General features: G+C 73.1%; 53 protein-coding genes and 2 riboswitches (1 of these 55 only partly in view). Of the genes, 18 read left to right on the top strand and 35 right to left on the bottom strand.

The window, feature by feature from the left end:
* From QP089_RS37040 to ctaE, 10 genes are all read right to left on the bottom strand, one after another.
* Positions 1-785, bottom strand: partial view of a hypothetical protein gene (locus tag QP089_RS37040; protein ID WP_285918325.1) — the 5' portion only. The gene continues 268 nt to the left of window position 1, outside the view; only the first 785 of its 1,053 coding nucleotides appear in the window; it begins with the start codon at positions 783-785; the stop codon falls past the left edge of the window.
* Positions 766-2,412: a hypothetical protein gene (locus tag QP089_RS37035; RefSeq protein WP_285918324.1), complete on the bottom strand. Its 1,647-nt coding sequence runs from the start codon at positions 2,410-2,412 to the stop codon at positions 766-768. The genes QP089_RS37040 and QP089_RS37035 overlap by 20 nt, the downstream gene beginning before the upstream one ends.
* Positions 2,413-2,733: 321 nt before the next feature.
* Positions 2,734-3,819, bottom strand: a complete 1,086-nt coding sequence (locus QP089_RS37030) for a penicillin-binding transpeptidase domain-containing protein (RefSeq protein ID WP_285918322.1) — start codon at positions 3,817-3,819, stop codon at positions 2,734-2,736.
* The gene (locus tag QP089_RS37025; RefSeq protein WP_285918321.1) at positions 3,720-4,097 is read right to left on the bottom strand and encodes a hypothetical protein; all 378 of its coding nucleotides are present in this window, start codon (positions 4,095-4,097) and stop codon (positions 3,720-3,722) included. The genes QP089_RS37030 and QP089_RS37025 overlap by 100 nt, the downstream gene beginning before the upstream one ends.
* Positions 4,098-4,705: 608 nt before the next feature.
* A complete protein-coding gene (locus QP089_RS37020; protein ID WP_285918320.1) occupies positions 4,706-5,518 on the bottom strand; it encodes a hypothetical protein in 813 nt (270 codons plus the stop codon).
* A gap of 139 nt (positions 5,519-5,657) precedes the next feature.
* Positions 5,658-6,785, bottom strand: coding sequence for a glycosyltransferase family 4 protein (locus QP089_RS37015; RefSeq protein ID WP_285918318.1), 1,128 nt, complete (start codon positions 6,783-6,785; stop codon positions 5,658-5,660).
* 130 nt (positions 6,786-6,915) lie between these two features.
* Positions 6,916-8,565 (bottom strand): cytochrome bc1 complex cytochrome b subunit, encoded by a 1,650-nt coding sequence (qcrB, locus tag QP089_RS37010; protein WP_285918317.1) that lies wholly within the window; start codon positions 8,563-8,565, stop codon positions 6,916-6,918.
* Positions 8,562-9,677: a cytochrome bc1 complex Rieske iron-sulfur subunit gene (gene qcrA, locus QP089_RS37005; protein ID WP_285918315.1), complete on the bottom strand. Its 1,116-nt coding sequence runs from the start codon at positions 9,675-9,677 to the stop codon at positions 8,562-8,564. Before qcrA ends, qcrB begins: the two co-directional genes overlap by 4 nt.
* Entirely contained in the window at positions 9,674-10,585 is a 912-nt protein-coding gene (gene qcrC, locus QP089_RS37000) for a cytochrome bc1 complex diheme cytochrome c subunit (protein WP_285918313.1), read from the bottom strand. The genes qcrA and qcrC overlap by 4 nt, the downstream gene beginning before the upstream one ends.
* 40 nt (positions 10,586-10,625) lie before the next feature.
* On the bottom strand, positions 10,626-11,282 hold the full coding sequence (gene ctaE / locus QP089_RS36995; protein WP_344282703.1) for an aa3-type cytochrome oxidase subunit III: 657 nt from the start codon (positions 11,280-11,282) through the stop codon (positions 10,626-10,628).
* 170 nt (positions 11,283-11,452) lie between these two features.
* Here ctaE and QP089_RS36990 point away from each other — a divergent pair, with 170 nt between their 5' ends.
* Both QP089_RS36990 and trpD read left to right on the top strand, forming a co-directional pair.
* Positions 11,453-11,875: a hypothetical protein gene (locus QP089_RS36990; RefSeq protein ID WP_285918309.1), complete on the top strand. Its 423-nt coding sequence runs from the start codon at positions 11,453-11,455 to the stop codon at positions 11,873-11,875.
* A 119-nt stretch (positions 11,876-11,994) separates the two neighbouring features.
* Positions 11,995-13,041: an anthranilate phosphoribosyltransferase gene (gene trpD / locus QP089_RS36985; protein WP_285918307.1), complete on the top strand. Its 1,047-nt coding sequence runs from the start codon at positions 11,995-11,997 to the stop codon at positions 13,039-13,041.
* Between the two features lie 6 nt (positions 13,042-13,047).
* On the opposite strand, the gene QP089_RS36980 is transcribed toward trpD, so the two are convergent.
* Genes QP089_RS36980 through QP089_RS36965 form a run of 4 tightly spaced genes read right to left on the bottom strand, consistent with a single transcriptional unit; the run spans position 13,048 to position 17,066 of the window.
* On the bottom strand, positions 13,048-13,857 hold the full coding sequence (locus QP089_RS36980) for an ABC transporter permease (protein WP_285918305.1): 810 nt from the start codon (positions 13,855-13,857) through the stop codon (positions 13,048-13,050).
* Complete coding sequence (locus QP089_RS36975; protein ID WP_285918303.1) at positions 13,857-14,798, bottom strand: ABC transporter permease; 942 nt, start codon at positions 14,796-14,798, stop codon at positions 13,857-13,859. Before QP089_RS36975 ends, QP089_RS36980 begins: the two co-directional genes overlap by 1 nt.
* On the bottom strand, positions 14,777-15,985 hold the full coding sequence (locus QP089_RS36970; RefSeq protein ID WP_285918301.1) for an ABC transporter substrate-binding protein: 1,209 nt from the start codon (positions 15,983-15,985) through the stop codon (positions 14,777-14,779). Before QP089_RS36970 ends, QP089_RS36975 begins: the two co-directional genes overlap by 22 nt.
* Positions 15,986-15,998: 13 nt before the next feature.
* Positions 15,999-17,066: an ABC transporter ATP-binding protein gene (locus QP089_RS36965; RefSeq protein WP_285918299.1), complete on the bottom strand. Its 1,068-nt coding sequence runs from the start codon at positions 17,064-17,066 to the stop codon at positions 15,999-16,001.
* An 80-nt stretch (positions 17,067-17,146) separates the two neighbouring features.
* On the opposite strand from QP089_RS36965, the gene QP089_RS36960 reads away from it, so the two are divergent.
* Entirely contained in the window at positions 17,147-17,872 is a 726-nt protein-coding gene (locus QP089_RS36960; RefSeq protein WP_285918298.1) for a FadR/GntR family transcriptional regulator, read from the top strand.
* 15 nt (positions 17,873-17,887) lie between these two features.
* A complete protein-coding gene (locus QP089_RS36955) occupies positions 17,888-18,580 on the top strand; it encodes a cache domain-containing protein (RefSeq protein ID WP_285918296.1) in 693 nt (230 codons plus the stop codon).
* Positions 18,581-18,622: 42 nt separating this feature from the next.
* On the opposite strand, the gene QP089_RS36950 is transcribed toward QP089_RS36955, so the two are convergent.
* The 3 genes from QP089_RS36950 to QP089_RS36940 are packed head-to-tail and all read right to left on the bottom strand — an operon-like array spanning position 18,623 to position 21,538.
* Positions 18,623-18,910 carry an Lrp/AsnC family transcriptional regulator gene (locus QP089_RS36950; protein WP_285918294.1) on the bottom strand — a complete coding sequence of 96 codons (288 nt, stop codon included), beginning with the start codon at positions 18,908-18,910 and terminating at the stop codon, positions 18,623-18,625.
* Between the two features lie 47 nt (positions 18,911-18,957).
* The gene (locus tag QP089_RS36945) at positions 18,958-19,707 is read right to left on the bottom strand and encodes a rhomboid family intramembrane serine protease (protein WP_285918292.1); all 750 of its coding nucleotides are present in this window, start codon (positions 19,705-19,707) and stop codon (positions 18,958-18,960) included.
* 37 nt (positions 19,708-19,744) lie between these two features.
* Positions 19,745-21,538, bottom strand: a complete 1,794-nt coding sequence (locus QP089_RS36940; protein ID WP_285918291.1) for a DEDD exonuclease domain-containing protein — start codon at positions 21,536-21,538, stop codon at positions 19,745-19,747.
* A 332-nt stretch (positions 21,539-21,870) separates the two neighbouring features.
* Here QP089_RS36940 and QP089_RS36935 point away from each other — a divergent pair, with 332 nt between their 5' ends.
* The 5 genes from QP089_RS36935 (at position 21,871) to QP089_RS36915 (ending at position 29,303) form a co-directional block, all read left to right on the top strand.
* On the top strand, positions 21,871-23,133 hold the full coding sequence (locus QP089_RS36935; protein WP_285918290.1) for an NYN domain-containing protein: 1,263 nt from the start codon (positions 21,871-21,873) through the stop codon (positions 23,131-23,133).
* A gap of 329 nt (positions 23,134-23,462) precedes the next feature.
* Complete coding sequence (locus QP089_RS36930) at positions 23,463-24,374, top strand: C40 family peptidase (protein WP_285918288.1); 912 nt, start codon at positions 23,463-23,465, stop codon at positions 24,372-24,374.
* 504 nt (positions 24,375-24,878) lie between these two features.
* Positions 24,879-25,079, top strand: a riboswitch (cyclic di-AMP (ydaO/yuaA leader).
* 264 nt (positions 25,080-25,343) lie between these two features.
* Positions 25,344-25,471, top strand: a riboswitch (cyclic di-AMP (ydaO/yuaA leader).
* An 11-nt stretch (positions 25,472-25,482) separates the two neighbouring features.
* Entirely contained in the window at positions 25,483-26,448 is a 966-nt protein-coding gene (locus tag QP089_RS36925) for a CHAP domain-containing protein (RefSeq protein ID WP_285918286.1), read from the top strand.
* Positions 26,449-26,526: 78 nt separating this feature from the next.
* Positions 26,527-27,867 (top strand): hypothetical protein, encoded by a 1,341-nt coding sequence (locus QP089_RS36920; RefSeq protein ID WP_285918284.1) that lies wholly within the window; start codon positions 26,527-26,529, stop codon positions 27,865-27,867.
* A complete protein-coding gene (locus tag QP089_RS36915; protein WP_285918282.1) occupies positions 27,864-29,303 on the top strand; it encodes a M48 family metallopeptidase in 1,440 nt (479 codons plus the stop codon). Before QP089_RS36920 ends, QP089_RS36915 begins: the two co-directional genes overlap by 4 nt.
* A 120-nt stretch (positions 29,304-29,423) precedes the next feature.
* Here QP089_RS36915 and QP089_RS36910 read toward each other — a convergent pair whose 3' ends face one another.
* From QP089_RS36910 to ctaC, 4 genes are all read right to left on the bottom strand, one after another.
* Positions 29,424-30,701 carry a L,D-transpeptidase gene (locus QP089_RS36910; RefSeq protein WP_285918280.1) on the bottom strand — a complete coding sequence of 426 codons (1,278 nt, stop codon included), beginning with the start codon at positions 30,699-30,701 and terminating at the stop codon, positions 29,424-29,426.
* A 139-nt stretch (positions 30,702-30,840) separates the two neighbouring features.
* Positions 30,841-31,251: a cytochrome c oxidase subunit 4 gene (locus QP089_RS36905; protein ID WP_285918278.1), complete on the bottom strand. Its 411-nt coding sequence runs from the start codon at positions 31,249-31,251 to the stop codon at positions 30,841-30,843.
* Between the two features lie 3 nt (positions 31,252-31,254).
* A complete protein-coding gene (gene ctaD / locus QP089_RS36900) occupies positions 31,255-32,919 on the bottom strand; it encodes an aa3-type cytochrome oxidase subunit I (RefSeq protein WP_285918276.1) in 1,665 nt (554 codons plus the stop codon).
* Complete coding sequence (gene ctaC, locus QP089_RS36895; RefSeq protein WP_446474115.1) at positions 32,916-33,713, bottom strand: aa3-type cytochrome oxidase subunit II; 798 nt, start codon at positions 33,711-33,713, stop codon at positions 32,916-32,918. The genes ctaD and ctaC overlap by 4 nt, the downstream gene beginning before the upstream one ends.
* A gap of 163 nt (positions 33,714-33,876) precedes the next feature.
* Between ctaC and QP089_RS36890 the strand changes: the two genes are divergently transcribed.
* On the top strand, positions 33,877-35,037 hold the full coding sequence (locus QP089_RS36890; protein ID WP_285918274.1) for a cysteine desulfurase family protein: 1,161 nt from the start codon (positions 33,877-33,879) through the stop codon (positions 35,035-35,037).
* Positions 35,038-35,098: 61 nt separating this feature from the next.
* Entirely contained in the window at positions 35,099-35,407 is a 309-nt protein-coding gene (locus QP089_RS36885; protein WP_285918272.1) for a sulfurtransferase TusA family protein, read from the top strand.
* Between the two features lie 139 nt (positions 35,408-35,546).
* Here the strand turns inward: QP089_RS36885 and QP089_RS36880 are convergent, their stop codons facing one another.
* Positions 35,547-36,533 carry a carbohydrate kinase family protein gene (locus QP089_RS36880; protein ID WP_285918270.1) on the bottom strand — a complete coding sequence of 329 codons (987 nt, stop codon included), beginning with the start codon at positions 36,531-36,533 and terminating at the stop codon, positions 35,547-35,549.
* Between the two features lie 206 nt (positions 36,534-36,739).
* Positions 36,740-37,102 (bottom strand): HesB/IscA family protein, encoded by a 363-nt coding sequence (locus QP089_RS36875; protein ID WP_285918268.1) that lies wholly within the window; start codon positions 37,100-37,102, stop codon positions 36,740-36,742.
* Positions 37,103-37,337: 235 nt separating this feature from the next.
* Between QP089_RS36875 and nadA the strand changes: the two genes are divergently transcribed.
* A complete protein-coding gene (nadA, locus tag QP089_RS36870; RefSeq protein ID WP_285918266.1) occupies positions 37,338-38,492 on the top strand; it encodes a quinolinate synthase NadA in 1,155 nt (384 codons plus the stop codon).
* Here nadA and QP089_RS36865 read toward each other — a convergent pair whose 3' ends face one another.
* From QP089_RS36865 to QP089_RS36845, 5 genes are all read right to left on the bottom strand, one after another.
* Positions 38,493-39,287 (bottom strand): maleylpyruvate isomerase family mycothiol-dependent enzyme, encoded by a 795-nt coding sequence (locus QP089_RS36865; protein WP_285918265.1) that lies wholly within the window; start codon positions 39,285-39,287, stop codon positions 38,493-38,495.
* Between the two features lie 115 nt (positions 39,288-39,402).
* Positions 39,403-39,972, bottom strand: a complete 570-nt coding sequence (pspAB, locus tag QP089_RS36860; protein WP_285918263.1) for a PspA-associated protein PspAB — start codon at positions 39,970-39,972, stop codon at positions 39,403-39,405.
* A gap of 3 nt (positions 39,973-39,975) precedes the next feature.
* Positions 39,976-40,893, bottom strand: a complete 918-nt coding sequence (gene htpX / locus QP089_RS36855) for a zinc metalloprotease HtpX (protein ID WP_285918262.1) — start codon at positions 40,891-40,893, stop codon at positions 39,976-39,978.
* A 187-nt stretch (positions 40,894-41,080) separates the two neighbouring features.
* A complete protein-coding gene (gene pspAA / locus QP089_RS36850; protein WP_285918260.1) occupies positions 41,081-41,359 on the bottom strand; it encodes a PspA-associated protein PspAA in 279 nt (92 codons plus the stop codon).
* Positions 41,356-42,165 (bottom strand): PspA/IM30 family protein, encoded by an 810-nt coding sequence (locus tag QP089_RS36845; protein WP_285918258.1) that lies wholly within the window; start codon positions 42,163-42,165, stop codon positions 41,356-41,358. Before QP089_RS36845 ends, pspAA begins: the two co-directional genes overlap by 4 nt.
* 183 nt (positions 42,166-42,348) lie before the next feature.
* Between QP089_RS36845 and QP089_RS36840 the strand changes: the two genes are divergently transcribed.
* Both QP089_RS36840 and QP089_RS36835 read left to right on the top strand, forming a co-directional pair.
* Positions 42,349-42,879 (top strand): DUF3043 domain-containing protein, encoded by a 531-nt coding sequence (locus QP089_RS36840; protein WP_285918256.1) that lies wholly within the window; start codon positions 42,349-42,351, stop codon positions 42,877-42,879.
* Between the two features lie 85 nt (positions 42,880-42,964).
* Positions 42,965-43,966: an aldo/keto reductase family protein gene (locus tag QP089_RS36835; RefSeq protein ID WP_285918254.1), complete on the top strand. Its 1,002-nt coding sequence runs from the start codon at positions 42,965-42,967 to the stop codon at positions 43,964-43,966.
* A gap of 63 nt (positions 43,967-44,029) precedes the next feature.
* Here QP089_RS36835 and QP089_RS36830 read toward each other — a convergent pair whose 3' ends face one another.
* Together QP089_RS36830 and QP089_RS36825 are read right to left on the bottom strand one after the other, a co-directional pair.
* Complete coding sequence (locus QP089_RS36830; protein WP_285918252.1) at positions 44,030-44,227, bottom strand: hypothetical protein; 198 nt, start codon at positions 44,225-44,227, stop codon at positions 44,030-44,032.
* Between the two features lie 43 nt (positions 44,228-44,270).
* Complete coding sequence (locus tag QP089_RS36825) at positions 44,271-45,167, bottom strand: DsbA family protein (RefSeq protein ID WP_285918250.1); 897 nt, start codon at positions 45,165-45,167, stop codon at positions 44,271-44,273.
* Between the two features lie 74 nt (positions 45,168-45,241).
* On the opposite strand from QP089_RS36825, the gene QP089_RS36820 reads away from it, so the two are divergent.
* Together QP089_RS36820 and QP089_RS36815 are read left to right on the top strand one after the other, a co-directional pair.
* Entirely contained in the window at positions 45,242-46,186 is a 945-nt protein-coding gene (locus tag QP089_RS36820; RefSeq protein ID WP_285918249.1) for a bifunctional adenosylcobinamide kinase/adenosylcobinamide-phosphate guanylyltransferase, read from the top strand.
* A complete protein-coding gene (locus QP089_RS36815) occupies positions 46,183-46,953 on the top strand; it encodes an adenosylcobinamide-GDP ribazoletransferase (RefSeq protein WP_285918248.1) in 771 nt (256 codons plus the stop codon). Before QP089_RS36820 ends, QP089_RS36815 begins: the two co-directional genes overlap by 4 nt.
* On the opposite strand, the gene QP089_RS36810 is transcribed toward QP089_RS36815, so the two are convergent.
* Genes QP089_RS36810 through QP089_RS36790 form a run of 5 tightly spaced genes read right to left on the bottom strand, consistent with a single transcriptional unit; the run spans position 46,943 to position 52,803 of the window.
* Positions 46,943-49,624, bottom strand: coding sequence for a fumarate reductase/succinate dehydrogenase flavoprotein subunit (locus QP089_RS36810; protein WP_285918246.1), 2,682 nt, complete (start codon positions 49,622-49,624; stop codon positions 46,943-46,945). The genes QP089_RS36815 and QP089_RS36810 overlap by 11 nt on opposite strands.
* Positions 49,624-50,355 (bottom strand): ABC transporter ATP-binding protein, encoded by a 732-nt coding sequence (locus tag QP089_RS36805; protein ID WP_285918244.1) that lies wholly within the window; start codon positions 50,353-50,355, stop codon positions 49,624-49,626. Before QP089_RS36805 ends, QP089_RS36810 begins: the two co-directional genes overlap by 1 nt.
* A complete protein-coding gene (locus QP089_RS36800; RefSeq protein ID WP_285918242.1) occupies positions 50,352-51,131 on the bottom strand; it encodes an ABC transporter permease in 780 nt (259 codons plus the stop codon). Before QP089_RS36800 ends, QP089_RS36805 begins: the two co-directional genes overlap by 4 nt.
* Complete coding sequence (locus QP089_RS36795; protein WP_285918241.1) at positions 51,128-52,567, bottom strand: ABC transporter substrate-binding protein; 1,440 nt, start codon at positions 52,565-52,567, stop codon at positions 51,128-51,130. Before QP089_RS36795 ends, QP089_RS36800 begins: the two co-directional genes overlap by 4 nt.
* Positions 52,568-52,575: 8 nt before the next feature.
* Entirely contained in the window at positions 52,576-52,803 is a 228-nt protein-coding gene (locus tag QP089_RS36790) for a 4Fe-4S dicluster domain-containing protein (RefSeq protein WP_131763497.1), read from the bottom strand.
* Between the two features lie 308 nt (positions 52,804-53,111).
* On the opposite strand from QP089_RS36790, the gene QP089_RS36785 reads away from it, so the two are divergent.
* Entirely contained in the window at positions 53,112-54,644 is a 1,533-nt protein-coding gene (locus tag QP089_RS36785; protein WP_446474114.1) for a leucyl aminopeptidase, read from the top strand.
* Between the two features lie 148 nt (positions 54,645-54,792).
* On the top strand, positions 54,793-56,187 hold the full coding sequence (gene lpdA / locus QP089_RS36780; RefSeq protein WP_285918236.1) for a dihydrolipoyl dehydrogenase: 1,395 nt from the start codon (positions 54,793-54,795) through the stop codon (positions 56,185-56,187).
* Positions 56,188-56,277 lie beyond the last annotated feature (90 nt).

Raw genomic sequence — 56,277 nt, 5'->3', positions numbered from 1 at the left:
AACCGCAGGTCGTCGTAGTCGCGCGGATCCTCGCCGCCGCGTCCGCCCACCGGACGCCGCTCGCGCTCGGGGAAGCGGCCGCGCGCGCGGCGCGCCACCGCGGCGGCCGCCGCCCGCTCGCCGGCGCCGAAGCCGTCGCCGGCCCGCTCGACCTCGCGCGGCTTGATCACCACGATCAGCCGGGTCGTCAGCGCGATCAGCACCCCGACGACGCTTATCACGTAGCTGAGCACCACCCAGTTCGCCGCGAGCCGCCCGGCGGTGAGGCCGTGCAGGATCGCGATCGGCCAGGAGATGTAGGCGACGGCGTGCATCGACCGCCACACCCACGGGCGGGCGCGCGAGACGAACCGGATCCGCAGGATCCCGGTGATCACGATCAGCACCATCAGCTCGAACGCCACCGTGCCGAGGCCGACCGCGTCCGGCGTCGGCACCACGATCTGCGCGGGGGTCGCGAGGCCGCCCAGCACCTTCACCGCGACGTGCGCGACGACCATCACCGACGCGACGACCGCGCAGGCGCGGTGCGCGCCCTGCGCCAGCACCCGGTGCCGGATCTTCAGGATCAGCCGCTCGGTGGCGAGCAGCCCGGTCATCACCGCGCCGGTCAGCGCGAGCAGCGTGAAGACGCCCGCGTAGAAGGAGAGGAAGTACTGCGCCTGCGCCGCCGCGACGGCGCCCGGCGGGGTCGCGGCCCCGGCCAGCACCAGCACCGCGCCCGCGACCACGGCCCGCAGCGCCCACGCGGGCACGACGGGATCGTCACTGTTGCGTGTTCGCACCGCTCGGACTCCTGTTCTGGGTAGCGGCCGGCGACGGGTCGCCGGCCGGTCCTGCGCCGCCCGGCTCGTCGCCGGGAGGCGGCGATGAGGGCGATGACGGCGGGGTGTCCGCCGCGGGGACCGCGCCGAGGTTGGCGAGCAGGCCCCCGGGGAGCACTTGCAGGGCGCCGCGCTCGGCGTAGCCGAGCAGCGGCTTCGCGCGCTCGCTGAACGTCCAGCCGCCGATGACGGCGCCGTCCAGCGGCACGGACCCGGCGCCGCGGCGCAGGTCGAAGCGGACCTCGGCGCGGGCGGCGGGCGCGCCGCCGCAGGCGCCGGCGGTGCCGGTCCGGCCGAGCGGGTCGCCGCGCCCGACCACGCTGCCCTCGCGCAGCCGGGTCGCCGCGCTCACCCGGTCGTAGGTCGTGGCGACGCCGCCGGCGTGCACCACCATCAGCAGCGCGGACCCGGACCCGTCACCGCAGAACCGGTAGAGCCGGCCCGCGCCGGAGGCCAGGACGCGCCCGTCGCCGCCCGCGAACGCCAGCGCCGACAGCGGCCGCTGCGCCGAGCCGGGGGCGGCGGTCAGCATCGTCCAGGACGTGCCGGTCTTCCACGGCAGCATCAGCGCCGTGCCGCCGCGGGTGCCGTTGACCGCGGTGGCGGCCTGCTCCGCGGACAGCGCGCCGTAGCGGCGCAGCACGCGCGCCTCCGCCGCCGACATCACGGTCGCCGGCATCGCGCCGAGCAGGGTGCCGAACGCGGTGCCGCCCGACAGCCCGACCCGCCAGGAGCGGCCCGTCCAGCGGGCCGCGAAGAAGGCGATCTCAGGGTCGGCGTCGCTGCTCGCGGGCACCGGGATCGCGGTGGTGCCGAACACCCACGTCCCGTCGTCGCTGGTGCGGGACGCCGCGACGACCGGCGGCCGCGTCGGCGCGGCGCCGTAGGCCTGCCGGGCGGCGGCGCCCCGCTCGGCGAGGGTCGCCTTGCGGACCTGCGCGGTCAGCGCCCGCGTGTCCGGACGCGCCGGGGCCGCCGGCGCGTCCGAGGCCCCGGGCCGCTGCCGAGGGTGCCGCGCCGCGCCGGGCGAGGCGGTGGCGTGCCCCTTGGGGTGGCGCGCCCCCTTGCCCGCGGCGGCCGACTCGGTGGTGCCGATCGGGCGGCCGTCCAGCAGCGTCCGCTCGGCGATGCCCAGCAGCGACAGGCCGACGACGGCCGACAGGATGATCGCGCCGACGCCCACCCGGTCGGTGGGCATACGCGCCCCGCGCGGCCGCGCCCGCGGGCCCGGCCGGGGGTGGGTCGGGGGACGCCGGCCGGACGTCCGGCCGGGATCGCGGCGCCGGGGGCCGGGGGGCGGTTCCAGCCGGGACGCCGCCCGCGGCGCCGGACGCTCCGTCCGCCGCCGGCCCGATCGGCCCTTCTCGCGCCGCCGCACGTCGCGGCGCGTCGGTTCGCGCCGGCGCCGCCGGCCCCGCTCGTCCCAGCCGGGCTGCTCCGACCACCAGGACCCCTCGGGCCACCGCGGCTCCTGCGACCAGCGGCCGCGCCGGGGCCCGGTTCCGGGCGGGGGATGCTCGGGTGCCCGCGCCCACGGTGCAGCATGCGTGTTGGTCCGGGACGCATGCCCGTCGTCACGTCGCGCCATGCCCTCTCCTGTGGAGGAGGCGGAGCGCAGGCGAACGCCGGGTCGGCTCGGTGCCGTCCTGGCGCCGAGGCCCGGCGAAGGTTCCGTTGAGACATCGGTGACGCGGTGTGTGCGGAGCCCGCTCGCTCCCACCCCGCGTCTCGACGGGATTCTCGCGAATCCCGTCGATCAACCACGGAGCATACGCCCCATTGGCCGCTCAGATGAGAGTTGGTGACAAAAATCCGTTCGAGCCGCGGTTCCGGCCGTTTCCGCTCATCGTTGGAGTACGCATGAGGACCGCCGCGCGTTCGACCGTTCCGGTGGTTTCTCGGGCGACTGTCAGCGGAGGAACTTCGCGGCCAGCGGCGCGGCCACCCGCGGGCCCGAGCCGCCGGCCTGGACGAACGCCGAGAACGCCAGGTCACCGCGGTACCCGATGAACCAGGCGTGCGACGACCCGTCGTTCTGGTACTCGGCCGTCCCCGTCTTGCCGGCGGTGCCGTCCGGCAGCCCGGCGCCCGCCGCGGTGCCGCCGGTCACCACCGCCCGCATCATCGAGCGCAGCGCGGCCGCCCCGGGGATCGGGCGCGGGTCCGGCACGGCGCCGCCGCCCTCGCGGACCAGCTTGGGCGCGAGCAGCCGCGGCGCCCGCCACGACCCGTCCGCGACCGCCGCCGCGACGCTCGCCATCAGCAGCGGCGTCGCCTGGACGCGGCCCTGCCCGATCGCCGCCTCCGCCAGCTCCGCGCCGCTGCCCGGGTCCGGGAAGCTTCCCTCCGCCATCGGCACCCCGGGCGAGAACCTCGTCCCGAACCCGAACCTGCGTGCGCTGGCCGCGAGCCTGCCCGCGCCCGCGCCCTCGACGCCGAGGCGGGCGAAGGTGGTGTTGCAGGACGCGGCGAACGCGCCGCTCAGCGTGGTGCGGCCCAGCTCGTGGCCCTCGTCGTTGCGGATCGTCCGCTGCGCGGTGACGACGGACGCCGGGCAGTCGGCGGGCGTGCCGGGCCCGGACCCGTCCGCGACCAGCGCGCCCACCGTGACCACCTTGAACGTGGAGCCGGGCGGATAGGGGCCGGTGAACGCGCCGAGGCCGCCGAGGCCGTCCGCGACCGCCAGGACCTCGCCGGTGGACGGCCGGACCGCCACGATCGAGGCGGCTCCGGGGGCGGCGGCGAGGGCATTCTCGGCGTCCGCCTGGAGGTGCCGGTCCAGGGTCGTGCGGATCTTCTTGCCCGGCTTGCCGTCCAGCACCTTCACCCGCTGCGGCGGGCCGCCGTCGTCGCGCAGCTCGATGACCCACCTGACCTCGTCATAGCCCTCCGGCGTCAGCCCGTCGACGAGTTCCGCCAGGTAGGGCGCGAGGATCCCGGTGTCGGGCAGCGCCTTGCCGTCGCGTGCGACGAGCGTGACCGCGGGCAGCCGCACCTGGTTGAGCGCCCACTCGCCCCGGAGCGCACCACCGGACGCGGCTCGACGTCGACCGAGGTGACCGCCAGCGTGCGCGACAGCGCCCGGTACCGGTCGGCGAAGTCGCCGGGCGGGTCCGCGACCAGGTCGCGCATCCCGTCCAGGGAGCCCTTCCGCCAGGCCGCGAAGAAGCCGGCGGCGACCTTCTCCGGCTTCCCCGGGCCGCGCCCGCCGCGCAGCTGCCAGGCCGCGACGAGCCCCCCGCCCAGCGCCACCGCCACCAGAACCGCCAGCACGCCGACACCCCGCGACCGCATATGCGCGCCCTTCCTCCCGCCCGCCCCGGAATGGTGATCATCTCAACGCCCGGCACATATGCATATGAAGCCGAACGCCCGTTTTGAGGCCGGACCTGGCCGAGAAATTAGCGATGAGTAATCCGCCCCTTAAGTCCGCTTTAACGGGGGTGCCGGGGGCGCGGCCGGGGCCTAGCGTCGGGGGCGTCGGCGACCGTGGACGCGCAGCGGCAGGAGGTGTCCCGCGATGACGGAGAGCTTTCACCCGGAACGACCCCTCCGGGCACGCACGGACCCGCCCGCCCGGCGGACGGCCGCCGGCCCGGGGCCGTGCCCCGGGCCTCCCGTCCACGCGGCACCGGTCCGGCCGCCGCAGGCCGGCCCTTCGCGGCGCGCCCGTCTCCAGGTCCTCCCCCACCGGGCGCAGGACCGGCAGGCGCCGGACCGCTCCCGCCCCACCTCGGCAGGGGCGGGCGCGTGGAACTGGTCTCCGGGAGCCCGGCACGGCCCCCTCTGCCCGCCGGTCCCGCGGCACGGACGCCCCGCCTACGGCGCGGGGGCGGGGTCCCGTCCCGGGGCCGGCGTCCTATCCGGCCCCGGCCGGGCGCCTAGCGGGTCCAGGGCAGGCGGACGCCCTCCAGCTCCGGATCGTCCAGGAGCGCCTGGACGAGCGCGGCCGGGCCGACGACCTTCGTACCCCACAGGTCCCAGTCGCAGTACACGACCCAGGAGCGGTCCTCGGCCCACAGGTTGGACGGGCAGCTCGCCATCGCCGGATGGTCGTACAGCCGGGCCGCGTCGCCGAGCCGTCCCGCCAGCACGGTCTCGTCGTCCCAGTCGGCGGTGACCAGCGGGCAGTAGTACGCCAGGCAGCGGGTCGCGGCGCCGCCCGGGCTGTGCCGCAGCAGCACCCCGACCAGCCGGTACCAGCTCTCCCGGTCCAGGCAGCCCTCCGCGGGCGGGCGGATGGCCGCCGACCAGCTCCCCGCCGGATGTCCCTGGCGCAGGCAGCGGTTGCCGGGCAGCTCCCCCTCCGGGACGGCGGGCTCGCCGAAGCCGCGTGCCAGCTCCCGCCAGCGCAGCCGCCGCCAGCCCGCGCCGGGGTCGCCGCTGCGGCCGAGCTCGGTGCCGGTGACGATCGCGCCCTCCAGCAGGTCGCCCACGTCGCCGGACGGGTCCGCCGCCGGGTCGGGCGGCGGCTCGACCAGCCCCGCGCCGAGCATCGACTGGTGGACGTCGTCGTGCGTCGTGGTGACCAGGCCCTCCTCCCAGGAGTACATCGCGTGCAGGAGCCACGCGGAGTCCGGATTGCGGGGCGGCTCGAAACCCGAGTAGCAGTGGTCGGGGTCCAGGTCGTGCAGCCACCGCGCGGTCTCCCCGGGAACCCGGGCCCACGCGTCCTCGATGTCCGCGTTCTCCATATCCGGCATCCTGTCACCCGGGAGGCGGGCCGCGATACGCGCCCGCCGACTGCTTTCCGCCGCGCCCGCGGGCCACGCCCCCGTGGCCGCCGCGCCACATCGGGCGGCGGCGCGGTTCAGGGGCCCAGCAGGGCGAGGTTCAGGGGCCCAGCAGGGCGTCCAGGCGCGCGGCCTGGACGTCCCAGCGCCACTCCTGCTCCACCCACGCCCGGCCCGCCCGGCCCATCGCGCGGGCCCGCTCCGGGTCGGCGAGCAGCCCGGCGACCGCGTCCGCGACGCACCGCACCGACCGGCCCGGCACCACGACGCCGGTCTCACCGTCCAGGACGGCGTCCGGCGCACCGCCGGAGTCACCCGCGACGACCGGCAGGCCGGTCGCCGACGCCTCCAGGTAGACGATTCCGAGGCCCTCGACGTCCAGTCCGCGGCGGCGCGTCCGGCAGGGCATCGCGAACACGTCCCCCGCGTCGTAGTGCGCGGGCAGCTCCGCCCACGGGACGCTCCCCGTGAACACCACCGAACCGGTCACCCCCTCGGACGCCGCGAGCCGCTCCAGCTCCCCCCGGGAGGGGCCGCCGCCGACGAGCAGCAGCGCCGCGTCCGGGACCTCCGCCAGGACGCGCGGCCACGCCCGGATCAGCGCGTCCTGCCCCTTGCGCGGCACCAGCCGCGACACGCACACCGCCACCGGACGGTCCGCCAGCCCGTGCCGCTCCCTGATCTCCGCGCCGCCCGCGCCCGCGCGGAACAGCGTCTCGTCCACGCCGGGGGCGAGCCGCGCCATCCGCGCCGCCGCGTCCGGGGACAGCGCCCGCGCCATCCGGGACCGGGTGTACTCCCCCAGGTAGGTGAGCGCGTCGACGCCGTCGCCGATGCGGCCGAGCAGCGACCGCGCGACCGGCAGCGCCGCCCAGCCCGCCTCGTGCCCGTGCGTGATCCCGACGATCCGCCGGGCCCCGCGCCGCCGCAGCGCCGGGGCGAGCAGCCCGAGCGGGGCCGCCGCCCCGAACACCACCGAGTCGCAGCGCTCGACCCGCAGCAGGGCCGACGCGCGGCGCAGCACGCCCGGCTCGGGCAGCATCAGCGAGCCGGGGTGCCGGACGACCGGGAACGGCTGCTGCGCGTCGAACGCCGCGGCCCCCTTCCACGCCGGTGCGTACACCACCACCGAACCGGGCGGGCGCCGGACCGCGAGGCCGTGCACGAACGCCTGGATGCCGCCGGGACGGGGCGGGAAGTCGTTGGTCACCACCAGGGTCTTGGTCATCGCCCAGCAAGGATACGGAGGCCCCCACGGCCGCGAGCAGCCGGAACACCGCCCAGAGGGGCCCGCCACCGGAACGTGAAGGAGCCCGGCACCGCCGTGCGGTGCCGGGCCCCTCGGAACGGGCTCGCGATCAGTGGGTGATCTCGTGCGACTGCTTGCCGCCCTCGATCTCCGCGTGCTCGCCGTGCTCCGCGTGCTCGTGCTCCTCGACGGGGATGTCGTCGAAGGTCCACGCGCGGTTCAGCCGCGACCGCAGGTGCCCGAGCGGGCCCTTGGCGGCCGGGATGCCGTTGGCGTCGCGCGCCGGCGGCTCCGGACGGCTGTTCTCCTTGGACAGCAGGACGGCCTTCTGCTCCTCGCGCGCCGGCTCGTGCCGCTCCGAGAACCGGCCGTCCGGCGACATCAGGATGACGCCGCTCTCGACGCCGTGCCCGACGATGTCGGCGTCCTTGCGCTGCAGGCCCAGGCAGATCCGCTTGGTGATGACGAACGCCAGGATCGGCCCGACGAAGAACGTCACCCGGAAGAACCAGGTCGTGGAGTACAGCGAGATGTCGAACTTGTCGGCCAGCACGTCGTTGCCGCCGGCCAGCCACAGCAGGCCGTAGAAGGCGACCGCGGCCACGCCGGTGGCGGTGCGGACCGGTGCGTTGCGCGGCCGCGTGTTGACGTGGTGGTGCCGCTTGTCGCCGGTCACCCACTGCTCGATGAACGGCCAGGCCATCGCGCCGCCGAACACGATGCCGAGCGGCACCAGCGCCGGTATCAGCACGTTGAAGCTGACCGTGTGGCCCCAGGCGCTGACCTCCCAGTTCGGCATGATGCGCAGCGCCCCCTCGAGGACGCCCATGTACCAGTCCGGCTGGGAGCCCGCCGAGATGGCGCCGGGATCGTAGGGCCCGAACAACCAGATCGGGTTGATCTGCGCGAACGCGCCGAGCAGCGCGATGACGCCGAAGGTGAACAGGAAGTAGGCGCCCGTCTTGGCCATGAAGACCGGGTAGAACGGGTAGCCGTACACCTGGCGCTCGGTCTGGTTCTTCACCGGCATCGCGGTGTGCTTCTGCACCCACATGATCATCATGTGCGCGGTGACCAGCCCCAGCAGCAGCCCGGGGATCAGCAGGATGTGCAGCATGTACAGCCGCGGCACGATGTCCTGGCCGGGGAACTCCCCGCCGAACAGGAACATGTAGCCGTAGGTGCCCACCAGCGGGATCGCCTCGAGCACGCCCTGGGTGATGCGCAGGCCCGTGCCGGACAGCAGGTCGTCCGGCAGCGAGTACCCGAACAGGCCCTCCAGCATGCCGAGGATGAACATGTTGATGCCGATGAGGTAGTTCAGCTCGCGCGGCTTGCGGTAGGCGCCGGTGAAGAACACCCGCAGCATGTGCGCCAGGATCGACGCCATGAACAGCAGCGCCGCCCAGTGGTGGATCTGCCGCATGAGCAGACCGCCGCGCACGTCGAAGCTGATCTTCAGGGTGGAGGCGTACGCCTCCGACATCTGCACGCCCCTGAGGTGCGTGTACGAGCCGTTGTAGATGACCTCGTTCATGCTGGGCTTGAACCAGAGCGTCAGGAACGTCCCGGTCAGCAGCAGGATGACGAACGAGTACAGGGCGATCTCGCCCAGCATGAACGACCAGTGGTCCGGAAAGACCTTCTTCATGTTCCGCTTGAAGAAGGTGGTGGAGCCGAGCCGGTCGTCGATGAAGTTCAGCGGCCCCTCGACCGCCTTCGGAGCCGTCGCCCCGGGTGTGGCTGTCGCCTCGCTCATCCGCGCTCCCAGAAGCTCGGGCCGATCGGCTCGTGGTAGTCGCTCGTCGCGACGATGTAGCCGTCCTCGACCGCCAGCGGCAGCTGCGGCAGCGGACGGGCCGCCGGGCCGAACACGACCTTGGCCGCGTCGGTCGCGTCGAACGTCGACTGGTGGCACGGGCACAGGATGTGGTGGGTGGTCTGCTCGTACAGCGCGGCCGGGCAGCCGACGTGCGTGCAGACCTTCGAGTACGCCACGATCCCGTTGACGTGCCAGTTCTCGCGTCCCTTGGCGGGCTTGAACTGGTTCTCGGGGACGTTGATGAGGATCGTCACGGCCTTCGCGTTCTGCGTCAGCACCTGGTCCTCGGGCACCTCCTCCTCGATGCCCTCGGGCAGGACGGTGATCATCCCGCCGGGCGAGGAGAAGTCGCTGACCCGCAGCGGCTTGTTGGTGCCGTCCACCACGAGGCGGACGCCCTTCTTGCCCTGCGCCTGCGCCTTCTTGACCGCCTCGCCCCAGTAGGTGTGCCGCAGCTTCTTCTCCGGCAGCGGGCCGAGGTCGCGCAGCAGCACCAGCGGCGCGAGGCCGAGCGGCGCGGCGGCCAGCAGCAGCGTGCGGCGCAGCAGCGGCCGCTTGGTCAGGCCGCTGTCGGAGGCGCCCTCGAGGAAGTCCTTGGTGAAGGCCTCCCGGGTCTCCTCGTCGGCCTGCAGGTTGTGCCGCTCCTGGACGATCGGCTTGCTGGTCATGAGCCGGCGCACCCAGATGGTGACGCCCGCGGCCAGCGCCAGGAAGGACAGCGCCATCAGGCCGCCGAGCCAGAAGTTGGACTCCCGGGCCCGGGTCACGCCGTGCATGCCGCCGTCGCGGCCGCTCCAGCCGATGTAGTAGGCGATGAACCCCACGCTGGCGAGGAACGCCAGCACGAAGAACGTCGCGACGACGCGCTCGGCGCGCCTGGCCGACGCCTCGTCCAGCTCCTCCCCGACGCCCGCGGGCGCCGAGATGTCGTCCTGGGCGAGCAGGGTCCTGTCCCTCGCCGGTGACGGCGTGCCGATCACGCGCCCGCGCGGGCCGCCGCCCTCGCGCGGCTCCTGCGAGCCCGCGGTGTCCTTGGTGTCGTCGCTCATGACTTCTTCAGCTTCTTCGGCTTCTTCGCGGTGATCCACATGGCCGCCATCACCAGCAGACCGAGGCCGACCAGCCAGCCGACCAGGCCCTCCGACACCGGGCCGATGCGGCCGAGGCCGTTACCGCCGGGGTTGGGCTGCTCGCGGGTCTGCACCAGGTAGGAGATGATCGCCTGCTTGTCCTGCGGGGTGAGCGTGGTGTCGTTGAACACCGGCATCGCCTGCGGGCCGGTCAGCATGGCCTCGTACATCTGGGTGGGCGTGACGTCGCTGTTGGACAGCGGCGGGGCGTACTTGCCGCCGGTCAGCGCGCCGCCCTGGCCGGTGAAGTTGTGGCACTGCGCGCAGTTGGTGCGGAACAGCTTGCCGCCGAGCGCCACGTCGCCCTTGCTCGGGTCGGTCTCCGACGCGGACGGGACGGCCGGGCCGCCGCCCAGCGAGGCGATGTAGGCCCGCAGGTCGGCGAGGTTCTTCTCGGCCTGCGCCTTCTGCTGCTCGGCCGCCCTGCGCTTGGCCGGGTCCTCGTAGTCGGTCTTGATCTCGGTGTTGAAGGCGGGGACCGGCTCCTTGCGCGGGAACTGCGCACCAGGGCTCATCGCGGGCATCCGGCCCGTGCTGACCTGGAAGTCGACGCTCGCCGCCCCCACCCCGAGCAGGCTCGGTGCGATCGCTTTGCCCTTGGCGTCCTTGGTGCCCTCGGCGTTCAGCCCGTGGCAGCTGGCGCAGTTCTTGTCGAACAGCTGCTGGCCGTTCTTCAGGTCCTGCGCCGCCTGGGCCGTGCTCTCCGCCTCGGCGCGTCCAGTCTGCGGCGAGAAGCCGGCGTAGATGACGCCGATCGCCGCCAGGGCCGCCAGCACGACGGCGTAGCCCGCCCAGGGGCGCCGTCGCCATGCGGTGATCCTTCTCACGGAAATCCCCGTTCGGGTCATGTCTGGGTTGGTCGGCTGGTCAGTGGTCGAGCAGGTAGACGACCGAGAACAGGCCGATCCACACCACGTCGACGAAGTGCCAGTAATAGGACACGACGATCGCGCTCGTCGCCTGCTCGTGCGTCCATCGCTTCGCGGCGAACGTCCGCCCGAGGACGAACAGGAACGCGACCAGGCCGCCGCAGACGTGCAGCCCGTGGAAACCGGTGGCCAGGTAGAAGACCGAGCCGTAGGCCGACGAGGAGAGCGTGAGGCCGTCCTTGGTGACCAGGCTGTAGTACTCGTAGGCCTGGCCGGCGACGAAGTACAGCCCCATCAGGAAGGACAGGACGTACCATTCGCGCAGGCCCCAGCGGCGGAAGTTCAGCAGGCCGCCGTCGCGGCCGACCTTGCCGGCCTCGGCCTTGAACACGCCCCACTGGCAGGTCACCGACGACAGCACCAGCACGGTCGTGTTGGCCGTCGACAGCGGCAGGTTGAGCGGTGCGCCCGGCCAGGCGTCGTGCCCGGACTGGCCGATCGTCACAGAGCGGATCGTGAAGAACATCGCGAACAGCGCCGCGAAGAACATCAGCTCGGACGACAGCCAAACGATCGTCCCCACGCTGACCAGATTGGGACGGTTCGCCCGTGCGTGAGGTGTTGTCTCTATCGCGGATGCTGTCACGGGCAGCATTATTGCGCCCCTATCCGGTGACTGACGCATGACCCCCCTCCTTGGGTTCCCGAGCGTGTCACCGCGCGCGCGTCCGGCCTTGCCGATCTCCGCTCGCACCTGGCCTTCGGGGCCCCGAATCAGGGCCTGGATCTCGTGCGCGCGGGGCCGAACCGGTAGCCTTCGGTGTCATGAGCACCGCCCCGGAGAGCCCGATGAAGGTTCTCGTGTACAGCGACGACGCGAACACCCGCGCACAGATCCGGATGGCGATCGGGCGCCGGCCCGCCGCCGACCTCCCGCAGGTGGAGTTCGTCGAGTGCGCGACCCAGCCCGCCGTGGTGGCACGGCTCGACGAGGGCGGCATCGACGTCCTCGTCGTGGACGGCGAGGCGCAGCCCGCGGGCGGTCTCGGCGTGTGCCGGCAGGCCAAGGACGAGGTGTACGACTGCCCGCCGGTGCTGGCGATCATCGGGCGGCGCGACGACGGCTGGCTGGCGACCTGGTCGCGCGCCGACGCCGTGGTGAGCCTGCCGCTGGACCCGATGGCCCTGGCCAGGGAGCTCGCCGGCCTCATGCGCTGGCGCATGGAGAACCGCCTTCCGGCCCTGTAACACGATTCGCCGGGGAGGCTCTGTTCGTTTCGGCGCCGGGGCGCCGCCCCGGTCCGTCACCCCGGCCGGGACGGGACGAGCCCGGCGCTCCCCGGGTCCCGCCGCACCCTGGGGAGAAGATGGACGCCCGCACGAACTGGCCCGCACTGATCAACGCGCTGCTCGACGGCGACTCGCTGACCAGCGAGGAGACGGCGTGGGCGATGAACCGGATCATGGCCGGCGACGCCACCGACGTGCAGATCGCCGGCTTCGCGGTCGCGATGCGCGCCAAGGGCGAGACCGTCGCCGAGGTCTCCGGCCTCGCCGACGGCATGATGGACAACGCCACCCCGGTGACGGTGCCGGGCCGCATCGCCGACCTGGTCGGCACCGGCGGCGACCGCGCCCACACGGTGAACGTCTCCACGATGGCCGCGGTGGTGGCGGCGGCGGCCGGGGTGCGGGTCGTCAAGCACGGCAACCGGGCCGCCTCGTCGTCCTGCGGCGCCGCCGACCTGCTGGAGCACCTCGGCGTCGCCATCGACCTCGGCCCGGACGAGGTCGCGCGGGTCGCCGCGGAGACCGGCATCACCTTCTGCTTCGCGCCGCGGTTCCACCCGGCGCTGCGGCACGCCTCGCGCACCCGCAGCGAGCTCGGCACGCCCACGGTGTTCAACTTCCTCGGCCCGCTGACGAACCCCGCACGTCCGGCGGCGCAGGCGGTCGGGGTGTTCCATCCGCGGATGGCGGGCGTCATCGCGGGCGTGTTCGCCGCACGGGGCTGCTCGTCGCTGGTGTTCCGCGGCGACGACGGCCTGGACGAGCTGACCACCACGGGCACCTCGACGGTGTGGGTGGTGCGCGACGGCACCGCGACGCAGACGACCTTCGACCCGTCCGACCTCGGCATCCCGCCGGCCCGGCCGGAGGACCTGCGCGGCGCCGACGCGGCGTTCAACGCGCGGGTGGCGCGGGAGACCTTCGCCGGCCGCGAGGGCGCCGTCCGCGACATGGTCCTGCTGAACGCCGCCGCCCTCATCACCGCCTACGAGGGCGCCCCGCCGGCCGACGAGCTCACCCCCACCCTGGCGGCCGCCCGCGACCGCGCCGCCGAGGCCGTCGACTCCGGCGCCGCCGCCACCCTCCTCGACCGCTGGATCGAGGTCTCCCAAGCCCAGCGCTAGCCATGGTCAGGCGACGCTGCGGGCGCCGCTGGAGAGGCGCTGGGCGATGTAGATCGGGATGATCGACAGGATGATCAGCGAGGCGGCCAGGACGTTGACGACCGGGGCCTGGTTGGGGCGGAAGAGGTTGTCGAAGATCCAGATCGGCAGGGTCTGCGAGCCGGGACCGGCGGTGAACGTGGTCACGATGATCTCGTCGAAGGACAGCGCGAACGACAGCAGCCCGCCCGCCAGCAGCGCCGAGCGCAGGTTGGGGAGCGTGACGTACCAGAACGTCTGGAAGGTGTCGGCGCCGAGGTCGGCGGACGCCTCCTCCAGGCTGGTGCCGGTGCGGCGCAGCCGGGCCAGCACGTTGTTGTAGATGGTGACGACGCAGAACGTGGCGTGGCCGACGATGACGGTGAACAGGCCGAGGCCGATGCCGAGCGGCTCCAGCACGACCTGGAAGGCGTTGCTGAGCGCGATGCCGGTGACGATGCCGGGCAGCGCGATCGGCAGCACCACGACCAGCGAGACCGTCTCGCGGCCGAAGAACCGGTAGCGGGCGACGGCGAACGCGGCCATGGTGCCGAGGACCATGGCGGCGGCGGTGGCGCCGACGCCGGCCTTCACGCTCGTCCAGACGGCGCGGCGGGCGCCCTCGTTGTCGAGGGCGTGCGCCCACCAGCGTCCGGTGAAATCGGTCGGCGGCCAGCCGAACGCCTTGTCGGCGTTGACGGAGTTGACCAGCACGACGAGCAGCGGCACGTAGACGACGGCGAGCCCGAGGATCATCACGGCGCGCAGGAGGGCCCGCGCGGCGGGCGAGAGGGTCATCACAGCTCCCTGAGGGCGCCGGTGCGGCGGGCCGCGGCGAGGTAGACCAGCATCACCACGACGGGGACCGTGGCGACGGCGGCGGCGAACGGCAGGTTGTTGGCGGCGCCGATGTTGTCGTAGACGACGTTGCCGAGCAGCTGGCTGCGGCCGCCGACGATCTTGACGGTGATGTAGTCGCCGAGCGACAGCGAGAACGTGAAGATCGACCCGGCGACGAGCGAGGGGAACACCATCGGCAGCATGACCGAGCGGAACGTCCGCCACGGGCGGGCGCCGAGGTCGCCGGAGGCGTCCAGCAGCGAGTCCGGCAGCCGCTCCAGTCCCGTGTAGACGGGCAGGATCATGTAGGGCAGCCACAGGTAGGCCAGCACGATGATCGTCGCGGTGAGGCCGAATCCGGGGCCGGACAGCCCGAACGGCTTGAGCACCTCGTCGATCAGCCCGCCCTGCGACAGCATCACCCGCCACGCGTACGCCTTGACGAGGTAGGCCGCCCACAGCGGCGCCAGGATCGCGATGACGAGGTACGGCCGGTACCGGGGCCTGGCGACCTTCGCCATGTACAGCGCCATCGGGAAGCCGATGGCGGTGTCGATGACGGTGACGGCCGCCGCGACGCCGAGGCTGCGCAGCGCGATCGTCCGGTAGACGGGCTCGTTCCACATGTCCTGGAAGTTGGCCAGGGTGAACTGCCGGACGACCTCGCCGGTGAAGGTGTCGGTGGACCAGAACGCGGTGAGGAAGATCGCGGCCAGCGCGCCGAGGTAGGCCACCACCAGCCAGGCCAACGGCGCCGACAGCAGCAGCGACAGCCGCAGCCACGGCCGGCGGTGCAGCAGCGCCGCCGCCCGGCGCCGGGGACCCGGCGCCGGGCGGGCGGCGGCCTCGCCGGCGGTGGACGCCGCCGGGGACGCGGTCATCCCTTGATCGCCGTCCATGCCTGCGTCCACTTGGAGTAGTCGACGCACTTGACGTCCTTGCGGCCGTCGAGGCACTGCGCGATCGGCGTCGTCCAAAAGCGGATCTTGGAGAAGTAGGTCTCGTCGGTGGCGTGGAAGGTGTCGCAGAACTTCTTGTCCGCGGTCTCCTGGCAGGCCTTGGCGTTGGCCGGGGCCTCACCGAACCACTCGGCGACCTGCGCGTTCGCCTTGGGCGAGACGATGTGGTTCATCCACTGGTAGGCGCAGTTCGGGTGCTTGGCCTTCGCGGCGACCATCCAGGTGTCCGACCAGCCGGTCGAGCCCTCCTTCGGCACGGTCGCCTCCACCGGCGCCTTCGCCGCCTCCACGTAGTTCGTGATGACCTGCCAGGTCGTGCCGAGCACCGTGTCGCCGCTCTTGAACGACTGGACCGCCTTGGTGTAGTCGGACCAGTACTCGCCGACGATGCCGCGCTGCTGCTTCAGCAGCGCGACCGCCGCGTCGAACTGCTTCTGGTCGAGCGCGTACGGGTCCTTGATGCCGAGTTCGGGACGGGCCGACATCAGGTACAGCGCGGCGTCGGCGATGTAGATCGGCGAGTCGTAGGCGGTGACCTTGCCCTTGTACGGGGAGTTGGGGTCGAACACCGCGCCCCACGAGTCGGGCGCCTGCTTCACCTTGTCGGTGCGCCACATCAGCAGGTTGGCGCCGCGGCCGTGCGGGATGCCGTAGGGCACGCCGTTCACCGAGTTCCACGGCTTGTTCTTCAGGCCCGCGAAGATGTCGGCGTAGTTCGGCACCAGCGCGGTGTTGACCGGGGCGACGGCGCCGGAGGCGATGAGCCGCAGCGACGCGTCGCCGGACGCCGACACCGCGTCGTACTGACCGGTCTTCATCAGCGCGACCATCTCGTCCGACGTCCCGGCGATCTTGGTGTTGACCTTGCAGCCGGTCTGCTTCTCGAACGGGTGGACCCAGTCGACGTTCTTGTCATTGGAGCCGTCCTCGGCGTACCCGGCCCAGGCGACCAGGTTGACCTGGCCCTCGCCCTTGCCGAGCGACTTCTGCATCGGGACCTTCGGCACCCGGAAGCCGCCCTGCCCGGAGCCGGTCGCCTTGTCTCCCGATTCGCCGCCGCAGCCGGCGGCGGTCAGTCCGATCGCCAGCGCCGCCGCGGCGGCGAGCGCCATGCGCGTGGACCACATGAGGAACTCCTCTTTAGTTGGGGGTTTTCGCGGGGGTTTCAGTGCTGGGGGCGGCGCCGGCCACCCGGAACTCGTGCGCCGCCTGCCAGCCGACGCGGACGCGGGCGCCGCGGTGGCGGGTCACCTCCATCGAGGACGCCGCGAGGTTCTGCTGGAGCGCCACGACCCGGTCGCCCGACTCCAGGTCCACCACGAACCTCGTGACCGCGCCCGCGTAGACGACCTCGGCGACGGTGCCCTCGGCGTGCCGGTCCCCCGGCGGCCCGGCCGGCTCCCCCGCCGGCGCCGTGCCGTCCTCGTCGCCGCCGCCGAGGATGCGGACGTGCAGCTTCTCCGGCCGCACGCAGACGTCCCCGATCCGGTTGGTCGTGCCGACGAAGCCGGCCACGAACTCGGTCGCCGGATGCTCGTACACCTCGGCGGGCGTGCCGACCTGCTGGACGCGGCCGCCGTCCAGGACCGCGACCCGGTCGCTGAGGGTCAGCGCCTCCTCCTGGTCGTGGGTGACGAACACGAACGTGATGCCGGCGCGCCGCTGGATCGTCTTCAGCTCGACCTGCATCTCCTCGCGCAGCTTCAGGTCGAGGGCGCCGAGCGGCTCGTCCAGCAGCAGGACCTTCGGCTCGTTGACCAGCGCGCGGGCCAGCGCGACCCGCTGCCGCTGCCCGCCCGACAGCTCGGCGGGGCGGCGCGCCTCGAACCCGTCGAGCCGGACGCTGTGCAGCGCCTCGAGCGCCCGCTTGCGGCGCTCGGCCTTCGCCACCTTGCGGACCTTCAGCCCGTACTCGACGTTGCGGAGCACGTCCAGGTGCGGGAAGAGCGCGTAGTCCTGGAAGACGGTGTTGACGTCGCGGTCGAACGGGGCGAGGCCCGTCACGTCGCGGCCGGCCAGCTCGACCGTCCCGGACGTGGGCCGCTCGAACCCGGCGATGAGCCGCAGCACCGTGGTCTTCCCCGACCCCGACGGGCCGAGCATCGAGAAGAACTCGCCGTCCCCGATGTCGAGGTCGACGCCCGCCACCGCCTCGACGGAGCCGAAGGTCTTGCGCAGATCGCGGATCCTCACCGCTGAAGCCGGCATGACCGAAAACATATGGAGTCATAGGTTTCAGTTCAAGTGACGATCCGGTATCACTGAGTCAGCGCGCGGAGAGGGGGCCCATGGACGGTGCGGACGGCGCGCGCCTCGTCGTGTTCGCCCCGGTCGACAACACCGCGCGGGTCGCCGCCGTCGTGCGGCGGATCGGCGACGCCATCGCGCTCGGCCTCCTCGACGACGGTGAGCAGCTGCCCAGCGAGACCGAACTCGCCGGACATCTCGGCATATCGACCGTCACTCTACGCGAAGCGCTCATGGCCTTGCGTCAGCAGGGCCTCATCGAGACCCGGCGCGGCCGGGGCGGCGGCAGCTTCGTGCGCGCCCCCGCCCGCCCCTTCGACCTCGACCGGCGGCTCCGCCCGCTGTCCGCCGAGGAGCTGCGCGACCTCGGCGACCACTACGCCGCCATCGCCGGCGCCGCCGCCCGGCTGGCCGCGCGCCGCTCGCTGCCCGGCGACGTCGACCGGCTGCGCCGCTCCCTCGCCGAGATGGCCGGCCCCGACGCCGGGCCGCGCACGTGCCGGCTGGACGGCCGGCTGCACCTGGAGATCGCCGCCGCGTCCCAGTCCGTCCGGCTGACCCGCGAGGAGATCCGGCTGCAGGCCGACATCGGGCCGCTCATCTGGGCCGTGCACGGCGAGCCGGACGCCCGCCGGACCGTGCACGCCCAGCACGTCCGGCTCGTCGACGCCATCGAGCAGGGCGATGAGGACCGGGCCCGCGATGTCGCTGAAAGTCACGTCGCGAATGCGGTAGAACGTCTGATTGACCGACGGCTCGCCCTCTGACCACGAGGTGGACTCATGCCCCCCGAGCCACCGTCCGCCGGCGCTGCGGCGGCGCGCGTGCACGCGACCCTGGACGGCGTCTTCGGCACGGTCGCCGAGGTGCGCGACGCCTCCGCGCGGCTGCTGCGGGCGGTGCGCGACGCCGGGCGCGCGCCGGTCCGCGCCGACCTCGCCGCGCTGCGCCCGCTGCTGCTCCCCCGCCTCGGCCCGCTGGTGTGCGGGCTCGGCTTCATCGCCGCGCCCCGCCTGCTCGCCGACGCCGCCTGGTACCTGGAGTGGTGGCAGGCCGGGCCCACCGGCCCGTCCCAGCTGCTGCGCGACCTGAACCCCGAGAGCAGCGCCCTGTACGACTACACCGCCTGGGACTGGTTCACCGGCCCGCAGGCGGGCGCGGAGAAGACCGTCTGCGGCCCCTACGTCGACTACCTGTGCAGCGACGAGTACGTCCTCACCCTGTCGGTCCCGGTCCGCGTCGGCGGCGAGTTCGCCGGCGTCGCCGCCGCCGACGTGTTCGCCCGCACCTTCGAGAACGAGATCGTCCCGGTGCTGCGCGAGATCCCCGCACCCGCGTTCGTGGTGAACGCCCCGGGCCGCGTCATGGCGTCCAACACCGCGACCTGGACCCCCGGCGCCGCCTACCGCGACCGCCCCGGCCACACCGCCCACCCCTGCGGCGACCTGTCCCTGAGCCTCATCACCGCCGCGTAATTCATTGCAGCGGAGGAACACCGTGGAGGCGGAGGGCGCCTCTTAGTCCGCGTCGGGGAGGCCGAGGGCGAAGGCGGCGTCGAGGTCGTGTTTGGAGTAGGTGCGGAAGGCGATGTGGGTCTCGGTGCCGACGACGCCGGGGACCTTGTTGACGCGGCCCGGGATCACGTCGTTGAGTTCCTCGTGGCGGCGGACGCGGACCATCACCATGAGGTCGTGCTCTCCGGTGACCGAGTAGACCTCGCTGACGCCGTCCAGCGCGGTGATCGTTTCGGCCACCTCGTGGATGCGCGCGACGTCGGCCTTGACGAACACGATCGCTGTGACCACAGGACCCCTCCCCTGAGTTCGGACGTCCCGACTCTATCGGGCGCCGATCAGGTGCGGCTGAGCGCGGCGATGCGGCGGGACTGCCCGGCGCGGCGGGCCAGCAGCGCGAACAGCACGCCGGCGCAGAAGCCGTAGATGTGCGCGGTGTAGGCGACGCTGCTCTCCTCGTCGCCGAGCGAGAGCCACTGCAGGATGAACCAGTAGCCGAGCACCACCCAGACGGGCAGCCGCAGCACGATGATCGGCGGGACGTAGCTGACGACGCGGCCGCGCGGGTTGAGGATGACGTAGGCGCCCATCACCCCGGCGATGGCGCCGGACGCGCCGATGAGCGGCACGGTGGAGCCGGGCGAGGTCCAGGCGAAGCCGTAGACGGCGACGAGCCCGAACGCCAGGTAGCTCAGCAGGAAGCGCCAGCGTCCGAGCCGGTCCTCCACGCCCATGCCGACGACGAACAGGAACACCAGGTTGCCGAGCAGGTGCATCGGACCCGAGTGCAGGAACATCGAGGTGAACGCCGAGGTCCAGGGGGCCTTGCGGTAGTCGGCGGGCCCGCAGTGGTTGGTGATCTCGGTGGGCGGCGGCTGCTGGTCGCCGGTGGTGAGCTCCTTGGGGACGGCGCCGTACTCGTAGGTGAACTCGGCGGCCTTGCAGTCGCGGACGGCGCCCTTGCCGTACCAGGTGGCGAAGTTGGACATCGGCGTCAGCAGGAACACCACGACGTTGACCGCGATCAGCAGGTACGTCATCCACGGGACGCGCCGGGCCGGCTGGCTGTCGTAGAGAGGCAGGGCCATGCGGGGTCGTCCGTCCTCTCCGTGCCGGTGTCCACCGTCACCTTAGTGGCCGCCCCGCCCGGTCCGGATCGTGGCTCGTGTAGGCGTTGTCGATCCAGCCGCGCAGGCCCTCGGCGCCGTGCACGGGGCACGTCCAGGCGCCGTCGACCTCGACCAGGCGGACGCCCGGCAGGTCGAGCCAGCGCAGCACGCACTCCATCTCCTCGGCGGTGGCGCCGGAGGACGGCGGCGCGCCGAGCGCCACGCCGCCGGGGGCGCCGCCGGACGGCGGGAAGACGGTCTCGGCGGTGGCGATGAGGGCGTCGACGTAGGGGCGAGGGTGGGCGTGGGGCGGGACGGTGCCCGCCGCGGCGAGCCGCCCGTACCGGACGACCGACAGGTCCCAGCCGCCGTCGAAGCCGGGCCGCGCGGCGACGAGCTCGGGCAGCCGGGCGAGGGCGGCGAGGCGCTGGCCGCGGGCGGCGGCGCGGACGAACGCGGCGAGCCGGTCGCGCTGCGCGGCGGCCTCCTCGTAGCGCAGCTCGGCGGCGAGCCGGTCGATGCGGACGCGCGCGGCGGCCACGACGGGCCGCACGTCCCCCTCCATGATCGCGCGGGCGGTCTCGGCGTGCACGGCGTAGGCGTCGGGGGACTCGCGGCCGTCGCAGGGCGCGCCGCAGCGGCCGAGGTCGGCGAGCGCGCAGCTGCGGGCGCGGCCCCGCTCGACGATCCGGACGGTGAGCCGCTGGGTGCACTGGCGCAGCGGGACGGCCTCGTGCAGCGCCGCGCGGGCCTCCTCGGCCTGCCGCCGGGACGAGATCGGGCCGAGGTAGCGGGCGCCGTCGTCGCGGCATTCCCGCACGATCGACAGCCGCGGGAACGGCTCGGCGGTCAGCTTCAGCCAGATGGCCCGCTCGGGGAACTTGGAGCGGCGGTTGTAGCGGGGCTTGTGCTCGGCGATGAGGCGCAGCTCGCGGACCTCGGCCTCGAGGCCGGTGGCGCACACGATGGTCCGGACGTTCTCGGCGAGCCCGACCATCTCGCGCACGCGCGGGCGGGTCTCCGAGCCGGTGAAGTAGCTGCGCACCCGGGAGCGCAGGTCGCCGCTCTTGCCGACGTAGAGCACCTCGCCGCCGGCGTCCTCGAACAGGTAGACGCCGGGGGTGCTCGGCACGCCCTCGGCGAGGTGGCGCTTGCGGCGCTGCTCGGGGGTCGGGGCCTTGGCGAAGCCGCGCAGCTCCTCCAGGGTGGTGACGCCGAACGAGCCGAGCCGCTCGATCAGGCCGTGCAGGACCTCGACGGTGGCGCGGGCGTCGGCGAGGGCGCGGTGCGTCGGCTCGGTGCGGGTGCGGAAGAACCGGGCGAGGGTGCCGAGCTTGCAGTTGGGCACCTCGTCCTTGCCGAGGACGCGGCGGGCGAGGTCGACGGTGTCGACGACGGGGAACGCGGGCCAGGCGTACCCGCCGGCGGCGCAGGCGGCCTTGAGGAAGCCGATGTCGAACGGGGCGTTGTGCGCGACGAGCACGCTGCCGCGCGCGAACTCCAGGAACGCGGGCAGCACCGCGTCCATCCGCGGGGCGGCCGTCACCATCGCGGTGGTGATGCCGGTCAGCGCGGTGATGAACGGCGGGACCGGCCCGCCGGGGTCGACCAGCGTGCCGAGCTCGCCGAGCTCGGCTCCCCCGCGGACCTTGACCGCGCCGATCTCGGTGATCGCCGAGTCGGCCGCCGAGCCGCCCGTGGTCTCCAGGTCGACCACCACGAAGGTGACCTCCGACAGGGGGGTGCCGAGGTCGTCCAGAGTGCCCTGAACCGCCCGGATCTGCCCCTGGACCTCGTGCGCAGCCGTCATGCCGGCGACCGTAGAGGACGCCACCGACAGAAGTCGGGGCCGCTAGGGTTGGGGGCGCGCCGGCACGTCCCGCCGGGCGGGGGCCGCGGGGGACGGCTCGGGGGAGCTTGGCGCGTTCCGTCCGATCGCACGTTCGCGCTGGTTAGGCTGCGTGGCGCTCGGGAAGAGACAGCCCACCGGCGGCGCAGCCCGGAAGGAGCGGGATCATCGACAGCGGCCCCGAAGCGAGTCCCGGCGGCCCGGATTCCGCGCGCCCGCCGGGCCATTCCGGCGGGACGTCCCCCGGGCGGCCGCTGTCCCGGCCGCTGCCGGAGCCGGTCCGGCTGAGCGTGGTGGAGGCCGCCGCGGAGCTGATCGGCGCGCTGCCGCCGGACGAGGTGCCGGTGCCGCTGCGCCGGTTCGCGCGGTTCGAGCGGCGCAAGCGGGCCAAGCTCGCGGGGCAGCACATCGCGGCGGTGCTGGAGAAGGACGAGGACTTCCGGCGGCGGGTGGCCGGGCCGCTGCGCGAGGCGCAGCCCGATCTGGTCGAGGCGGTGGAGGGCGGGGAGGTGCCGCCGGCCGCGGACCCGGTGCGGGTCGCGGTGCTGGCCTACCTGCTGCGCCCGGACGGCTGGGCGGACCTGGTCGAGGCGGCCCGCGCGGAGCTGGAGCGCTCGGCGACGGCGTCGGAGGAGGAGGCCGCCGAGCGGCGCGTGGCCGCGCTGAAGGAGGAGCTGGCCGCCGCCCGGGCGGCGCGCGCCTCCGAGGTCGACAAGCTGCGCGCGGAGCTGCGCGACACCAAGGCGGAGGTCGCCGAGCTGCGCCGCAAGCTGCACGACGCGCGGACGCGGTACCGGGCCGCGCAGGAGCGCGCGGAGACGCTCGCGGCCGACACCGACCGGGAGCTGGCGGCGGCGCGGGAGACCGCGGCGGCGGCCGACAAGGAGCTGCGCCGGCTGCGGGCGCGGGCGGCGCAGGCGGAGGCCGCGGCGGAGGCGGCCAAGCGGGCGGCGCGCGAGGGCCGCAACGTCGACGACATCCGGCTGCGGCTGCTGCTGGACGCGCTGGTGGACGCGGCGCAGGGCGTCCGGCGGGAGCTGGCGCTGCCGTCGACGATCGCCCGTCCGGCGGACGCGGTGGGCGCGCTGGAGCCGGACCGGCTGGCGCACCGGGCGCTGCCCGGCCGGGCGCTGTCGGACAGTGACCCGCAACTGCTGGACCGGCTGCTGACGCTGCCCCAGGTGCACCTGGTGGTCGACGGCTACAACGTGACGAAGACGGGCTACGGGGAGCTGCCGCTGTCGGACCAGCGGACCCGGCTGGTGTCGGGGCTCGGCGGGCTGGCGGCGCAGACCCGCGCCGAGGTGACGTGCGTGTTCGACGGCGCGGAGCTGGACGCGCCGGTGGCGATCTCGGCGCCGCGCGGGGTGCGGGTGCTGTTCAGCCGGCCGGGCCAGACGGCCGACGAGCTGATCGGCGAGCTGGTGCGGGCGGAGCCGGTGGGCCGGGCGGTGGTGGTGGTCTCCTCCGACCGCGAGGTCGCGGACGGGGCGCGACGCGCGAACGCGCGGCCGTGCCCGTCGACGCTGCTGCTGCGCCGCCTGGGCAGGTCGTGAGGTGCGGCGGCCCGAGGTCCGGCGGGTGGGATTCTCCGGCCGCGAGCTCGCCGATCATGCGCTCCGTGATCTTGCAATCACGCAATGTGGGCAAATCAGGTTGAAGTCAATCAGATAGTGACGAATTAGTTGTGACGGTTGTGGCCCCTCGCTAATGTCGTCCGCTGACGTAGTGGACGAGAGGGGCGAATCCGACCGTGGCCAACGATCTCATCGGGGAACCAGCGCACTCGCGCGACCGGAGAGCCGGCTCGACGGGGAGAGGGGTCACCCGCCGCCTGGCGGTCACCGCCTGCCTGGCGGCGACCGCAGCCTTCGCGTTTCCGCAAGTGGCGGCCGAGGCCAAGCCGAAGCCGACCCATGCGCAGGCGCAGAAGAAGCTCGACCAGCTCAATGAGGAGATGGACAAGAAGGTCGAGCAGTACAACCAGAACAACGAGAAGCTGAAGATCGCCAAGAAGAAGCTGGCCGCCGCCAAGAAGGCGGCGACGCAGGAGCAGGCCTCCTTCGACAAGCAGCGCTCGGCGATCGCCCAGATGGCCGCGGACGCCTACAAGAACGGCGACTCCACGGACGTGACCGGGTTCGTCGGCAGCGGCGACCCGCAGTCCGTCCTGGACCAGGCCGCGGTCTTCACCCAGCTCTCGCAGCAGCGCAGCTCGCAGCTCACCCAGTTCCTGGCGACCGCGCAGCGGCTGCGCCGCGAGCAGTCGCAGGCCCAGAGCGCCTACGACGACGTCAAGAGCAAGCACGACGAGATCGCGCAGCAGAAGAGGGACCTCGATAAGAAGGTCCGGGAGGCCAAGAAGCTGGTCCAGCAGACCGGCGGCGGCTCCTCGGGCGGCGGTGCGAGCAGCGGGACGGGCGGCAGCTACAACGGCCCGGCCAGCGGCTCGGCCCGCACGGCGCTGAACTTCGCCTACGCCCAGCTGGGCAAGCCGTACTCCTACGGCGCGACCGGCCCCGGCTCCTACGACTGCTCCGGCCTCACCATGAAGGCGTGGGCGGCGGCGGGCGTCAACATCACCCGCACCACCAACTCCCAGTGGGCGGCGGTCAAGCACGTGTCGCAGAGCGACCTGCAGCCCGGCGACCTGGTGTTCTTCAGCGGGCTGTCGCACGTCGGGATGTACGTCGGCGGCGGCAAGTTCATCCACGCCCCGCACACGGGCGACGTCGTGAAGATCAGCTCGCTGTCGGGCTACTACACGTCGAACTTCTACGGCGCGGGACGCCCCTGACGCTCTCCTGAACGGGCCCCGGCGGGGGCCCGTTCGCTCCCCCCGATCACAACGGACCAGGGCTGACCTGGTCCGTTGTTGATTTTGTGGGGGTTTGCCTTCTGTTGGGGCTTTGGTACCTTGTCACCACTCACGGCGCCCACCAGGCGCCGTGGTCACGCGGCGCCCTCCAGACGCCGCGGCCCCGCGCGGCCCGCTCCGGCGGCCGCGCACCGGGCGGCGCATCCCACGCGCCGTCCCCCAGGGCGGCACGATCCACGCGTCGCCCCGCGGCACCGGGACAGCGTGCCGCGACGGTCTCTCCCGAGACCGGGCCGGCCCGGCCCACCGTGCGCACGCCGGCAGCGTGCATGGCGCTGAGAGCGCGCCACGGCGGTCCACAGAGGGCTCCGGCCCCGGGCGGTTCCCCAGGACAGGGGGCCGCCGCCATCACAACATCAGCGCCGCTCTTTCGCACGCGGGACAAAGGGTCCCGCGCCCGGGCCCCACGACGCCCTCAGGATCGCAGCGGCAGCGCCGAGTCCGCGCAGACGGCGCGGAGCCGGGGACCCAATCCACCGGAAGTCCGGAGCATCCTCCGGACGGGCATTTCCGGTGCCGGGGTGAATCGGCGAGCCTCTTCCGCACGAGCGGTGAGGGCCGCCGTAGGGCCACTTCCACGCCCGAACCCGTCAGCTAACCCGGTAGGCGTCTGGAAGAAGGAGTGAACTCTGTCCAGCTACCCTCAGCAGAACGCCCCGCCGCGGCCGGATGACGGGCCCGAACGGGCCTCCTAGCCGAACGGCGCGATCTCTCTAGCCGAACGGCGCAATCTCTCCGGGCGCGGCCGTCCGCCGAGCGCACGGCCGCGCCCGTCTTCTTCTCCCTCTCCCCGGGCGCCCCAGTCGCGCCACCTCCCGAGAGGACCCCCCAAACCGAACCGGCGTGCCCGCCCCCGGGCGCGCCACCGCCGAGTCCGTGCCGCGCCCGCGAGGGCCCGCGCCGGAGCCGGGGACCCACCCATGTCCCGTCGGGGTGAATCGGCCTGCCCGCAGGCCGTAGGGCGGCTTCCACGCCCGAACCCGTCAGCTAACCCGGTAGGCGGAATGGAAGCCAAGGAGATCCCCCCGTGGCAGGCAAGCACCGCAAGGCAAGCCCCACCAGCACAACTCCCATCAGCACAGCCCCCACCAGCACAGCCCCCGTCAGCACAGCCCCCGTCAGCGCGGCTCCCACCGGCGTCATCACCGCCGTCGCCCCCATCGCCCCCATCGCCCCCGTAGGCCCTCCCCCGGGCCCGGCGTCGGGACGGCACCGCAAGCCCGGACGCGCCGCCATCGCCTGGCGCACCACCGGCGGCGTGATCGTCGGCGCGGCCGTCGTCGGCACGGTCGCGGCGACCGCGCAGGCGTCGGTCCTGCCGTTCGGCGACCCGGCGGCCGCCAAGCCGGCCGCAGCGGCCGACATGGCGGCCGCGCGGGCGCCCCAGAACCACGCCGCCGCGGACGCCAAGGCGGGCGGCGGCAAGGCGGCCAAGGCCGCGCCCCGCCGCACGGCGCGGAGCGCGCCGAAGGCCGCCGCCGCGAAGGAACGTTCCAAGAAGTCGCGTCCCACCGCCCGTGCCGCCATCGAGCTCGCCCGCTCCCAGGTCGGCGAGAGCCCGGACGGCGACGGCGACACCAAGTTCGGCGACTGGTACGAGGGCACCGAGCGCGCCAGGGAGACCGTCGCGCGCGACGGCGGGTCCGTCCAGGAGTACAGCGACGCCGAATGGTGCGACATGTTCATCTCCTGGGTCGGCGACAGGCTCGGCTTCACCGACCAGATCGGCAGCGACGCCTGGACCGTCGCGCACGCCCAGTGGTTCCAGGACAACGGCCGCTGGGGCGACGCCCCGAAGCCCGGCGCGATCGTCTTCTTCTCCTGGGGCGGCGGCAAGTCCAACGACGACATCCAGCACGTGGGGATGGTCGTCAAGGACAACGAGGACGGGACGATCCAGACCGTCGAGGGCAACACCGGGAACTCCGTGCAGGTGAAGGAGCGTTCGACCGACGACGTGGTCGGCTACGGATACCCCGACTACGCCAAGTGACGGCCCCGGTGACGACCGATCGCGGCGACACCGCGCGGATGCCCCGGCATCCCAGGAATGCTCAATAGGATCGCGCGCATGGAGGACGGCCAAGGACGGGACGGCTCCGCCGAGGACGCCGGGCGAGACGCCCCGGACGCCCGGCGGGGCGGTCCCGTTCCCTCGCCGCCCGTGCCCGGCACGGTGACGCGGCGCCGGGTGCTCGTGTTCGGCGCGGGCGGCGCCGCGCTGCTGGCCGCGGGCGGCGCCGGCGTCCTCGGCACCCGCTCCGGCGGCTCGCGGGCCGCGGCCCGCACCACCAGGCCCGCCGCGCCTTTCGATCCGGGCACGGCGCGGACCGTCCTCGCCAACCGGTCGCGCGCCGTCGCGGCCGGCGACCGGACCGCGTTCCTCGCCACGGTCTCCTCGGCGCCCGCCGCGTTCCAGGACGCCCAGGCCCGGCTCTACGACAACCTCCGCAAGCTGCCGCTGGACGGCTGGACCGAGCGCTTCGCCGCCACCGAGTCGGCCAACGCCGAGGGCGGCGCGGCGGTCGTCCGCGTCGAGACCCGCTACCGGCTGCGCGGCTTCGACCGCGGCGACGTCGCCCGCACCCGCCACCTCACCTTCGCGCCCCGCTCCGGCGCGTGGACGATCGTGGGCGACGGCTCGTCCCTCGGCCACCGCGACGACGCCGAGATCTGGGACGCCGGGCCGCTGAGCGTCGTGCGGGGCCGCTCCAGCCTCGTGATCGGCGACGGCGGCGGGCTGGAGGGCATCGCCGAGCGCCTCGACGCGGCCGTCCCGGTCGTCACCGGGGTGGTCGGGAAGGGCTGGGCGCAGCGGGTCGTCGCCCTGGTGCCCGCCGACGAGCGGCTCGCCGCCGCGCTGGCCGGGCCCGACGAGAGCCTCGGCCAGATCGCCGCGCTCGCCACCGCCGCGCCGTCGGCCGGCGGCGGCCGCGGCGAGGACCGCGTCATCGTCTCCCCCGGCACGTTCGCCCGGCTCAACGAGCTGGGCCGCACCGTCGTGCTCACCCACGAGCTGACCCACGTCGCGACCGGCGGCGCCACCGACCGCACCACCCCGCTGTGGCTCATCGAGGGCTTCGCGGACTACGTCGGCTACAAGCACGCCGAGGTCGGCGTCGGGTCGGCCGCCAGCGAGCTGCGGCGGGAGGTGCGCGCGGGCCGGGTGCCGTCCGCGCTGCCGTCCGCCGCCGACTTCTCCGGCGCCTCCGACCACCTGTCCCAGGCCTACCAGGAGGCCTGGCTCGCCTGCCGGATGGTCGCCTCCCGGTACGGTGAGGCGGCGCTCGTCCGGCTGTACGTGGCCGCCGGGCGCGCCCCCGAGGCCGTCGCGCTGCGCTCCGTGCTCGGCCTCGCCGGGGACCGCTTCGTCGCGCAGTGGCGCGACTACCTCAAGAAGGAGCTGCGATGAGCGAGGGAGACGGCGGCGAGCCGTCGGTCGCGGAACCCCCTGGCGAGACGGGCGGACCGGCGGGCGTGAGCACCGGCGGGCCGGACGGACCGGGCTCCGCCGGCGGCGCGCGGATGCGGGGCCCGCGGCGGGCCGCCGCCGTCGCGGCCGTCGTGCTGTTCGCCGGCGTCGCGGCCGTGCTGGGCCTCACCACGCCGTGGAACCCGCTGCCGGGCCACGTCCCCGGCGGGCGCGTGCGGGCCGACCCGTCCCTGGACTTCTCCCCGCACGAGATCGCCCGCGCCAACGCGTTCGACGGCGCCGTCAACCCACCGGCCTACTCCGGGCTCGTCGTCGGCCTCGCGGTGATCCTCGTCCTCGGCTTCACGCCGCTCGGCTCCCGCTTCATCGGCTGGACGACGGCGCGCGTCCGCCGCCGCCTACTGCGCGTCGCCGTCGCGGCCGTCGCGCTGACCACGCTGCTGCGCGTGATCGGCCTCCCGTTCGACATCTGGAGCGAGTCGGTCCTGCGCGACTACGGGCTGTCCACCCAGAGCTGGCCCGCGTGGGCGGTCGACCAGCTGAAGTCCCTCGGCGTCACCTGGGTCATCTACACGATCGCGCTGCTCCTGCTGTACGCGGTCGTCCGCCGCTTCCCGCGCTACTGGTGGACGGGCGCCGCCGCGGGCGGATTCGTGCTCGTCGTCGCGGTGTCGTTCATCTACCCCGTCGTGGTCGAGCCCGTCTTCAACAAGTTCCACTCGCTGCCCGCCGGGCAGTTGCGCACCGACCTGCTCACCATGGCGAAACGCGACGGCGTCCCGGTCAAGGACGTCCTGGTGGCGGACGCGTCCCGGCGGACGACCTCGCTGAACGCCTACGTGTCCGGGTTCGGGTCGACGCGGCGCATCGTCCTGTACGACACGCTGCTGAAGTCGCCGCGCCCGCAGATCGAGTCGATCGTCGGGCACGAGCTCGGCCACGCCAAGCGCAACGACGTGCTGTGGGGCACCCTGGTCGGCGCGCTCGGCGTCGCGGGCGCCCTGTGCCTGCTCTACCTGCTGACGACGTCGCCGCGACTGCTGCGCCGCGCCGGCGTCGCCCCGGAGATCCCGGACGCCCGCGACGCCCGCGGCACCGGCCCCGCCGACCCCCGCACGATCGCGCTCGTCCTCGCGCTCGTCGCCGCCGGGACGCAGATCGCCGCCCCCGTCCAGAACCTCGTCAGCCGCCGCATCGAGGCCCGCGCCGACGCGCACGCCCTCGACCTCACCCGCGACCCGTCCACGTTCGTGGCGATGCAGCACGAACTGTCCGTCCGCAACCTCAACGACCTGCACCCGAACTGGGCGGAATACCTGCTCTGGATGACCCACCCCTCGGGCCCCGACCGCATCGCCATGGCCCGCGACTGGTCCAAAATGCACCACACATCCGTCCCGCCCCCGCTGCAGTGATTCCCAGGGAGACGGCCCCCTGGAAGGCCCGTCAACGGCTAACAGGCCGTTGGGCGGGCCCGCTGCGCTCGCTCCGCGTGCCCGCCCGTGGCCAGTGGTCCGGTGGTCCGGTGGTCCGGTCTAATTGTGGGAGCCGGCGCGGGGCTTTTCGGCGGTGCGGTTGGCGGACTGGGCGGACAGCGTCGCGGCGTCCACGTGCGGCGCCGTCGAGACCGAGCGCTTCAGGGCGCTGCCCTTCACCCAGTTGCTCCAGCCCATCTGCCAGAAGCCCCAGCCGTTGTCCGGCGCCAGCGGGCGGCTGGTGCCGGTCACCGTCACGACGTCGCCGCGCTGCGCCAGGTTGTAGAACCACCTGGCGTTCGACGGGCTGACGTTGATGCAGCCGTGGCTGACGTTGTCGTGCCCCTGGTCCCCCACCGACCAGGGTGCGCTGTGCACGTACTCGCCGCTGTCGGAGATCTTCACGGCCTTGTAGACGGTGAGGCTGTAGTAGCCGGCGCAGCCGGGCCCGCATCCCTCCCAGTCGGAGGTCATGGTGACCGGGTCGTCCTTCTGCATGGTGAGGTGGACGCCGTTCGTGGTGGTGTACTTCTCCTCCCCGCCGCGCCCCATGCTGGTCGGGATCGTCCGGGCCTTCTTCCCGTTGACCTTCACGACCATCTTGTGCGTGTCCTCGCCCGCCGTCGCGATGTGCGAGTCGCCGACGGTGAAGTCGACGGCGTAGTCCTTGCCCCCGTACATGCCCTTGCCGTTGTCCACGCCGCTGAGGTGGGCGACGAACGACGCCCGGGTGTGCGCCGGCCAGTACGACTTCGTCCGGAACACGACCTCCTGGTCGCCGAACCAGTGCCAGGCGCCCTCGACGGGCTTGTCCGAGCGCACCTCCAGCGCCCGCTCGACCGCCGCCCGGTCCTTCACGGGCTGGTCGAACCGCATGACGATCGGGATGCCGACGCCGACGGTCTCCTTGTTGAACGGCGCGTCGACGTTCACCCCGAACCTCTTCTTCACGGTCGCCACGGTGAAGCCGCTGCGGACCGTGCGGGTCCTGCCGTCCTTGCCCACGGCGGTCGCGTCGACCGTGTAGGACTGCCCGGGGACGAGCGTCCAGCGCGACCTCCACTGCGTCCGGTCGGCGTTCAGGTCCCCGTCCACGGGCGCGCCCTTCGCCGTGGACACCGTCACGTTCGCGATCCGCCCGGTCGCCGCCCGCACGTCGATCGGGCTGTCGGGCGGCAGCGCTGCACCGCCGTTGCCCGGCGAGACGGCGAGATGCACCGCGTCCCGCCCGTCCGCCGCCTGCTGCCCGGAGCATCCCGCGGCGCCCGCCACCATGCCCGCGCCCGCGAGCACGGCGGCGGCCCGCCGTCCCCGGTACCTCGGTCCTGAGTCACCCACCCGCATAGTGGACCCCCCGGTCTCAACTGGACGAGCGATTCGTCCGGCCAGCCCCATTTGCTGGGACGACGTCCAGTATGTGAAAGGGGCGGTACCCGCGAAATTGCGGATACCGCCCCTCTTGGGGTTCTTTTACTGATCAGTGGGCGAAATGACCCCGGTAGTACTCGAACACCAGTCCGATCGCGGACAGCAGCGTCGCGCAGGCGCCGAGGATCACCAGCCACCAGCCGAACACGACGCCGAGGGCGATCGCCGCGGCCGACAGGCCGAGGAACAGCGGCCACCAGCTGTGCGGGCTGAAGAAGCCCAGCTCGCCGGCCGCGTCGGCGATGTCGCCCTGCGGGTCGTCCTCGTACAGCGGGCCCGCGTTGGCCCGCTCGAGGCGCCGGACGGTGAAGTGGATGTAGAACCCGATCAGCCCGGCGAGGCCGATCGCGAGCGCGAGCGCCGTGGTGCCGGTCCAGTCACCCGACCAGAGCCAGTACACGATGTCGGTGGCGAGGAAGAAGACCGCGCAACCGTAGAACATGAACGCCTGGACGCGCATCGGTTACTCCTTCGCCCCGGCGAGTTCGCCCTTCGCGCCCACGTGCGGGTGGTGCAGGTCGAACGCCGGCCGCTCGGAACGGATCTTCGGGATCGAGTTGAAGTTGTGCCGCGGCGGCGGGCACGAGGTGGCCCACTCCAGCGACGAGCCGTAGCCCCACGGGTCGTCGACCTCGACGCGCTTGCCCTTCTTCCACGTGATGTAGACGTTGTAGAAGAACGGCAGCATCGACGCGCCCAGGATGAACGCGAAGATCGACGAGACCTGGTTCAGGCCCTCGAACTCCTTGGGGTAGTCGGCGTACCGGCGCGGCATGCCCTCGGCGCCCAGCCAGTGCTGGATGAGGAACGTGCCGTGGAAGCCGATGAACAGCAGCCAGAAGTGCACCTTGCCGAGCCGGTCGTTCAGCATCTTGCCGGTCCACTTCGGCCACCAGAAGTAGAAGCCCGCGAACATCGCGAACACCACGGTGCCGAACACGACGTAGTGGAAGTGCGCGACGACGAAGTAGGAGTCCGACAGCTGGAAGTCCATCGGCGGCGAGGCGAGGATGACGCCGGTGAGCCCGCCGAACAGGAACGTCACCAGGAAGCCCAGCGACCACAGCATCGGCGACTCGAAGGTCAGCTGTCCTCGCCAGATCGTCCCGACCCAGTTGAAGAACTTCACCCCCGTGGGCACGGCGATGAGGAACGTCATGAACGAGAAGAACGGCAGCAGCACCTGGCCGGTGACGAACATGTGGTGCGCCCACACGGTGACCGACAGGCCCGCGATGCTGATGGTCGCGAAGACCAGGCCGATGTAGCCGAAGACGGGCTTGCGGGCGAACACCGGCAGGATCTCCGTCACGATGCCGAAGAAGGGCAACGCGATGATGTAGACCTCCGGATGCCCGAAGAACCAGAACAGGTGCTGCCAGAGCAGCGCGCCGCCGTGCGAGGCGTCGAACACGTGCGCGCCGAGCTTGCGGTCGGCCTCCAGGGCCAGCAGCGCCGCGGCGAGCACCGGGAACGCGAGCAGGACCAGGATGGAGGTCAGCAGGACGTTCCAGGTGAAGATCGGCATCCGGAACATCGTCATGCCCGGGGCGCGCATGCACAGGATCGTGGTGATGAAGTTGACCGCGCCCATGATGGTGCCGAAGCCCGACATGGCCAGGCCCATCACCCACATGTCGCCGCCGACGCCCGGCGAGCGGACCGCGTCCGAGAGCGGGGCGTAGGCGAACCAGCCGAAGCTGGCCGCGCCGCCCGGGGTCAGGAAGCCCGCGATGACGATGATGCTGCCGAACAGGAACAGCCAGTACGCCAGCATGTTCATCCGCGGGAACGCCACGTCCGGCGCCCCGATCTGCAGCGGCATGATGACGTTGGTGAAGCCCGCGAACAGCGGCGTCGCGAACATCAGCAGCATGATCGTGCCGTGCATGGTGAACATCTGGTTGTACTGCTCGTTGCTCACCACCTGCAGGCCCGGCTTGAACAGCTCCGCGCGGATGACGAGCGCGAGGATGCCGCCGAACAGGAACATCACGAACGAGGTGATGAGGTAGAGGTAGCCGATCACCTTGTGGTCGGTGGACGACAGCCAGTTGGCGACGATGCGCCCCTTGCTCGTCCGCGCCGCGGTGAGCGGTGTGCTGGGTGCGTAGCTGGTCGTGGTCACTTGGCACCCCCTGAGGCCAGGGCGGCCTTGGAATCGGCGATGAACTTCTGGTACTGGGCCGGCGTGACGACCTTCAGCTGGAACAGCATCCGGCTGTGGTCGACGCCGCAGAGCTCGGCGCAGCGGCCCTCGTAGGTGCCCAGTTTGGTCGCCGTGAACTCGAACTCGTTGTCGTAGCCCGGCATGACGTCCTTCTTGTACAGGAGCGCCGGGACCCAGAACGAGTGGATGACGTCGTTGGAGTGCAGCCGCACCCGCACGTGCTCACCGGCCGGGATCGTCATGACGGGCTTGGCGCCCGAGGAGGCGTTCGGGTTCACCGGCTGGCCGACGACCGAGGCGACGGTCTGCTCCTTGCCGGTGGCGTCCTTCTGCTTGTAGTCGAACTGCCAGCTCCACTGGAACGCGGTGACGTCGACGACCACCGGAGGGTTCTTGGTGGTCTTCTCGACGTAGTTCTCGTCGCGCGCGGTGAAGTAGAACAGGACCGCGATGATGACGAACGGGACCGCCGTGTAGAGGATCTCGATCGGCATGTTGTAGCGGACCTGCGGCGGCAGGTCGTCGGAGCGCTTGCGGTGGAACAGCACCGCCCAGATGATCAGGCCCCAGACGACGGCCCCGACGGCGAACGCCGCGATCCAGGAACCCTGCCAGAGCTTGAGCATGCGCTCGGCCTGCGGGCCGATCGGCTCCGGCATGCCCAGACGGGATGCCTGGCCGCTGCACGCGGTTGCGGACAGCGCCAGCAGACCTAGCGCGCCGGCGCTTTTCAATGCGCGGCGACTGCGCACAGGCGTACGCCGCTCCCTAGAGCGGGTCGGACTCACGGAATGCCTTCCCCACGGATGAAAGCCCGGTCGGCCGGGCGGTGAGATCAGTTGTTACACGTGTGGTGGACACACTAGCGCTAGGGTCGCGCGAACCCCCGATCGGGTGCCCGGTTAGTGTTCTGGCGTGGCTGACTCCAGCGCACCCGACGGGTACTTCGACGCCGCCTCGACCGAGCCGCTCCATCCGGCGGCGCGGCGCGTCCTGCTGGAGGCGCTGGACGCGGGCTGGGCCGACCCCGCCCGGTTGTACGGGCGGGCCAGGAGCACCCGCATGCTGCTGGACCGGGCCCGCGCGCGCGTCGCGGGCGTCCTGGGCGCACGTCCGGACGAGGTCGCGTTCACCTCCTCGGGCACCCAGGCGGTGCACCTGGCGGTCCTCGGGGGGCTCCAGGCGCGCCGGCGGGCCGGGCGCCACCTGGTGGTGAGCGCGGTCGAGCACTCCAGCGTGCTGCACGCCGCCGAGCTGCACGAGGCGGACGGCGGCGAGGTCACCGTCGTCGGCGTCGACCGGGCCGGGCGTGTCGACCCCGCGGAGTTCGCCGCGGCGCTGCGCCCGGACACCGCGCTGGCGTGCCTGCAGTCGGCCAACCACGAGGTGGGGACGCTCCAGCCCGTCGCGGAGGTCGGCGAGGCGTGCCGCGCCGCGGGGGTGCCGCTGTTCGTCGACGCGGCGCAGTCGCTCGGCCGGGCGGACGTGCCGGACGGCTGGTCGCTGCTGGCCGGCAGCGCGCACAAGTGGGGCGGTCCCGCCGGCGTCGGCGTCCTCGCGGTCCGCAAGGGCACCCGGTGGCGTTCGCCGCTGCCCGCCGACGAGCGGGAGGCGCGCCGCGTCCCCGGGTTCGAGAACGTCCCGGCCGCCGCGGCGGCCGCCGCCGCGCTGGAGGCGTGCCGCGCCGAGATGGCGGACGAGGGCCCGCGGCTCGCCGCGCTCGTCGACCTGGTCCGCGCGCGGGTGGCCGAGACCGTGCCCGACGTCGAGGTCGTCGGCGACCCCGTCCGCCGGCTGCCGCACCTCGTCACGTTCTCGTGCCTGTACGTGGAGGGCGAGGCGCTGCTGACCGAACTCGACCGGGCGGGTTTCGCCGTTTCGTCCGGCAGCTCCTGCACGGCGGATACGCTGCGTCCTAGCCATGTGCTCGAGGCGATGGGGGTGATTACCCATGGGAACGTGCGGGTATCGCTGCCGCGTGGCGTCGCTTCCGCCGATGTCGACCGGTTCCTCGCCGTCCTGCCCGGCACGGTCGCCCGGCTCCGCCGGGCGACGATGAACGCCCTGGACCAATGACCGACACCGGCGGCCGGACACCGTCCGGGGCCGGATCACGCAGAGGGAGGCGGTCGCGCCCATGAGGTTCCGAGGCCGGGCCAGGAGCGGGGTCTCCCACGCGCCGCCCGCCGCGCCCCCCGCCGAGCCCGCCGGCCCTCCCCCGGCGCTCGTCATCGACGCGCTCGGCCGCAAGTGCCCGATCCCGATCATCATGCTGGCGGACCGGATCCGCGAGGTCCCGGTCGGCGAGGTCATCGCGGTGCTCGCCGACGACGCCGCCGCGCGCACCGACGTCCCGGCCTGGTGCCGGATGAAGTCGCAGGACTTCGTCCGCGAGGAGACGCTCCCGCAGGGCGGCTGGGGCTTCCACATCCGCAGGACGTACTGAGCCGACGCGTGACCGAGGGCCGCACCCCGGCGGGGGTGCGGCCCTCGGTCACGCGTCGGCGCCCGCGAGTCGAGGCGGCGCCCGCGAGTCGAGGCGGCGCCCGCGAGTCGAGGCGGCGCCTGCGAGTGGAGGCGGGCGCCTACGGGTTGGGGCAGGCGATGTGCGGCTCGACGTCGGCGGCCGCGTCGGCGCCGTAGGCGGCGGAGAGCCGGTCGAGGAACGCCCGCCGCGACAGTGTGTACTCCTGCCCGCCCGCGGCCTCCAGGGCGTACGCGGCGACGGTGCTGCCGACCTGCGCGGCGCGCTCCAGCGGCAGGCCCCAGGCCGTCGCCGACAGGAAGCCGGAGCGGAACGCGTCGCCCACGCCGGTCGGGTCCACGACGTTCTCGACGGGGACGCAGGGCACGTGCAGGCCCTCCTCCCCCTGCCGGTCGATGACGACGCCCTTGGCGCCGAGGGTGGTGACGCGGATCCCGACCCGCGACAGCACCTCCTCGCCGGACCAGCCGGTCTTCTCCTCGAACAGGGCCTTCTCGTACTCGTTGCTGAACAGGTACGCGGCGCCGTCGAGGAGGCGGCGCACGTCCGCGCCGTCCATCCGGGCGAGCTGCTGGGACGGGTCGGCCGCGAACGGGATGCCGCGGGTGCGGCACTCCTCGGTGTGCCGGAGCATGGCGTCCGGGTCGTTCGCGCTGATCATGACGAGGTCGAGCCCGCCGACGCGCTCGGCGACGGGGCCGAGCTCGATCGAGCGGGCCTCGCTCATCGCGCCGGCGTAGAAGGACGCGATCTGGTTCTGGTCCTGGTCGGTCGTGCACAGGAACCGGGAGGTGTGGTGCACCTCGGACACGTGCACGGACGCGGTGTCCACGCGGTTGCGCTCCAGCCAGGAGCGGTAGTCGGCGAAGTCGTCGCCGACCGAGCCGACGAGGATGGACTCCGTGCCGAGGCTGCCCATCCCGAAGCAGATGTTCGCGGCGACCCCGCCGCGGCGGATCTCCAGCTCGTCCACCAGGAAGGACAGCGAGACCCGTTCGAGCTGGTCGGGCAGGAGCTGGTCGGTGAACCTTCCGGGGAAGGTCATCAGATGGTCGGTCGCAATGGAGCCAGTCACGGCGATGCGCACGCGTCGCTCTCCTCGTCGTGGTCGTCCGGCTTGTCACCGGCTGTTTCAACCCGGAAAGACTACTTCCCATCGGACCACACGGCGCGGCGGGTGCGCATCCCCGCCGGGCGGGAAGGGCATGCGCGAAGGGGCGCCCGGACTCCTCGTCCGGCCGCCCCCTCGCCTGGCCCGTCCGGCCGGGACTCCCCGGCCGGTGCCGCCAACCCCTAGTTGAAGGAGTCGCCGCAGGCGCAGGAGCCCGACGCGTTCGGGTTGTCGATCGTGAAGCCCTGCTTCTCGATGCTGTCGACGAAGTCGATCGTGGCGCCGGTGAGGTAGGGCGCGCTCATCCGGTCGACGCGCACGTTCAGTCCGCCGAAGTCCTGGACCACGTCCCCGTCCATCTCCCGCTCGTCGAAGAAGAGCTGGTAGATCAGGCCGGAGCAGCCGCCCGGCTGCACGGCGACACGCAGCGCAAGGTCGTCGCGGCCCTCCTGCTCGAGCAGGCCCTTGGCCTTCTCGGCGGCGGCGTCGGTGAGAACGACGCCCTGCTGCGTGGTCTCCTGCGTGGTCTCGCCTGAAACCGTCATGTGTTCAGCTCCCGGGTCTCGCTGCGCCGCGGTGCGGCGGATCGTCGCTTGTCCTCGAGGACGACTTACGCCTCTTCCCGTAGGACAACGTACCTCGCCACTAGGCCATTCCGCGTATCGCCGATGTTTAACGCCGCCCGGGGGTGCGGTCTACGTCACACGTCGGCCGCGCCGATGATGTGCCATCATTAGTCGTCAGAGCGACGATAAGTCCCGTCGCAGGAGGGAGACTCCCGTGACCACCCCTGTGCGCGACCTTCCGCTGCTGCTCCTCGGCGAGGGCTCCGACCCGGCCAGCGAGCGCGGCGTGGACTGCCCGGGCGAGCTGCCGCCCGCGTCCGACCCCGCGCTGGTCGAGCGGGCCCGCGCCGCCAAGGCGGCCCTCGGCGACTCGGTCTTCGTGCTCGGCCACCACTACCAGCGCGACGAGGTCATCCAGTTCGCCGACGTCACCGGCGACTCCTTCAAGCTCGCGCAGAAGGCCGCCGCGCGCCCCGAGGCGCCCTACATCGTGTTCTGCGGCGTGCACTTCATGGCCGAGTCCGCCGACATCCTCACCGCGCCGCACCAGAAGGTGATCCTTCCCGACCTCGGCGCCGGATGCTCCATGGCCGACATGGCCACCTTCGACCAGGTCGAGGAGTGCTGGGACGTCCTGGAGGACGCGGGCGTGGCCGACGACGTCGTCCCGGTGACCTACATGAACTCCTCGGCCGACATCAAGGGGTTCGTCGGACGGCACGGCGGCGTGGTCTGCACCTCGTCCAACGCCAAGCGCGCCCTGGACTGGGCCTACGCCAAGGGCAAGAAGGTCCTGTTCCTGCCCGACCAGCACCTCGGCCGCAACACCGCCGTCCTGGAGATGGGCTTCTCGCTGGACGACTGCGTCGTCTACAGCCCGCACCGCCGCGGGGGCGGTCTCACCCACCAGCAGTTGCGCGATGCCAGGATGATCCTCTGGCGCGGCCACTGCTCGGTGCACGGCCGCTTCAGCAAGGAGTCGGTGGACGACGTCCGCGCGCGGGTCCCCGGAGTGAACGTCCTGGTGCACCCCGAATGCCGGCACGAGGTCGTCACCGCCGCCGACCAGATCGGCTCCACCGAGTACATCATCAAGACGATCGAGGCGGCCGAGCCCGGCACGTCGTGGGCGGTCGGCACCGAGCTGAACCTGGTGCGGCGGCTGGCGAACGCCCACCCCGACAAGAACGTCATGTTCCTCGACAAGACCGTCTGCTACTGCTCCACGATGAACCGCATCGACCTGCCGCACCTGGTCTGGACGCTGGAGGCGCTCGTCCGCGGAGAGGTCGAGAACGTCATCACGGTCGACGAGGACACCGCCCGCAACGCCCGAGCCGCCCTCGACCAGATGCTCGCTCTGCCCTAGCTAGATCGCTGAGTTCTCGACCCAGTGGACGAGCAGGTCGTCGTTGCCGGTGAAGTCCAGGGCGGGGTCGCCGAGCTTGCGGCGGCCCCACAGGAACAGGAAGACGTCGGAGGCGCCGCCGCGGACCGTCGCGTCGGCGCCTCCGACGTCGGCGCCTCCGGCGTCCGCGCCGTCGTGGCGGGTCCATTCGAAGCGGTCCGGGAGCAGGCGGAACAGCCAGCGGGAGCCGATGTCGGCGGCGTCGAAGGCCAGCACCTCGCCGTCGCCGCGCAGGTTCTCCACCTTGGGCGCGAACGCGGCGGCCTTCTCCAGGTTCTGCAGCAGCTCGTCCATGCCCTCGGCGGCCGCCTCGGGGTCGACGGCGGGCGTCCGGCCGCAGGCGATCTCCAGGTCGGCGCGGTGCACCGCGGTCTCGAACAGCATCCGGCGGGACCAGAACCGGACGTGCTGGTCGACGCCCCACGCCCACACCGGCGCGTCCGGGTCGGCCGCCCGCAGGATCGCCAGCAGCCGCTCGGCGCCCTCCCCGAACCACGGCACATGGTCGCCCGGCACCACCGGGAAGGAGACGCCGAGCTCGCGCAGGCTGAGCCGGCGCGGGGCGCCCACCCGGACGGTCCCGCCGGCCCACCGGTGCATGGCGCCGAGATGGCGGATCAGTTCGGCGACGGACCAGCCGGGGCAGGACGGCACCGGCTCCTCGAGCCCGGCGCCCGCCGCGACGTCGGCGAACGCGGCGGCCTCACGCTCCAGCGCGTCGCAGTGGCGGAGATGGTCCCAGGGCCGTCCGGACATTACGCCTCCCGCATGAACCGACCGTGCACGGACCTTCGACAGTGACATACCCCGCGGCGGCCCGCGGCCCGGGCTCTAGGGACGGCCCCGGACGGGCCGCGCCCGGGAGGCGGGCTCACAGGCCCGGGGCGCCCCACACCGGGAACCAGCGGCCGAGGTCCTGCTCGAAGGGCAGGTCGGCGCCGACCGCGCCGCGCACCTGGAGCTCCAGCGCGTTGTCGCGCTTGTCCCCCGGCAGCGGGGCGAACGGGTAGAAGGTGCCGCGCTTGTACAGGTAGACCAGCGCGAGCCGCTGCCCTTCGGGGCCGCGGAAGCCGGCGAGCGAGCACAGCAGGTGCGGGCCGAAGCCGCCCGACTCCAGCGTGGCGTTCACCGCGTGCAGGTCGGTGACCAGGTCGGGCAGCTCCTCCGGCGGGTGCGTCGCCAGCAGCCATGTGTACCCGTATGAGTCGTTGCTGATCTCGACCTTCGGGCCCTCGTCGGCGTCGAGCAGCTCCTGGACGTCGGCCTGCAGCCGCGCGAACGCGCCGCCCTCCGCCGCCCGGAAGCAGACCGAGCCCAGACCGGTCGGCTTGAACCCCGCGGCCGCCTCCAGCGTGATCGCCGCCGTGGACAGCCCGAAGAGCCGGTCGAGGTCCGGCTTGACCGGCTTGGACCGGCCGAGCAGCGTGTCCAGGAAACCCACGGGTCAGACTCCCCTGCTGAGCTGGTCGGAGATCTTCGACAGCTGCGCGAGCCGCTTGTCCAGCGGCGGGTGCGTGGAGAACAGGTGCGAGATGGTGAAGCCCTTGCCGAAGGCCGGGGTGAAGAAGAAGGCGTTGAACGCCTGCGCCTGGCGCAGGTCGTTGGTCGGGATCCTGGCGATCTCCCCCGAAACCTTCGTCAGCGCGCTGGCCAGCGCGGACGGGCGGCCGGTCAGCAGCGCGGCGGCCCGGTCGGCCGACAGCTCGCGGTAGCGCGACAGCGCGCGGGTGAGCAGGAAGCTGATCGCGTAGGCGACGGCGCTGACCGCGACCACGGCGAGCAGGATCATCCCGGTGTTCTGGTCGTTGTCGCGGCGGTTGAAGCCGCCCCACAGTCCCCACTCCAGGCCGAACCGGGTGATGAGGCCGGCGCAGATGCCGAGGAACGAGGCGATCGTCATGACCGCGACGTCCTTGTGCGCGACGTGCGCCATCTCGTGCGCGAGCACGCCCTCCAGCTCGACCGGGTCGAGCCGGCGCAGCAGCCCGGTGGTGACGCAGACCACGGCCTTCTTCTGGTTGCGGCCGGTCGCGAACGCGTTCGGCACGTCGGTGTCGGCGACCGCGACCCGCGGCTTCGGGGCGTCCGACATCGCGCAGATCCGGTCGATGACGCCGTGCAGCTCGGGCGCCTCCTCCGGCGAGACCTCCCGGCCGTGCATGGCGAACATCGTCAGCTTGTCGGAGAAGAAGTACTGCGCGAACAGGAACGCCAGCGCGACGACAAGGGCGATCATCCCGAACTTGGGAGCGATCACGAAGAACGCCGTCACGAAGACGACGTAGACCAGCCCCAGCAGGAACATGGTCACGAGCATGCGTGACGTCAGCCCCCGGTCGGAGGCGTAACGCGTCGAGGCCATCCGGCAACCCCCAGTTTCTTTCCCCGATTCACTTGTGAGAACGCGCGAGCCCCGGTTTTTGTGCCAGGAGCCGCCGGGTCGCGCGCGCATCGTCCTGGAGGACGACCGGTCCCGCCGCCGTGCCGGGCGCGCCCGTCGCCGGGGCGGGGCCCGACCGGCCCGGTGCCCGTCGCTCGCGGGCACCGGGTCAGTCGGGGATGAGCCCCTCGTCGCCGAGCATCGCGCGCACCTCGTCGATGGCCGCGTCCGCCGGCGGCAGGATCAGCTCCGACGGCGCGAGGCTGTCGGCGGGAAGCGGCCTGCCGACCTTGCGCACGCTCTCCAGGAGGGTGTGCAGGGCGGCGCGGAACGCCGTCTCGTCGCCGGCCTCGATGGCCGACTCCAGCTCGCCGTCCAGGGTGTTGAGCGCGGCCAGGTCGCCGTCGGCCACGTCCAGCTGCCCCTCGCCCATCAGGCGGACGATCACTGCGCACCCCCGGGCTGCTGCGGCCACGGGGCCTGCTGCGGGGTGTCGTGCGGCTGCTGCTGCGGCTGCGCGGTGGGCGAGCCCTGGTTCAGCTCCTTGGGCGCCGGGCCTTGGCCGAGCTCGGCCTTCAGCCGCTCCAGCTCCAGGTCGACGCCGGGGCCGGAGCCCATCCGGTCCAGCTCGGCCTGGATGTCGTCGCGGGGACCGGAGAAGTCCTCGAGCGCGCCGGAGGCGAGCAGCTCGTCGATGGCGCCGGCGCGCGCCTTCATGTTCTCGGTCTTCTCCTCGGCGCGCTGGATCGCCAGGCCCACGTCGCCCATCTCCTCGGAGATGCCGGAGAAGGCCTCGTTGATCTTGGTCTGCGCCTCGGCGGCGGTGTAGGTCGCCTTGATCGTCTCCTTGCGGGTGCGGAAGGAGTCGACCTTGGCCTGCAGCCGCTGGGAGGCGAGCGTCAGCTTCTCCTCCTCGCCCTGCAGCTGCTGGTACTGCGCGCGCAGGTCGTTCAGCTGGGAGTCCAGCCCGGACCGGCGGGTCAGCGCCTCGCGGGCCAGGTCCTCCCGGCCCACCTGCAGCGCCTTCTTGCCCTGGTCGGTCAGCTTGTTCTGCTGCTGCTCGAGCTGGTTGATCTGCAGCTCGAGACGCTTGCGCGAGGTGGCGACGTCGGCGACCCCCCGACGGACCTTCTGCAGCATCTCCAGCTGGCGCTGGTAGGAGTAGTCGAGCGTCTCGCGAGGATCCTCCGCCCGGTCCAGGGCCTTGTTGGCCTTGGCCTTGAAGATCATCGACATTCTTTTCATCACGCTCATCGCGCGGCGCCGGTCCCTTCGTGCTGTCGCCTCAGTCGCATACTGGGCTCAATGACCACTGCTGGGGTTCTTATCACCCTACGCGTTAACGCGCGAGGCAGCCACGATGTTCGCAGCCGGTAGGCTGACCCCGTGTTCAAGCGTCGTACCCGGGAAGCCCCCGCGAATCCTCCTCAGGTAGTAATGGCGAAGCCGGGAGGCAAGGGGCGGCCTACGCCGAAGCGGAGCGAGGCCGAGAAGCGCCGCCGCCAGCCGATCACCGCGCCGTCCACTCGCAAAGAGGCGTACAAGAAGGTGCGCGAGCGGCAGGCGACCGAGCGCGAGCGGGCGCGCGCGGGCATGGCCCGGGGCGACGACAAGTACCTGCTCAAGCGCGACAAGGGGCCCGTGCGCCGGCTGGCCCGCAACTACGTCGACTCGCGCCGCACCGTCGGCTCGTACCTGATGTACGCGATGTTCGCGATCGTGCTGCTGAGCCTGCTGCCGATCCCGGCGGCCAAGCTGCTGGTCCTGTTCGCGCCGCCGCTGCTGCTGGTCGTGGTGTTCGGCGAGGGGCTGCTGCTCAGCCGCGGCATCAAGAAGCTCGCCACCGAGCGGCACCCGGACGAGGACACCAGGGGCGTCGGGCTGTACGCGGCGATGCGCGCGATGCAGATCCGCCGGCTGCGGATGCCGGCCCCGCAGGTGAAGGTCGGGGAGAAGGACAGGATCTGACCTCCGGTCCCCCGCCCTGCGGACCCGGGTCCGGACGCGCCCGCGGGTGACCGAGGAAGATCCCCGCCGGGCTAGGGTCGGGAGCATGGAGTTCCGATACCTGGGCCGGAGCGGTCTGAAGATCAGCGAGATCGCGTACGGCAACTGGCTCACCCACGGCTCCCAGGTCGAGGAGGACGCGGCGCGCGCCTGCGTGCGGGCGGCCCTCGACGAGGGGATCACCACCTTCGACACCGCGGACGTGTACGCCGGGACGCGCGCCGAGGAGGTGCTCGGCCGCGCGCTCAAGGGGCAGCGCCGCGAGGGGCTGGAGATCTTCACCAAGGTCTACTGGCCCACCGGGCCCGGCGTGAACGACCGCGGCCTGTCGCGCAAGCACATCATGGAGTCGATCAACGGGTCGCTCCGCCGCCTCGGCACCGACTACGTGGACCTGTACCAGGCCCACCGGTTCGACCACGAGACGCCGCTGGAGGAGACCCTCCGCGCCTTCGACGACCTCGTCCGGCAGGGCAAGGTGCTGTACGTCGGGGTGTCGGAGTGGCGCGCCGAGGAGATCGAGCGCGCCCTGAAGATCGCCGACGAGATGGGGTTCGACCGGATCGTCTCCAGCCAGCCGCAGTACTCGATGCTGTGGCGGGTCATCGAGGAGGAGGTCGTCCCGCTGTGCGAGCGCGAGGGGATCGGCCAGATCGTCTGGTCGCCGATCGCGCAGGGCGTGCTGACCGGCAAGTACAAGCCCGGGCAGCCGCTGCCGGAGGGGTCGCGCGCGACCGACGACAAGGGCGGCGCCGACATGATCAAGCGCTACCTGAACGACGACCTTCTGACCCGCGTGCAGAACCTGAAGCCGGTCGCCGACGACCTCGGGCTGTCGATGGCGCAGCTGGCGATCGCGTGGACGCTGCAGAACCCGAACGTGTCGGCGGCGATCGTCGGCGCGTCCCGTCCCGAGCAGGTCGCCGACAACGTGAAGGCGGCCGGGGTGAAGCTGGACGCCGACGTGCTGAAGCGGATCGACGACGTCCTCGGCGACGTCGTGATCCGCGACGCGTCCAAGACCGTCAGCCCGCGCACCCGCCCGTGAGCTGAGGCGCGCCGGACGGCGGGGCCGCGGGACGCAGGCGTCCCGCGGCCCTCGCCGTTCGCGTCACTGCGGGTCGTCCAGGCTCATCCCGTAGACGACCGTCTCGCCGTCCAGCAGGGTCACCTTGTCGACCTCGCCGGTGCGCAGGCCCCGCCAGTTCTCGCCCAGCCAGCTCTCCGCGTCCGACTGGGTGGAGAAGGACTCCTCGGACGTGCCGACCGTCGTGCCGTCGGCCTTCTCCAAACGCCAGCTCCACGCCATCGCGCTCGACCTCCCTCGTCGCGGGTGAGACTAGCCGCTCCGGTCAGGACGCGGCCTCGATGGCACGCCGCAGCGCGTCCGGGGTCTGGAGGTCGGCGTTGCCGAGAGCCCGGCCGTTGACGCGGACGGTCGGGGTGCCCTGGACGCCGGCCGAGATGTACGAGCGGCTCACCGTCGCGACCTCGCCGGCGAACCTCTGGCCCCTCACGCACTGCTTGAAGTCGTCGCCGGTGAGCCCGTACGGCGCGGCCCAGGCGATCAGGTCGGCGGTGTCGTAGCCCTGCTCGGTCTCGGACGGCTGGTGGGCGTAGAGCGCGTCCTGGTAGGACAGCCAGCGCGCGCCGTCGCCGACGCAGCGCAGCGCCGCCGCGGCGCGGGTGGAGTTGCCGTGCTGCGGTTCGGTGCCCGCGCCGAAGATGACCATGGGGTGGAAGACGACCTTCGCCTCCCCGGCCACCGCGATCTGCTTGAGCATCGGGTCGTTGGTCTTGTCGAAGTTGCCGCAGGGCGGGCAGGAGAAGTCCTCGTAGATGTCGACCACCGGGGACGTGACGCCGGGCCGGGCCATGGTGAGGCTGCCGTCGGCGTTCGGGACGGCCTCCGCGCCGCCCGCGATCTGGCCGACCTGGAGCCGGGGCCCGGCTCCGCCGCCTCCTTCCGCGGTGTCGTCCCCGCCGTCCCCGCCGCTGTGGACGGCCAGGACGACGACACCGACGATGATCAGGACGAGCACCAGCCCGCCGCCGATCAGTGCGATCAGCAGGCCCGGTCCCCCGCCCCGCGGCGGTGGCGGCGGCCCCGGCTGCCAGCCCTGCGGGCCCGGCGGCGGACCGCCGTGCGGCGGCGGGCCGGGCGGTACGGGGCCGGGCGGCACGGGGGGCGGGCCGTAGGGAGGCTGAGGCCCCTGCTCCGGCCACGGCGCGTTCGGGGGGTTGCCCACCGGGTCTCCTTACGGGAGGTCGTGATCCTTCCCGGTGAGCGTATCCAGGAGGGACCGTAGAGTTTCGGACCGATATGGACATCGAACTCCGCGGTATCGCGGCTCCGCAGGGCTGGCCCGAGGACGGGTGCCGCTGCGCCTCGTGCGGCCGGCTCCGCGCCGCCGGTGTGCGGCACGAACCGGCCACCGTCCTGCTCGACGGCGTGCCGCTGGATCGCTGCGCCGTTACGGACGTCCCCGGCGGGCGAGACATCGCGGCTCCCGGCGGAGGCCGGGTCCTGATGGCGTCCGGGCCGGGTGCCCGCCCCGAACCCGCCGCGGACACGCGGTACGACGCCGTCCTGCTCGACATGGCGGGCTCTCCGGAGCACCTCGGCCACCTCCGCCGTGTCGGCGCGGTGGCGGCCAGGACGCGGGTCATGGCGGTGCACGTGGATCACCGGATGCCGTCCCCGGCCGAGTTGGAGCGGCGCATGGTGTTCTGGCTGCGCCCGCAGGACGGTCCGTTCCGGACGCTTCTGCTGGGCGGGTCCCGTTCGGGCAAGTCGGCCGAGGCCGAAATGCGGCTGGCGGGCTGCCCGGACGTCCTCTATGTCGCGACGGGCCCGGCCCGCGACGACGACCCGGAGTGGACGCGGCGGGTCGAGGCGCACCGGAGCCGCCGCCCCGCCTGGTGGACGACGGCCGAGACGACCGACCTCGCGGGCGTGCTGGCGTCGGCGTCCGGGGCGGTCCTGGTCGACGGCATCGGCACCTGGCTCGCGGCGGCGATGGACGACGCGGGCGCCTGGGACGACCCGGCGCGCGCCCTCCCGGCCGTGGACGACCTGGTCGCGGCATGGCGCGGCACCGCGGCGCGGGTGGTCGCGGTGTCGGACGAGGTCGGGTTCTCGCTGGTGCCCACGACGCCGTCGGGCCGCGCGTTCCGCGACATGATCGGGATGGTCAACCAGCGGCTCGCCGCCGAGTCGGAGGAGGCGGCGCTGGTGGTGGCGGGCCGCGTCCTGGAGCTGCCGTGAACAGCGCGGTCGCCGGGCTGCGGCTGGCGGTGACGCTGCTCACCGTCGTGCCGCTGCGCACCGGCGACGTCGACCGCGGCACCGCCCGCGCGGCGATGCTCGCCGCCCCGCTCGTGGGGCTGATCACCGGTGGCGCCGCGGCGCTCGTCCTGCTGCTGGGCGACGCGCTCGACCTGTCCGGCCTGCTCGCCGCGGCCGTCGCGGTGGGGGCGACGGCGGTGCTCACCCGCGCGCTGCATCTGGACGGCCTGGCCGACCTCGCGGACGGTCTGGGCAGCGGGCGTCCCGCCGCCGACGCGCTAACGATCATGAAGCGGTCCGACATCGGGCCGTTCGGCGTCGTCACGCTGCTGCTCGTGCTGCTGATCCAGGTCGCGGCGCTGGCGTCGGCGCCGCACGCCGCCGTCGCCGCGCTGATCGCCGCCGTCACGGGCCGGCTGGCGTTGCCGTGGGCGTGCCGCGCCGGCGTCCCCGCGGCCCGTCCGGGCGGGCTGGGGGCGCTGGTCGCGGGGACCGTCCCGATGCCCGGCGCGCTCGCCGCGACCGCCGCGGTGCTGGTCGCCGCCGGGGCCGCCGGAGCGGCGTCCGGGGGCCTCGGCGGCGTCCTGCACGCGCTCGCGGCGGTCGTGGTCGGTCTCGGCGCGGCGCTGCTGATGCTCCGGCACGCCGTCCGGCGGCTGGGCGGCGTCACCGGCGACGTCCTCGGCGCGCTGGTGGAGATCGCCGCGACCGCCGCCCTGCTGACCCTGGCGGCGGTCAGGGGGTGAGGGCGCGGCGGGCGTAGGCGCGGACGTCGGCGTCCGGGTCCGACCGCGCCGCGCTCAGCGCCCCGTCGATCTCGGCCGTGCGGGGATGCGCCGACAGCGCGATCACAGCGGCCTTGCGGACGTCGAGGTGCGGGTCGTCCAGCGCCTTGATCAGCGGAACGGACGCGACCTCGGGATCGGCCGCGGCGAGGCCGCGCGCGGCGCCGGCGCGGACCTGCCAGGCCGGGTCGTGCAGCGCGGCGGCGGCCCGGCCGTCCAGCGGGGGCGGGCAGCCGACGCCCGCGAGCGCCTCCAGCGCGGCGGCCCGCACGAGGTCGTCGGCGTCCCCGAGCAGGCCCGCCAGGGCGCCGGCGGACGCGGGTTCGCCGACCGTGCCGAGCCCGTGCGCGACGGCGATCCGCACCTCCCGGGACGCGTCGCCCGCCGCCCGCGCGACCCCCTCCGCCGCGTCGTGCGCGACGAGCCCGCGGACGGCCTGCAACCGGACGCGGTGGTCGGGATCGGCGAGCGCCCCGGTGAACAGCTCCGCGGTGCCGAGGCGCAGCGCGCGCAGGACGTCCAGGACCGCCGCCCGCACCTGCGCGTCCGGGACGCCGAGGGCGCCGGTCAGCGCGTCCCGGACGTCCGCCGTCGCCGGCAGGACCTCGACGAGTTCGCGCAGCGCCGTCGCCGCCGCGTGCCGGACCGAGCCGTGCCCGTCGGCGAGCGCGGTCGCCAGGGCCCCGGCGACGCCGTCCGGGACGACCTCGGTGAGCGTCGCGACGGCGGCGCGCCGCACCTTCGGGTCGGGGTCGGACAGGTAGGCGGCGACGGCATCGACGTCCGGCTCGGTCTCGGCGAGCCGTTGCAGTTCCAGCAGCCGCGGGGACCGTCCGACCGCGGGCGCCGGACGGGTCCCCGCGGCCGGCCCGGCCGCGGCGGCGACCGGCGCGGAGGCGGCGGTGCCGAGCACCTGCGGCTCGGCGCCGACCGGGACGGTGAACTCCTCGACGGGGACCAGGTACGGGGCGACGGGCCGCTTCACGAACTCCATCGCACCGTCGTCGCGGCGCCGCAGGTTGAGGTGGAACATCCACTCGGCGTCGTCGCGTTCGGGCAGGTCGGCGCGGTCGTGGTAGAGGCCCCAGCGGCTCTCGGTGCGGGTGAGGGAGGAGCGGGCGGCCATCTCGGCGCAGTCGCGGATGAAGGTGACCTCGGCGCAGCGCATCAGCTCGTGCGGGGTCCGCGCGCCCATCGCGGCGATCTCGGTCTCCATCCGGGCGAACGTCTCGACGGCGATGTCGAGCCTGGTCCGCGTCTTGGGCGGCGCCACGTAGTCGTTGACGAACCGGCGCAGCTTGTACTCGACCTGCGGTTGCGGCGGGCCGTCGGGGTGGCGGAGCGGCCGGTAGATCAGCTCGTGCGCGGCCCGGATCTGGTCCTCCGGCAGCGCACCCGGCGCGCCGAGATGCGCGGACGCGTGCGCGCCCGCCAGGTCGCCGAAGACGAACGCGCCGATCATGTAGTTGTGCGGCACGCAGGCCAGGTCGCCCGCCGCGTACAGGCCGGGGACGGTCGTGCGGGCGTTCTCGTCCACCCAGACGCCGGACGCCGAGTGCCCGCCGCACAGCCCGATCTCGGAGATGTGCATCTCCACGTCGTGGGTGCGGTAGTCGTGGCCGCGGCCCGCGTGGAAGGTGCCGCGCGTCGGCCGCTCGGTGGTGTGCAGGATGCCTTCGAGGGCGGTCAGCGTCTCGTCCGGCAGGTGGGTGAGCTTGAGGTAGATCGGGCCGCGCGCGGAGTCGATCTCCCGTTTGACCTCGGACATCATCTGACCGGACCAGTAGTCGCAGTCGACGAACCGGGTGCCCTCGGCGTTCACCTGGTAGCCGCCGAACGGGTTGGCGACGTAGGCGCAGGCGGGCCCGTTGTAGTCCTTGATGAGCGGGTTGATCTGGAAGCATTCGATGCCGCTCAGCTCGGCGCCCGCGTGGTAGGCCATCGCGTAGCCGTCGCCCGCGTTGGTCGGGTTCTCGTACGTCCCGTACAGGTAGCCGGACGCGGGCAGCCCGAGCCGCCCGCACGCCCCGGTCGCCAGGATCACGGCGCCGGCGGACACGGTGACGAACTCGCCGCTGCGTGTGTCGAACCCGACCGCCCCGACCGCGCGTCCGCCCGACGTCAGGACGCGCACCGGCATGACGCGGTTCTCGATCGTCACCTTCTCCCGGATGGAGCGCTGCCGCAGCACCCGGTACAGCGCCTTCTTGACGTCCTTCCCCTCCGGCATCGGCAGCACGTAGGAGCCGGAGCGGTGGACGCGTCGCACGGCGTACTCGCCGTGCTCGTCCTTCTCGAACTTCACGCCGTACTTCTCGAGCCGCTTCACCATCGCGAAGCCGCGCGTCGCGGTCTGGTGGACGGTCCGCTGGTTCACGATGCCGTCGTTGGCGCGGGTGATCTCGGCGACGTAGTCCTCCGGCGTCGCCTTGCCCGGGATGACCGCGTTGTTCACGCCGTCCATGCCCATGGCGAGCGCCCCGGAATGCCGGACGTGCGCCTTCTCCAGCAGCAGCACCGAGGCGCCGTGCTCGGCCGCGGTGATCGCGGCCATCGTCCCGGCGGTGCCGCCGCCGATCACCAGCACGTCGGCGCTCAGCTCGCGCCGCTCGGTCACGGCGGGGATCTGCATCACACGGTCTCCTTGGTCTCGATCTCCCGCGTCCCCGGGCCCGCCCCCAGCGCGGCGAGGACCTCGTCGCGGGACGGGGACACGGGGAACCGCGCGGTGACGCCGCCCGCGCCGAGGACGACGAGGCGGTGCCCGATCAGCAGCGCCTCGTCCACGTCGTGGGTGACGAACACGACGGTCGCGGGCGCGTCCGCGATGACGTCGAGCAGTAGGCGCTGCATGCTCGCGCGGGTCTGGGCGTCCAGGGCGCCGAACGGCTCGTCCATGAGGATCGCGCGGGGCCCGGCGGCGAGCGTCCGGGCGAGCTGGACGCGCTGGCGCATCCCGCCCGACAGCTCGCGGGGCAGCCGGCCGGCGGCGTCGCCGAGGCCGACCCGGGCCAGCCAGCGGTCCGCCGCCGCGCGCCGCTCCGCGCGCCGGACGCCGCGCAGCGCCAGCGCCAGCTCGACGTTGCGGCGCGCGGTCCGCCACGGCAGCAGCGCGTCGTCCTGGAACATCAGCGCGCGGTCGGCGGACGGCCCGGTGACCGGCTCGCCGCCGGCGAGCAGGCGGCCGGACACGACCGGCAGCAGCCCGGCGAACGCGCGCAGCAGCGTCGACTTGCCGCAGCCGGACGGCCCGAGCACGGCGAGGATCTCGCCGGCCTCGGCGGTCAGGTCGAGCCCCGTGACGACGGCCCGGCCGCCGTAGCCGAGCGTCACGCCCTCGGCCCGCAGTTCGAGTCCGCTCATGACGAGCGCTCCTCCCTGGGCAACCAGCGGGTCAGCCGGCGGCCGGTCAGCTCCACGGCGGCGGAGGTGAGGTAGCCGAGCAGCCCGATGGTGGCCATCCCGACGAGCACGCCGGGGTAGTCGACGATCGTGTACGCCTGCCAGGTCCGGTAGCCGACGCCGAAGTCGCCGGAGATCATCTCGGCGGAGATCACGCAGATCCACGCCACGCCCATGCCGATGGACAGGCCGCCGAACACGCCCGGCAGGATCCCTGGCAGGACGACCCCGAGCAGCACCCGGATCCGGCTGCCGCCCAGCGTGCGGACGGCGTCCTCCCACACGACCGGGAGCGCCTTCACCGCGTGCCGGGTGCCGACGAGGACGGGGAAGAACGCGGCGGCGAAGGTGATGAACACGATGCCCTGCTCGTTGGCGGGGAACAGCAGGATCGCGACCGGCACCAGCGCGATCGCCGGGATCGGCCGGGCGACCTCGAACAGCGGCTGCAGGACGTCGCCCGCCCACCGCGACCGGGCGGTGGCGATGCCCGCCGCGACGCCGAGGACGGCGGCGAGCGCGAATCCGGTGAGGATGCGCACGAGGCTCTGCGCGACGTCCTGCCAGTACTGGGCGTGCTCGACCTGCCGGCCGAACTCGTGCAGGACGTCCACCGGGCCGGGGAAGCGGTCGAACCGCACCCACAGCCGGACGTTCGCGGCGGTCAGCAGCTGCCACACCGCGAGCGCGGCCAGGAGGGACGCGGCGCGGACGGGCCAGCGCAAGTAGCGGCTCACGCGTTCTTCACCGCCTCGGCATAGGTGACGACCTTGGCGCCGGAATGGGCGGAGACGTACTTCCGCGCGCCCTCGTCCGTCGCGAACGGCTTGAACCGCTGCTGCGCCTTCGCCGACGGGTCCTCGACCCACACGTCCTTGTCGGCGAACCAGCGCGTCCCGGTGGTGGCGTCGGGGATGTAGACGGCCCGGAGCTTCTTCCCCTGGCCCTGGAGCGCGCGCACGTTCTTCAGCAGGCAGACGGGGTCGGCGACGGGCCGCGTCTTGTCCTCGCCCTGAACCCACACCTCGCCGGCCGCCGCCGGGTCGTCCACCTTGGTCTTGCAGACCTCGTCGGTTCCGGTGATGGCGGCGGGGTTGGCGGTGGACGCGGCGTCGTGGTCGTAGGACGAGCCGTACGCCTTCCTGATGTAGGAGTCGTTGATGAAGGGCCCGACGTCCAGCGGCGTCTGGATGACCCCGATCGACTTCAGGAACGGCACGTCGTGCACGAACGCGTCCTTCAGCCGCTGCTTGATGGTCGGGTCGAAGGTGGCGACGCCGCCCGCGCCGTTGTAGAGGTACACGGTCTCGGCGGGCAGCCCGGTGGTGGACGCCACCGATTCGGCGGCCTCGAGCGGGTGCGCGTGCAGGTAGTTCGTCGCGTCGATCTGCGCGCGCAGGAACGCGTCCAGCACCTTGCCTTCTTTCTCGGCGAACTGGTTGCGGACGACGACGCCGTGGAACGTCGGCACGTCGAGCTGGCCGCCGTCGTAGAGCAGGCGCGCCTGCCCCTTGTTCACCAGCAGGCCGGGCCAGGCGACGAACTGCGCGAACGCCGCCGCGCTCCCCGCCTGCAACGCCGACGCGCCCACCGTTGGCTGCTGGTTCTCGACCTTGACGTCCTTGGCGGGGTCCAGCCCGTACTTGCGGGCCGCCTGGACGAACGTGCCGTGCCCCGCCGAGCCGACGCTCGTCGAGACCGTCTCGCCCTTGAGGTCGCGCAGCGTCTTGGCCTTGGAGTTCGGGGCGACGACCACGCCGTTCAGCGAGCCGCGCAGGTTGTAGCCGGTCACCGCCACCCACGAGGTCCTCGCGTCGCCGCCCTGCGCCTGCGCCCGCGAGCCGTTGATCAGCAGCGGGTAGTCGCCCATCGAGCCGATGTCGATCTTCCCGGCGAGCATCTGTGCGGTGATGGGCGCGCCGGTGTCGTAGTCGCGCCACACGACCGAGTACTTCGTGCCGTCCTGCTTCCCGAGCTGCTTGAGCCGCTTCTCGAAGTAGCCGAGCGAGCGCAGCAGCGTCCCGGCGGTGACGGTGTTGATGGTCTTGGACTGGTATCCCACGACGATCTGCCCCGAGCCGCCGCCGTCGGCGGCGTTCCCTGCGACCGTGCAGCCGGCGAGCAGCGGGAGGAGGGCGGCGCCGGCCGCCAGCGTCCTGTTCTTCGCGTTCATCGGATTCCTCAGCGCAGCAGGTACGGCATGTTGACGGTCACGGCCCCGGTCGGGCAGCGGTCGGCGCACGGCCCGCAGTACCAGCACTCGTCCACGTGCATGTACGCCTTGCCGGTCTCCGGGTGCACCGCCAGCGCGTCCAGCGGGCAGACGTCGATGCACAGGGTGCAGCCGTCGATGCAGAGCGCCTCGTCCACCGTCACGGGGACGTCGGCGCGGTTCTCCACGAGGGACATGGGTTCTCCAGTGGTGGGGCGGCCGGTCCGGGCAAAACCTACTAAATCAATAGGAATAGGGGAATACCGGTCCGGCAACGCCACCCGAAAACCTGCCGCCACCCCGGTGACCTGCACTGATAGGGAGAACCGCCGGGGTTCCGCCACCCCCTACGCCGCCTTCACCGCCGCACGTGCCGCCGCCTCCGCGCGCACGCCGCCGGCGCCGCGGCGCCCGCGCCCCGCCGCCCCGGCCCGCCGGGCCGGCGACCGCCCGACCCGGCGACCGACCGCGATCCGGCAGGCAGCGGCAGGTTCCGGGCCCGGCAATGCTTGATCCAAAAGGGCGAAACCGGTCAACGGGAGGACTAACATCGGACTACGTGACGAGCATCGGACTTGACAGCGCAGACCTGGCCGGCCTCGACGTCGACGCCATCGTGATCGGAGCCGTCCCGGCGGACGCGGGGGCCGCGCCCGCCGCCGGCGCCGAGGACCTCGACCGCGCCCTGGACGGGAGGCTCGCCACGGCGCTCGGCGCGCTCGGCGCCACCGGCAAGGCCGGCGAGATCACCAAGCTGCCCACGCTGGGCGCCGTCACCGCCCCGGTGGTCGTCGCCGCCGGGCTGGGCGACGGCCCCACCGCCGAGGACCTGCGCCGCGCCGCCGGCGCCGCCGTCCGCGCGCTGGCCGGGTCCGCGAAGGTCGCGGTCGCGCTGCCCGCCGGGGACGCCGCCGAGGCCGAGGCCGTCGCGCTGGGCGCGCTGCTCGGCGCCTACTCCTTCGACTCCTACCGGACCGGCGACGGGCACAAGAGCCCGGTCGGCGAGATCCGCCTGGTCGCCCCCGCCGCCACCGACGTCGCCGTCGAGCGCGCCCGGGTGCTGGCGTCCGCGGTCAACCTCGTGCGCGACCTGGTCAACACCCCGCCCTCCGACCTCACCCCCGAGGACCTCGCGAACGAGGCCGAGCGGGTCGCCCGCGACAGCGGCCTCGGCATCGAGGTCTTCGACGAGAAGGCGCTGGTGGACGGCGGCTACGGCGGCATCACCGGCGTCGGGCAGGGCTCGGTGAACCCGCCCCGGCTCGTCCGGCTGTCCTACGGCCACCCGGAGGCGACCAAGACCCTCGCGCTGGTCGGCAAGGGCATCACCTTCGACTCCGGCGGCCTGTCGCTGAAGCCGGCCGGCTCCATGGACTGGATGAAGTCCGACATGGGCGGCGCCGGCGCGGTGCTCGGCGCGATGGCCGCCATCGCCGAGCTGGCCCCGAAGGTCAACGTCGTCGGCTACCTGGCCATCGCCGAGAACATGCCGAGCGGCAGCGCCCAGCGCCCGTCCGACGTGCTGCGCATCTACGGCGGCAAGACCGTCGAGGTCCTCAACACCGACGCCGAGGGGCGCCTCGTGCTCGCCGACGCGCTGGTCCGCTCCGGCGAGGACTCCCCCGACCTGGTCGTGGACGTGGCCACGCTGACCGGCGCGCAGCTGGTCGCGCTCGGCAGCCGGACCGCCGGGGTCATGGCCAACGACGACGGCGTCCGTGAGAAAGTGGTGGCGGCGGCCGAGCGCGCCGGGGAGGCCTCCTGGGGCATGCCGCTGCCGGCCGAGCTGCGCAAGGGGCTCGACTCGTCGGTCGCCGACATCGCCAACATCAGCGGCGACCGCTGGGGCGGGATGCTGGTCGCCGGCGTCTTCCTCAAGGAGTTCGTCCCGGACGGCGTGAAGTGGGCGCACCTCGACATCGCCGGCCCCTCGTTCCAGCAGGGCGAGGCCTACGGGTACACCCCGAAGGGCGGCACCGGGGCGGCGACCCGCACGCTGGTCCAGATCGCCGAGGACCTCGCGGCCGGGATCCTGTAGGGCCGCCGGGATTTCGCGGGGGCCGCCCGGCACCGGCCGGGGCGGGACACAATAGATTTCTCGTGGCGGTGGGGGCCCGTTACGGGTTCGTCCCGCCCGAGGGCGCCGCGGCCCGCGCGGTGCCGTCTCCGGGGAAAGGGAGCGTCCAGTGGCGAATAACGGCCCCTACGACATCGTGGTCCTGGGTGCCGGCAGCGGCGGCTACGCGTGCGCGCTGCGCGCCGCCGAACTCGGCAGGTCGGTCGCGCTCGTCGAGCGCGACGAGTCGCTCGGCGGGACGTGCCTCAACCGCGGCTGCATCCCCACCAAGGCGCTGCTGCACGCGGCCGAGGTGGCCGACCAGACCCGCGAGGCCGCGAGGTTCGGCGTGAAGGCCGCGTTCGAGGGCATCGACGTCGCCGGCGTCAACGCCTACAAGGACCGGGTCGTCTCCACGACGGTGAAGGGCCTCACGGGGCTGATCAAGTCGCGCGGGATCGAGGTCGTCCAGGGCGAGGGCCGGCTGGCCGGCCCGACGACCGTCGAGGTCCGCACGCCCGACGGCCGCACGCTCGCGCTCGAGGGCCAGCACATCGTGCTCGGCACCGGGTCGGCGCCGAAGTCGCTGCCCGGGCTGGAGATCGACGGCGAGCGCGTGATCTCCAGCGACCACGCGCTGCGGCTGGAGCACGTCCCCGGCTCGGTGATCATTCTCGGCGGCGGCGTCATCGGCGTGGAGTTCGCCAGCGTCTGGCGCTCGTTCGGCGCCGAGGTCACCATCGTCGAGGCCCTGCCCCACCTGCTGCCGCTGGAGGAGGAGTCCAGCTCCAAGCGGCTGGAGCGCGCGTTCCGCAAGCGCGGCATCAAGTTCGAGCTCGGCACCCGGTTCGAGAGCGCCAAGACGACGCAGGGCGGCATCTCCGTCACGCTGGAAGGCGGCAAGGTCGTCGACGCCGAGCTGCTGCTGGTGGCGGTGGGCCGCGGGCCCGTCTCCGACGGCATCGGCCTGGAGGAGGCCGGCGTCGAGCTCGAGCGCGGCTACGTGAAGGTCGACGAGTTCTGCCGCACCAGCGTCCCCACGATCTCGGCGGTCGGCGACCTGGTCGCCACGCCGCAGCTGGCCCACGTCGGCTTCGCCGAGGGCATCCTCGTCGCCGAGCGGCTCGGCGGGCTCGCCCCCGCGCCGATCGACTACGACGGCGTGCCGCGCATCACCTACTCCGATCCCGAGGTCGCCTCGGTGGGCATCACCTCGGCGATGGCCCGCGAGCGCGGGTACGAGATCAACGAGGTCACCTACGACCTGGCCGGCAACCCCAAGAGCAAGATCCTGGGGACGCAGGGCGAGGTCAAGGTGATCGCGGCCGTGGACGGCCCCGTCCTCGGCCTGCACATGGTCGGCGCGCGCGTCGGCGAGCTGATCGCCGAGGGCCAGCTCATCTACAACTGGGAGGCCCTCCCGAGCGAGGTCGCCCAGCTGATCCACCCCCACCCGACCCAGTCCGAGGCGGTCGGCGAGGCGCACCTCGCGCTCGCCGGCAAGCCGTTGCACGTGCACGGCTGAACAGCCGCGCACAGTAATTTTCTCGAAGGAGTCGCTGAGAGCCATGCCGGTCTCCGTCACTATGCCCCAGCTCGGCGAGAGCGTCACCGA

Origin of the sequence: Actinomadura opuntiae, from assembly GCF_030283205.1 — a bacterium.
Classification (GTDB): Bacteria; Actinomycetota; Actinomycetes; order Streptosporangiales; family Streptosporangiaceae; genus Spirillospora.
This window is presented reverse-complemented; position numbering and strand designations above follow the sequence as displayed.

What these genes read in the sequence shown, in the direction of transcription:
- QP089_RS36795 (WP_285918241.1), bottom strand. Translation starts at nt 52,567, where the DNA reads ATGAACGCGAAGAACAGGACGCTGGCGGCCGGCGCCGCCCTCCTCCCG.
- QP089_RS37015 (WP_285918318.1), bottom strand. Translation starts at nt 6,785, where the DNA reads ATGACCAAGACCCTGGTGGTGACCAACGACTTCCCGCCCCGTCCCGGC.
- QP089_RS36965 (WP_285918299.1), bottom strand. Translation starts at nt 17,066, where the DNA reads ATGCCGGCTTCAGCGGTGAGGATCCGCGATCTGCGCAAGACCTTCGGC.
- QP089_RS36875 (WP_285918268.1), bottom strand. Translation starts at nt 37,102, where the DNA reads ATGACGGTTTCAGGCGAGACCACGCAGGAGACCACGCAGCAGGGCGTC.
- trpD (WP_285918307.1), top strand. Translation starts at nt 11,995, where the DNA reads ATGGACGCCCGCACGAACTGGCCCGCACTGATCAACGCGCTGCTCGAC.
- htpX (WP_285918262.1), bottom strand. Translation starts at nt 40,893, where the DNA reads ATGGCCTCGACGCGTTACGCCTCCGACCGGGGGCTGACGTCACGCATG.
- QP089_RS36830 (WP_285918252.1), bottom strand. Translation starts at nt 44,227, where the DNA reads ATGGCGTGGAGCTGGCGTTTGGAGAAGGCCGACGGCACGACGGTCGGC.
- QP089_RS36805 (WP_285918244.1), bottom strand. Translation starts at nt 50,355, where the DNA reads ATGAGCGGACTCGAACTGCGGGCCGAGGGCGTGACGCTCGGCTACGGC.
- QP089_RS36885 (WP_285918272.1), top strand. Translation starts at nt 35,099, where the DNA reads ATGAGGTTCCGAGGCCGGGCCAGGAGCGGGGTCTCCCACGCGCCGCCC.
- QP089_RS36945 (WP_285918292.1), bottom strand. Translation starts at nt 19,707, where the DNA reads ATGGCCCTGCCTCTCTACGACAGCCAGCCGGCCCGGCGCGTCCCGTGG.
- QP089_RS36975 (WP_285918303.1), bottom strand. Translation starts at nt 14,798, where the DNA reads ATGGACGGCGATCAAGGGATGACCGCGTCCCCGGCGGCGTCCACCGCC.
- QP089_RS36840 (WP_285918256.1), top strand. Translation starts at nt 42,349, where the DNA reads ATGGCGAAGCCGGGAGGCAAGGGGCGGCCTACGCCGAAGCGGAGCGAG.
- qcrA (WP_285918315.1), bottom strand. Translation starts at nt 9,677, where the DNA reads ATGAGCGACGACACCAAGGACACCGCGGGCTCGCAGGAGCCGCGCGAG.
- QP089_RS36960 (WP_285918298.1), top strand. Translation starts at nt 17,147, where the DNA reads ATGGACGGTGCGGACGGCGCGCGCCTCGTCGTGTTCGCCCCGGTCGAC.
- QP089_RS36970 (WP_285918301.1), bottom strand. Translation starts at nt 15,985, where the DNA reads ATGTGGTCCACGCGCATGGCGCTCGCCGCCGCGGCGGCGCTGGCGATC.
- QP089_RS36865 (WP_285918265.1), bottom strand. Translation starts at nt 39,287, where the DNA reads ATGTCCGGACGGCCCTGGGACCATCTCCGCCACTGCGACGCGCTGGAG.
- ctaE (WP_344282703.1), bottom strand. Translation starts at nt 11,282, where the DNA reads ATGCTGCCCGTGACAGCATCCGCGATAGAGACAACACCTCACGCACGG.
- QP089_RS36835 (WP_285918254.1), top strand. Translation starts at nt 42,965, where the DNA reads ATGGAGTTCCGATACCTGGGCCGGAGCGGTCTGAAGATCAGCGAGATC.
- QP089_RS37020 (WP_285918320.1), bottom strand. Translation starts at nt 5,518, where the DNA reads ATGGAGAACGCGGACATCGAGGACGCGTGGGCCCGGGTTCCCGGGGAG.
- QP089_RS36920 (WP_285918284.1), top strand. Translation starts at nt 26,527, where the DNA reads ATGGAGGACGGCCAAGGACGGGACGGCTCCGCCGAGGACGCCGGGCGA.
- QP089_RS36820 (WP_285918249.1), top strand. Translation starts at nt 45,242, where the DNA reads ATGGACATCGAACTCCGCGGTATCGCGGCTCCGCAGGGCTGGCCCGAG.
- QP089_RS36955 (WP_285918296.1), top strand. Translation starts at nt 17,888, where the DNA reads ATGCCCCCCGAGCCACCGTCCGCCGGCGCTGCGGCGGCGCGCGTGCAC.
- QP089_RS36790 (WP_131763497.1), bottom strand. Translation starts at nt 52,803, where the DNA reads ATGTCCCTCGTGGAGAACCGCGCCGACGTCCCCGTGACGGTGGACGAG.
- QP089_RS36905 (WP_285918278.1), bottom strand. Translation starts at nt 31,251, where the DNA reads ATGCGCGTCCAGGCGTTCATGTTCTACGGTTGCGCGGTCTTCTTCCTC.
- QP089_RS36990 (WP_285918309.1), top strand. Translation starts at nt 11,453, where the DNA reads ATGAGCACCGCCCCGGAGAGCCCGATGAAGGTTCTCGTGTACAGCGAC.
- qcrB (WP_285918317.1), bottom strand. Translation starts at nt 8,565, where the DNA reads ATGAGCGAGGCGACAGCCACACCCGGGGCGACGGCTCCGAAGGCGGTC.
- QP089_RS36915 (WP_285918282.1), top strand. Translation starts at nt 27,864, where the DNA reads ATGAGCGAGGGAGACGGCGGCGAGCCGTCGGTCGCGGAACCCCCTGGC.
- QP089_RS36845 (WP_285918258.1), bottom strand. Translation starts at nt 42,165, where the DNA reads ATGAGCGTGATGAAAAGAATGTCGATGATCTTCAAGGCCAAGGCCAAC.
- QP089_RS36810 (WP_285918246.1), bottom strand. Translation starts at nt 49,624, where the DNA reads ATGCAGATCCCCGCCGTGACCGAGCGGCGCGAGCTGAGCGCCGACGTG.
- QP089_RS36940 (WP_285918291.1), bottom strand. Translation starts at nt 21,538, where the DNA reads ATGACGGCTGCGCACGAGGTCCAGGGGCAGATCCGGGCGGTTCAGGGC.
- QP089_RS36980 (WP_285918305.1), bottom strand. Translation starts at nt 13,857, where the DNA reads ATGACCCTCTCGCCCGCCGCGCGGGCCCTCCTGCGCGCCGTGATGATC.
- QP089_RS36785 (WP_446474114.1), top strand. Translation starts at nt 53,112, where the DNA reads ATGCTTGATCCAAAAGGGCGAAACCGGTCAACGGGAGGACTAACATCG.
- QP089_RS37035 (WP_285918324.1), bottom strand. Translation starts at nt 2,412, where the DNA reads ATGGCGCGACGTGACGACGGGCATGCGTCCCGGACCAACACGCATGCT.